This window comes from Verrucomicrobiia bacterium (assembly GCA_019634625.1).
GTDB lineage: Bacteria > Verrucomicrobiota > Verrucomicrobiia > Limisphaerales > CAIMTB01 > CAIMTB01.
The window spans coordinates 57,672-102,878 of record JAHCBA010000023.1 but is presented as its reverse complement, the minus strand read 5'-3'; the positions used below and the strand labels follow the sequence as shown (position 1 = coordinate 102,878).

The following is a 45,207-nucleotide window of genomic DNA, read 5'->3' as shown; positions in this document are numbered from 1 at the left end:
GGGTAGGGGTTTGGGCGGGACGCGGATGAGGAGATGGAAGTGGTTGGACATCATGCAGAAGGTGATGATGTCGATGTCGCAGAAGCGGGCGAGGTGGTGGAGGATGTTGAGGAGCTTGTGCTTGGCGGAATCGTCGAGGAGGGGAAGGCGCCCGGCGACGCGGGACATGCAGTGGTACGTCGCGGGGAGGGAGGGATCGGCCGTGATGCGAGGTGTTCTCATGGTGGGCAGTGAGCGTAAGGGCAATGGCCATGCAGTAAAGTAGAAATAGTCTGACACACAATAAAATAATGAAGCGGTAAATTAAAAATAGGCTGACACATTTCATTTGCACACCTCGCCTTGCCCGAAACTCTGCGGCGCCATCGCTTTCCTCCTTACTGCAAGGATACGGCGTGGCGTCCCCGGGAACAGCGGGGAAAGACAACGGGGATTTGTGCTGGCGGAGGAGACGCAGGCTGGGATTGGCAACCCATTTGAGGGATTGCGCCGCGTGGGTGGGACGCCTCAGGCTGATCGAGTGACTGCTGCATTCTGGCGAACCGGACTGGTGCTGGCCGGCATGGTGGCGGCGATGACCGCTCAGTCCAATGAGCTGGGCATCGCCCGTGACGCGGCAGGCGTGCGCCTCGCGATTGCGGGTGAGGATGGAAGGGAATACTCGCTGGAGGCGTTGGAGGCCCTGCTGAACGACGGGCGCGAATGGCGTCCGGTCGCCACGGTGGCGCCGGGGCCGGGGCCGGGCCCGGTGTTCGTGTACGACCCCATCTGCAGCACCCGCCCGCAGAACTTCTACCGGCTTCGCCTGCTTTCGGGGACGGTCCCGGTCGAGGTGCCCAATCTTCGCCTGCTATCGACCGACGGGCAGGCGCACGAGTTGTTCTATCAGACCGACACACGGGCGCTGGTCCTGCTCCTGGCGGGCGCGGGGATCGGTTCGTTGGAGGGGGATGCGCCGGTGCTTCGGGCGTTGGCGGAGCACTGGGGCACCCGGGCGCGGTTCTGGATTGTGGCGATGGGGACGGGCTCGGACCGTGCGCGTTGGGAGGAGGAGGCGCGGGGCCTGGGACTGGACTTCACGATTCTCGAGGATGAGGCGGGGGTGGTGACTCGGCAGTTGGGGCGCGGCCGGGTGCCCGAGGCGGTCCTGTACGATCCGGCGGCCTACTCGGTGGTGTACCAGGGCCGGATTGGGGGAGGTCCGGGCGACGGGGTGGGAACGGGCGGAACATCCCTGTTGGGTGAAGCGCTGCACCAGCATCTCGGGGGCGGGCGGGTGACCGTCCGGGAAAGCCGGGTGGAGGGAGAACCGTTACCGTCGGCGGGATTCGAACAGGACGATTACGCGCGGGACATCGCACCGCTCCTGAGGCGGTACTGCGTGGAATGTCACAGTCCGGGGAACATCGCGCCATGGGCGATGACCGGGCACGAGGTTGTGCGGGATTTCGCACCGCTGATGAAGGACGAGATCCTGACCCGGCGGATGCCGCCGTGGCATGCGGATCGGCAGGCGCAGCGGTATTCGAATGACGGGATGATGTCGGGGGAGGAGGTGGCGCGACTGGTGGCCTGGATCGATCGGGGTGCGCCGCGTGGGGACGGTCCGGATCCGCTGGCGGAGAACGTGCCGCCGCCTCCGCCGGAATGGCCGATGGGCCAGCCGGACCGGGTGCTGGAGATCGACGAGCAGGCGATTCCGGCGGCCGGGACGGTGGATTACCGGTATGTGCTGATCCGGAACCCGTATCCGACGGACGTGTGGTTGCGGGCGGCGCTGGTGCGTCCGGGCAATGCGCGGGTGCTCCATCATGTGCTGGTCTTCACCGCCTCGGGGTTGAACGACATTCTCCAGATTCAGGCGGGGCTCGGGGGGTACTTCGCGGCGTACGTGCCGGGGATGGAGCAGGTGCCGTTTCCGGAGGGCACGGGGAAGCTGCTGAAGCAGGGGGCGTTTCTCGTGTTTCAGTTGCACTACACGGCGACGGGACAGCCGGAGACGGATCGCACGGCGCTGGGATTGTACCTGGCGGGGCAGCCTCCGGAACGGGAGCTGCTGACGGCGGCGGCGTATGACACGCGGTTCGTCATTCCGCCGGGGGCGGCGGATCACCCGGTGACGGCGGAGTTCCGGATGCCGCGGGACGGTCTGCTGTACGAGATGAGCCCGCACATGCATTACCGGGGGCGCTGGTTCCGGTTCGAGGCGGTGTATCCGGACGAGCGGCGGGAGACGCTGCTGAATGTGCCGTTCTATCGGTTCGACTGGCAGACCTTGTACCGGTTGGAGACGCCGAAGCGGTTGCCGGCGGGGACACGGATCGTGGTGACGGGGGGATGGGACAACTCGATCCGTAACCCGTACAACCCGGATCCGACGGCATCGGTCCGGTTTGGGGAACAGAGCTGGGAGGAGATGTTCATCGGCTATTTCAACTGGGCCGACGCGCCTGCGCAGTAGGCCGCAGCGGTGTGGAGCGTTGGAATGAGGACTCGCGGAGCTTGTCCCTCTGCAGTGAAGCGGAGAGGTGAGATCGGAGGGCCGAGCTCTGCGAGGCCGCAACGGTGTGGAGCGTTGGAATGAGCATTCGCGGAGCTTGTCCCTCCGATGTGCTGCCTCCTCACCCACCACTCCGGGACGCGCCCGTGGGATTGGATTTCCGTGGGAATCCTGTCGCCACAGAGCGCCCAAGGAGTTATACGGGACGCCTCACCGACGAAGTCATGAGCAGTCGCACGTTTACTCTTGGGCTCAGTTCCCTGCTGTTGGGGAGCTGGCTGATGCAGGCGCAATCGTATCCGCCGCCGGAGGCGTGGCCACCCACGGTGGATCCCAACAGGACGGTTCATTTTGTGGTGACGGACGGGGGGCTGGACGCCCCCGGGGCCGGCTGGTCGCCGGATCTGTTGATCCTGTCGGGAGGCGACCAGGTGACGTCGGACATCACGATCGGGGGATTCCAGGGGAAGAAGGTTGACGGGAATTTTCTGAACGTTGCCGACCCGCTCTACGACACGTGGGCGGAGGAGGAGACGATCGACATCCTGGTGCAGGTGTACGGGGATGGGGCGCTGTTCAATGCGGCCGGGGAGCCGCGCAATTTCAATTTTCTCACCGGCATTCTGCCGAATCTGGCCTTCCCGGTGGGGGGGCAGATTCCGGTGGAGGCCGGGAATCGGAAATGGAACTGGGTGCTGTTTCGGATTCCCAACGGATTCCGGCCGGATGGGACACGGTATATCGGGTCGATTCCCGATGGGGCCCAGGGCAGCTTTGGATTTGGGGGGGTCAATGGCGGAACGATCCGCTTTGAGGGGGTGCCCAACCTGATTGTGCGCGTGGTGGCCTTCGGGGAGATGGGGGCCTTCGGGGAACCGGAGGACTTCCTGCAGTTCGCGCCCGCGGAGGGTTGCGAGCCGGAGCCGGCGACGAATCTCGCGGGCATCGACATCCACGCGGACAGCAGTTCGAACATCCAGGTGCTCGATTCCGGGGATCAGACGGTGGTGTACGAGGACAATGTGGGGCCGGCCGGGGATCAGCGGCGGGCGGTTCGGCCGGAAGGGATGTTCCTCAACTTCGGCATCACCGGGAACTATCTGGGGCTGCCCTGCAACGATCCGAGGTCGGTGAAGGTGTGTGTGGATTTCTACGACGACCCGGCCTTCGAGGGGTTGGAGGTGCAGTTTGGTCCGGAGGCCTATGCGACGGATGACGCAACCGGCATCGGGTTCGTCCCCGCGGAGCGGAGGCACGTCATGCAGGGGACCGGCCAGTGGATTCGCCGGTCGTGGGTGGTTCCGGCGGTGAACCTGCGCGGGGTGAACGCCGAAGGGCTGACCGCGGGACCGCGGTTCATCTCCGAGAACGGGCAGGTGGCGGTGTCCCGCTTCGAGATCGCGGTGCTCCGCACCGGTGCGCATCCGTTGGCGGGTCAGGATCCGCTGAGTGACTGCCATGCCGACCCGGCGATCTGCACGGACGCCTACGGAAGCTACGCGGAGCTGGACCTGGCCCTGGACATCCGGGACGGGTTGGATGTGGGGAGCAGTGGGGGCGACCAGAACATGATTGTGGACGAGGCGGGGCCGGCAGAGGACCGGCGCATGGCGGTGCGGCCTGCGTTCGAAGACGGCAGCCCGGGGTTCAATCACAACTACCTGAACTTCGCCATTCTGGAGGAGGCGCTCGGGCCGAGTTCGCAGCCGCCCGCCCGCCTGGTGATCTGCGCGACGTACTACGACGATCCGGAACTGGTCGGGGTCACGTTCCGTCCCGAGGTGTATCAGACCGAGCGTGGCGGCAACCTGACGCTGGCCTTCACCCCGGGCAACATCGTGGTGACGCTGGAAGGGACGGGAACCTGGCGGCAGGCGTACTGGGAGATCCCGGATATGAAGTTCCAGGGCGTCAATCAGGGTCCGCAGGCGGCCGCGCGTTTCGTGGCCAGCGGGAAGGTGTTCATCAGCCGGTTGCAGTACGCCGTGATCCGCCCGTGCGGTCCGAATGCCGGCGAGAATGCCCTCGAAGACTGCCGTCCGCCCGACGCCGTGGCGCTTTCAGTGGGCCGGACCGACCAGGGCGCGGTCCGATTCGCCTGGCCGGCGAGTGCGACGGGGCTGGGGCTGGAATCCGCGGAATCCGTCGAGGGGCCGTGGACGCCGGTGGCGGAGGTGCCGACCGTGGAGGGTAACGAGACGGTGCTGATCGTGACGCCTTCCGGCACCCGGTTCTATCGGCTGGCCACCCCGGCGGCGCAGTAGCGCCAGAGGGACGCGCCGGGCGTCCTTCGGGCATCAAGGCGGGACGCGGTGGGGCGGATGGAGCGTTCTCCATCCCTCCCGCCGCGTCTCCGTGGGTACCGACTTGTGTCTCCACGGTTTCCGTGACGGGAGGAAGCCGTGGCGGTGGGGGAGTTGGAGGGAAAGTGTCAGGGTGTGGGGGAAACAGGCCACCACCGGGCAATACGTTCGGCGAGGCGGGCGACGCGGTCGGGTTCCCGTTCGGCGAGATTGGTGTGTTCGTGGGGATCGGTGAGGAGGTCGAAGAGCTGGGGTCCGCGTTCGGTGCGGGGATGGACCGCAGCGTAGCGGCCGAGACGACCGTCGTGGGTGAGGAGGAGTTTCCAGCGGCCCTCGATGATCCAGCGGTAGAGAAGGGTGACCTCGGGCCGGTCCAGATCCGCAATGTCGTGGGCGAAGCCCTCGCCGAAGATGGCGTCGCGGGGAAGGGGGGTGTCGTCCCGCAACGCCGGGAGGAGATCGAGTCCGGGCAGGGCTTCAGGAACGCGGGCGCCCGCGGCGCGAAGGAGGGTGGGCATGAGGTCGAGGCTGGAGACCAGGTCGTCCCGCACCTGGGGGCGGATCGCGGCGGGCCAGCGGAGAAGGATCGGTTGCCGGATGCCGCCTTCGTGGGCGGACTGTTTCGAGCGCGGGGCGAACCCGGTCCCATGCGGATCCTGGATCCAGCCGTTATCGCCGACGTAGGCGACCAGGGTGTTGTCGGACAGGCCGCGACGGTCGAGCAGTTCGAGGAGCTGTCCGAGGGTGTCATCGAACCACTCGCACATGGCGTAGTAGCGGGCGATCGGCAGGAAGGGAACGGCGGAGCGATAACGGGCGAGGAATCGTTCCGGAGGATTGTGGGGCGTGTGCGGCAGGAACGGCGCGTACCAGACGAAAAAGGGGCGCCCTTCGCGGGTCGCGTGGTCGATGAAGTCCTGAATGGGCTGTAGTCCCTGGCGGCCGATGGCGAGGCCATCGTCGCCGTGGCGCCCGCCCGGCTCGGGGAAGCCGCGGGTCATGCCGTGGCTGAAGCCGCCGCGGCGGTAGGATCCTTCCCACCACTTGCCGGACTGATGGCTGAGGTAACCGACCTCCCCCAGGAGGCCGGGGAGGGTGGGGTGGCGGTCCATCTTCGAGATCAGCCGTTCGCGGAGGCCGGCATATTCCGGGGAGCCGGGCGGGGCGAGCGACGGCGACGGATCATTGCCGGTAATGCCATGTTGATGGGGAAAGAGCCCGGTGACGATCGAGGCGAGGGATGGCCTGCAGAGGGCCGTGGGGACGTAGGCACGCCGGAACAGGGCGCCGCTGGCGGCGAGGCGGTCGAGGTGGGGGGTGCGCAGGACGGGGTGGCCCATGAAGCCGTAGTCGGTCCAGGCCTGATCGTCGGAGATGATGAGGACAATGTTGGGCCGCGAAGGCGGTTCCGCCGCGGTGGCAGATCGCGGGGAGGGGAGCAAGGCGAAGAGGGCCAGAAGGACGAGCGCGGGTCGGGGCGTCATGAGGAGGGCGGATTGGTCGTGGGAGAATGGGAGAATGCCTGACAGACGATACGGGCTGGCGTCAACAATGGTATGCCTGACCTACTATATTATATTGGACTGGGCGCTGCGCAGGACGTCGCGGCCCTGCACTGGGCAGGGCCAAACAAAAGCAACGGGGGCATTTCATTTCAGGGAGGGGGCGTTGCCCCGGGTTGCGAGTGAGGCGCGCCGATGGCGAGGGAGGGGCGGAGGAGCAAGGGGAGGGCGGATCCGGCACACCCCATGGCGCCAATCCCATGGCCCCGACACGCTAAAGCGTGGACACCCAACCACGGTTGCCCGTTCCGCCGGTGGGGGGCTTCTCGGATCTTCGAATCGGGAGCTGAGCGGCGGACGTGCATGCGGTGCGGAGTTCGAGAGTTCGGAATTCGTCGCGACATTCAGTTTCAGCGTCAACAAAGGTATGCCTGACCTGCGTTCGATGGCGCCAATCCCATGGCCCCGACACGCTAAAGCGTGGACACCCAACCACGGTTGCCCGTTCCGCCGGTGGGGGGTCTTCTCGGATCTTCGAATCGGGAGCTGAGCGGCGGACGTGCATGCGGTGCGGAGTTCGAGAGTTCGGAATTCGTCGCGTGATTGATTTGGCGACGTCAACAATAAAACGCCTGACCGACTATACGGAGAGTGACGTCAACAATGACATGCCTGACCTACTATTTGGCCTCGTGATCGCCGTTCGCAGATTCCGTGCGGAACGGGTGGTCGGAGCAGGATCGAACCCATCGGGGCAGGCTTGAGGCGATCTGTCCAAAACCTCAGACCAGACCCCTCAGGACTTTTTCTACCGCCCTGTGCGAGGGTGAAGGGGGAGCGGTGCACCCGGAGCTGTGTGTGAGGAGGCAGCGCCTCGGAGGGACGAACTCCGCGAGTCCTCGATCCAACGCTCCACACCGTTGCGGCCTCGTGGAACCCGGCCCTCCGAGGCGCTGCTTCGCGAAGTTCGCGCCTCTACCCACCACTTCGGGATGCACGGAAGGGGGGCGAGGATCGGGATGGGCGGGGGGAGGGGAAATGGGTAGGGTCGGGTCGGCAACCGGCATGGCGGCGACGACACGATTCCTGCACACGGCGGACTGGCAGTTGGGGAAGCCCTTTGCCGGCGTGGAGGATGCCCAGAAGCGGGCGTTGCTGGTGCAGGAACGGTTTTCGGTGCTGGAACGGATCGGGCGGCTGGCGCGGGACGAAGGGGCGGCATTCATCGTGGTGGCGGGGGATGTGTTCGATTCGCCCCGGCCGATGCCGCCGGTGATCGCGCAGGCGTGCGATGCGATCGGGCGTCTGGGGCTGCCGGTGTACGCGATTCCGGGGAACCACGATCACGGGGGGGAGGGGAGCCTGTGGGGAACGGAGTTCTTCCGGGCGCAGGCCGCGGATCTGGCCCCGAACCTCACGGTGCTGCTGTCGCGGCAGGCGCTGGAACGGGAGGATGCGGTGCTGTTTCCGTGTCCGTTGTTGCAGCGGCATGAGGCGGCGGATCCATCGGGCTGGCTGCGGGAGGCCGGGTTGGAGGACGGACGGGATCCGCAGCGGCCGCGGGTGGTGCTGGCGCACGGGAGCGTTCAGGACTTCGACGGGTTCCACGACGATGAGGAGGCGGACGGCGGGTCGCGGAACCGGCTGGATCTGGGGCGGTTGGGGTTGGAGGCGGGCCGGTTCGATTATGTCGCGCTGGGGGACTGGCACGGAACGAAGCGGGTGGAGGACTGGGCGTGGTACGCGGGAACGCCGGAGCCGGACCGGTTCACGAAGGGGGGCGACCATGATCCGGGGAATGTGCTGCTGGTCGAGGCGGGGCGCGGAGGGACGCCGTGGGTGCGGGTGTTGAGGACGGCCGGGATCGAGTGGCACGAGCTGGACTGGGATTGCGCGGGTGACGCCGGCGTGGCGGGTCTTCGGGAGCAGGTGGAGCGGTGCGTGGGACAACGGGTGAACCGGGACGTTCTTCGATTGCGGGTGCGCGGGTCGATCGGCTTCGAGGCGATGACGTCCCTGGAGGCGCTGATGGAGTCGTGGCGGGCCCGGCTGATCCGGCTGCGCCTCGAGAACGAGGTGGTGCTGGCGCCGAGCCCTGAGGAATTGGAGGCGCTGACCCGGCGGGAGGGGGATCCCGTCATCGCCCGGGTGGCGGCGCGGCTGTCCGAACTGGCCCGGGGCCCGGAGGAGACGGCGGCGGTGGCGCGGCAGGCGTTGCGGGAACTGCACCGGGCGTGCGCGGCGGGGTGAACCTGGCGGAGGCAGGAGAGCATGCGATTCCTTTCGGCGACTTTGCGGAATTACCGGATGCACCGCGAACTGCGGGTGGCGTTTGACCCGGCGCGGACGCTGATCGGGGGGCCGAACGAGAGCGGGAAGAGCACCCTGATCGAGGCCATGCACCGGGCGCTGTTCCTCAAGGCGAAGGGGAACACCCAGGCGCATCGGGACATGCAGTCGCCGGTCCTGCCGGAGGTTCCGGCAGTCGAACTCGAGTTCCAGATGGGGAACGAGCGGTATCGTCTGGCTAAGCGCTTCGGACCCGGCGGTGTCGTATCGTTGTCCAGAGAGGGAAGGGAACCGAAGGTGGGTGAGGCGGCGGAGGAGGCCCTGGCGCAGTTGCTCGGGGTGGAGACCGGATTGAAGGGACAGGCGGCGGCGGTTCAGTGGGGACATCTGTGGGTGTGGCAGGGTTCGGCGAGTGATGATCCGAGCGCGATCGAGGGGCATTCCCACATCGCGCTGCTGCGCCGGCTGCGGGACATGGGTGGCGCGGGGCTGATGCAGTCGGAGCGGGACGACCGGGTGGCCCGGCAATTTGCGGAGGCGGTGGCGGGGATCTTCACCCAGAACGGACGGGCAAGGGCCGGGTCCGAACTGGCCCGGGCGGAGGCGGAGGTGAGTTCCTGCGAGGAGGCGGCGGTCCTGGCGCGGGCGCGGTGGGAGCGGCTGGAAGGCACGGCGGAGTCCCTGGCAGAAGCGCAACGCCGGTTGTCGGGGATCGAGGAGATGGCGCGGAGCCTGGAGGGGGAAACCCGGGAGAACGACGTGGTCCTGGAGGGCATTGCGACCTTGCGCCAGCGGCAAACCGTGCAGGAAGGGCTGCTGCGCGAGGCGGAAGCCGCGCGGGACGCCGTGCGAGCCGTTCGCGACCGGATGCGGACCTTCGGGGAGGAGATCCAAAAGCGCACGGCGGAGCTTGCCCCGCGGCGCGGGTCGATCGGGGAATGCGAGACGATGCTGGCGGCCCGGAGTGCGGAACTGACGCGGGCGGAGGCGCGGCTGGCGGCTGCGGGGGAGGCGGTGCGGAAGGCGCGGCAGCGTGCGGATCTGGCGGGGGCGCGGGAGGCGCTGCAGGGCGCGTTGAGCGAGCGGGAGACGTTGCGGGCGGCGCGGGAGCAGGCGGTCGGGTGGCGGTTGAAGGCGACGGAACTTCAGTCGCGGCTGGCCGCCCTGCCGCCGGTCGAGGCGAAGCGGCTGGCGACGTTGCGGGAGCGGGAGCTGGCGCTGGCCACGGCGACGGCGGCGTTGGAAGCGATGGCGGCTGAAGTGGCGGTGGTCGAGGCGGACGCAACGGTGCTGGCCGAGGGTCGGCCCCTGGCGGCCGGGGAGCGGCGGGTTTTCACCGACGAGGGGGAGATCCAGGTGGGACAGGGTGTGCGGCTGCGCATCCGGCCCGGGGGCGGGCAGGGTCTGGCCGAGGCGCGTCGGACAGTGGAGGAAACGCGGGCGGCGCTGCAGGCGGGCCTGGATGCGATGGGGATCCCCGGCGTCGTCCGGGCCGCGGAGGTGGTTGCCGAACGCGAGGCGGTGGAGGCGGAATTGGGCAGGGTGCTGGCGAAGCTCGAGGCGGCGGGCGCGGATGGCCTCGATGCGCGGCTGGGCGAGGTGGAGGGGCGGGTGCGGCTGGCGGAGGGTGAGATCCTGCGCCTGGGGACTCTGCTTCCGGAAGGCGCCCTGGGGACTGGCGGCGGATCCGAGGGGGAGGCAGCGGAAGGCGTGGATGCGGCCGGGGAACGACGGCGGGTGACGTCGCTGGAGGACGAGGAACAATCCGCGCGGGAGATGCGGGACGCGGCTCTGGAGGCCCGTCGCGAGGCGGAGACCCGGCGGATCAGGGCGGAGGAAGAGATCAAGGGACTCGACGCGGCGTTGCAGGGCGTGCGGGCCAACCTGGATTACCTGCGTCAGCAGCACGGCGACGACGTGGCGGTGGACGTTGCCCTTGATCGGGCGGAGCAGGGGGTCACGGCGGTGCGCGGCGGGCTGGAGGCGCTTCGCAGCGAGCTGGCGGAGCGGCTGCCGGAATTGAAGGAGGAGCAACGACGGCGATTGAGGGAGGCGCAGGAACGGAACCTCCGGGAGCGCGCGGATCTGCGCGAGCGGATGGCCGGGCTTCGGGGCCAGTTGCAGGAGGATGGGGGCGAGGATCCGAGGGGGGCATGGAGTCTGGCGGAGGCGCGGCTCCGTTCGGCGCGCGAACGCCGGGCGGGTCTGGCGCGGCAGGGGGAGGCGTTCCGTTTGCTCGAACGGCTGTTTGGCGAGGAACGGGGGGTCCTGGCGGACCGGTTCACGCGTCCCTTTCAGGAGCGGGTGGGGCGCTATCTGGAGTGCGTTTTCGGGCGGGAGACGGCGCTGCACCTGGCCTTCACGGGCGAGGCGCTGGGGGCGTTGCGATTGAGCCGGGCGGGCTGGAACGCGTTCGCGTTCGATCAGCTCAGCGGCGGGGCCCGGGAGCAGGCCGGGGTGGCGGTGCGACTGGCCATGGCGGAGGTGCTGGCGTCCGACTTCGGGGGCTGCCTGCCGGTCGTTCTCGACGACGCCTTTGCGTACTCGGATCCCGAGCGGGTCCGGCGCCTGCAGGACATGCTGTTCCGGGCCTCCGAGGGAGGCTTGCAGGTGATCGTGGTGACCTGCACGCCCGGCGACTATGCGGGGTTCGGGGGCCGGACGGTGATGTTGGGGGCGGGGTGAGCGGGGAAGGTGCCCGACCTTGACTGATGACGGGCCCTGCCCAACATCGCCGCTTTGTGTCGTTGTTCACGATCGAGCATTCGTTTCGGTATGAAGTCGTCCGGTTGATCGCCGAGGGCGGGATGGGGTTGGTGTACGAGGCGGAGCAGATGGGGGCGCACGGGTTCCGGAAGCGGGTGGCGATGAAGGTGATCCGGTCGCAGTACGCGAGTCAGGCGAGCTTCGTGGAGAACTTCATCGGGGAGGCGAAGCTGGTGGCGGACCTGATCCACACCAACATCGTGCAGACGTACCATCTCGGGGAGGCGGACGGGCAGGTGTTCATCGCGATGGAACTGATCAACGGGGTCAACCTCGACGCCTTGATCGAACAGCAGGCGGCCAAGCGCCGGAAGCTGCCGCTGGATCTGGCGGTGTTCATCGTCAGCCGGGTGGCGCGGGGTCTGGCCTACGCGCATGCGAAGACCGATCCGGAAGGAAACCCGCTGGGGATCGTGCATCGGGACGTCAGCTTCAAGAACGTGATGATCGCCTTCGAGGGGGACGTGAAGCTGACGGATTTCGGGATCGCCAAGGCGCAGGGTTTTCTGAAGGCGGAGGAAGGGGAGGTGGTGGTGGGCAAGGCGGATTACATGAGTCCCGAGCAGGCGGATTTCCGGATCACCGACGGTCGGTCGGACCTGTTTTCGGCCGGGGTGGTGCTGGCGCACCTGTTGCTGGGGAAGAATCTGTTCCGGGCCAGGACCGCGGAGGAATCGCGCCAACGGATCCTGACCATGACGGTGCCGGACTTCACCCGGCTCGATCCGCGGATCGACGCGCGCCTCAACCAGATGCTGCAACGGTGTCTGGCGCGGGACCCCGAGCGCCGGTACCCGTCGGCGGACGATTTCCTGGGCGATTTGGAGCGGTACCTGTACGAGCCCGGATTCGGACCGACCAACGAGAAGCTGGGGGTTTATGTGCGGACCCTGTTTGGCCAGCAGGTGCCGCGCAATCCTGGATCGCGCCGGCGGGGCTCCACCATGGTGCTGCCGGCGCCGACGCGCGGGTCCAAGCCGCCCACCCAGGTTTCATGATGCGAAGTCAACGTCCCTCGGAAGTGGTGTTGGGCCTGCTGCAGCATGCATGCGGGCCGGATCCGGAGGAGAACCTGAAGACGTGCCTGGACGCCGCCGACCGGGCGGCACGGGCCGGGGCGCAGATCCTCTGCACGCAGGAGTTGTTCCGGTCCCAGTATTTCTGCCAGAGCGAGGACCATGCGCAGTTCCGGCTGGCGGAGGCGATTCCGGGTCCGAGCACCGAGGCGTTCTGCCGTCTGGCGAGGCGCCGCAAAGTGGTGGTGATTGCGTCCCTGTTCGAGCGACGGGCGAGCGGTCTGTACCACAACACGGCGGCGATCATCGATGCGGACGGCCGTCTGCTGGGGATCTACCGGAAGATGCACATTCCGGACGACCCGCTGTACTACGAGAAGTTCTACTTCACGCCCGGCGATCTCGGCTTTCGGGCGTGGTCCACGCGGTATGGCCGGATCGGGGTGTTGATCTGCTGGGACCAGTGGTATCCGGAGGGGGCACGGCTCACGGCGATGCAGGGGGCGGAGATCCTCTTCTATCCGACGGCCATCGGCTGGCATCCGCGGGAGAAGGCGGAGTACGGGGAGAACCAGCATGGGGCGTGGGAGACGATCCAGCGTTCGCACGCGGTGGCCAACGGCTGCTATGTGGCGGTGGCGAATCGGATCGGGCTCGAACGGCCGATCGGAGGCGACGGCATCGAGTTCTGGGGCCGTAGTTTCGTGGCGGGGACGAGCGGTCAGATCCTGGCGAAAGCGCCCGGCGACCGGCCGGAGAACCTGCTGGTGCCGGTCGATCTCGGGAAGGTCGATGTGACCCGGACCCACTGGCCGTTTCTGCGGGACCGTCGGATCGACGCCTACGGCGATCTGACCCGGCGCTTCATCGATCCATGAAGGAGACGACGGGACAGGCGGCTGGCGGTGGGGCGCCGCCGGTGCAACGGGCGGAAAGCGATGAGGCGATCGGGCGATGCGCCCCGCTGTTTCGCGAACTGCGACCGCAGGTGCGGGAGGGAACGCTGGTGGAGCGGATACGGCGCCAGGAGCGGGAGCACGGGTACCGGTTGGTGTGTGTCGAGGAGGGGGGCGCGCCTGTGGCGCTGGCGGGTTATCGAGTGACCGAGTTTCTCGCGTGGGGCCGGGTGCTGTATGTGGATGACCTGGTGACCGTGCCGGTCGCACGGGGGAGGGGATACGGCGGAGTGTTGATGGACTGGTTATTGGAGGAGGCGCGACGCCTGGGCTGCGAGGAGTTGCATCTGGACTCCGGGGTGCACCGGTTTTCGGCGCACCGCCTGTACCACAGCCGCAGGCTGGAAATCTCGAGCCATCACTTCTCGATCCGGCTGAGATGAGCGGGTACCGGGGTCGCCTGGCGCCGTCACCGACGGGCCATCTGCATCTCGGGCATGCCCGGACGTTTTGGGAGGCGCAATCGAGGGCGCGGGCGGCTGGCGGGGTGCTCGTGTTGCGGATCGAGGATCTGGACCGGGGCCGGTGCCGGGCGGAGTTCGAGGCCGCCATCGGGGAGGACCTGCGTTGGTTCGGATTCACCTGGGAGGAGGGGCCGGATGTTGGCGGTGCGTATGGACCGTACCGCCAGAGCGAACGGATGGAGCGGTACCGGGAGGCGTTCGGGCGGTTGTGGGGCGGGCAGGCGGTGTTTCCCTGCCGTTGTTCGCGTCGGGACATCCAGGCGGCCCTCGGGGCGCCCCATGCGGGGGAGGAAGAGCCGGTGTATCCCGGCACCTGCCGGTCGAGGCGGGAAGCGGGTGCAACGTGGGAGGGGTGGACCTGGCGGTTGCGGGTGCCGGACGGTGAGGAGGTGCGGTTTGTGGATGGGCGGTTCGGGGAACAGCGGTTTGTGGCCGGACGGGACTTCGGGGATTTCGTGGTGTGGCGGGCGGACGGGGTGCCGGGCTATCAACTGGCGTGTGTGGTGGATGATGCGGCGATGGGGATCACCGAGGTGGTGCGGGGCGAGGATCTGCTCCTGTCCACGGCGCGGCAGGTGTTGCTGTACCGGGCGTTGGGGTGGCGGGTGCCGGCGTTCCGGCATTGCGAACTGATGCGGGACGGGACCGGGACGCGGCTGGCGAAGCGGCATGCGGCGCTGAGTCTGGGTCGGTTGCGGGAGGGCGGGATGACGCCGGAGGAGCTGAGGAAGGGATGGGAAGTCTCTGCGACATTTCTTTAAGCGAATTACCTAAGTCATTGTGTGACAAATGACTCCGACGGCGATTTTGCTCGCGTGGGAGAGGCGCGGGGAGTAGAGGGGCAGAAGCCATGGGGAAGTCGGGTTCCAATTCTGCGCGCCACGCGCCCGGGCCAACCGGGAAGACGGGGCGGATCACGACACACACCCAGCGCAAGCCAGCCATGAGCGCATCCCAAGCATCGAGCAGCACGTCGGCGAGCGGGCCGAAGGCGGACGAAGCGAACAACGTGGACAAGATCCGCGACATTCTCTTCGGGAACCAGATGAAGGATTACGACGCGAAGTTTGCGCGTCTGGAGGAGCGGTTGCAGGCGGAGGCCCACGAGTTGCGGGACGATCTCAAGCGGCGCCTGGCCTCGCTGGAGTCGTTTGTGAAGGGGGAATTGGGGGCGATGTCGGAGCAGTTGGAGGGTGAGAAGGACGAGCGGTTGCAGGGGGACAAGGCGGTCTCGGGCGAGTTGAAGGAGCATGTGAAGGTGTGGGAGAAGAAGTCACAGCAGTTCGAGACGCAGAATGAGAAGTCGCATCGCGAACTGCGGGAGCAGTTGCTGACCGAGGCGAACCGGCTTGGGGAGGAGATCCGGCAGCGGACGAAGGAACTGGCGGCGGCGTTGAGCCGGGAATCGGGCGAACTGCGGGATTCGCTCACGCACCGGCAGCATCTGGCGGAGATCCTGGCCCAGATGGCGATCCAGTTGAGGGGGGACGGAGGCGAGAAGCGGGAGCGATGAACCGCTTCTGCTGCGGACATGAGCGAATCCGCGTCCACCCCGAGGAACGGCGGGTCGTCGAGTGGCGACACGGGGGTGTCGCGGCTGGACGAATTGAGGGGGATCCTGCTGCAGGCGGAGCGGGGACGGCTGGCGGTGATCGAACGGCGGCTGGCGGATCCGGCGGCCCGGGAGGAGGACGTCAGCGACGTGCTGGCGGGGGCGGTGGGGCGGAGTGCGGTGCGGGACGGGCGGTTGGCGGAGGCCTTGCGGGGTCCGGTCGAGACGGCGTTGCGCGCCTCGGTGCGACGGGATCCCGGGGTGCTGGCGGCGGCGGTGTACCCGGTGCTGGGGCCGGCGATCCGGCGGGCCATTGGGGAGGCGCTCAGGAGGCTGCTTGAATCGTTCACTCATGCGCTCGACCACAGTCTGTCCTGGCAGGGGCTGTGCTGGCGCTGGGAGGCGTGGACCACTGGACGGCGGTACGCGGAGGTGGTGCTGTACCGGACCCTGGTTTACCGGGTGGAACAGGTTTTTCTGATCCATCGCGGCACGGGGTTGCTGCTGTTGCACGAGGCGGCGCCCGGGGTGGAGGGGGGAGACGAGGATCTGATTTCGGGGATGCTGACGGCGGTGCGGGACTTCGTGCGGGATTCCTTCGCCATGGGACCGGCCGACGGGTTGCATGCGATCCATGTGGGGGATTTCAACCTGTGGATCGAAGAGGGGCCGCATGCGGTGCTGGCGGTGGCCATCCGGGGTCAGGCGCCGGGGAGCCTGCGGGAGCGGTTGCGGCTGACCCTCGAGGAGGCGCACCGGCAGCGGGGGGAGGAGCTGGCGGCGTTCAGCGGGGACGCCGCGGGCTTCGAGCGGTTGCGTCCTGAACTGGAAGGCTGCCTCGAGGCGCGGTACGTCGGGCGGGGACGCCGGGGCGTTCCGTGGCGGGCGCTCGGGGTGGCGTTGGGACTTGCGGGGATGGCGGGGTACTGGGGTTGGTCCGAGTGGGGGGCACGGCGTCGGGCGGGGACGCTGGTGGACGCGGTGCGGGCGGAGCCGGGGATGCATGTGACCGGGGCGGAATGGGCCAGGGGTCGGTTTCAAGTCAGGGGATGGCGGGATCCGCTGGCGCGGGAGCCTGCGGAGCTGGCTCGATCGGCGGGAATGCGGGAGGGGGAGGTCGAGTGGCACCTGGACCCGTACCTGGCGATCGAGCCCGAATGGATTGTGCGCCGGGCGCGGGCACGGCTGAGCCCGCCGGAGGGGGTGGAACTCGGCTGGTCGGGCGGGGTGCTTCAGGTGGGCGGGGAGGTGCCGGCGTCGTGGTGGGACGAAGTGCGGACGTTGGCGAGGTTGTTGCCGGGAGTGGACTCGGTGGAACTGAGGGGACGGGTCGTGGGCCCGGCGGAGGAGGTTGACCTGGGGGAGGCGGCGGCGGCCTTGGGCCGGTTGCGACTGGGATTCGAGGTGACGCGTGTGGAGGGGACGGGTTGGGAGGAGACCCTGCAGGAGGTGGCGGCGTGGGTGCGGAGGATCGGGACGGCTTCCGCGGACGGGGGACGGCCATTCCGGCTGATCGTCACCGGGCACGCCGACCGGTCGGGTTCCGAGGAGGTCAATGCCCGGCTGAGTTACCAGAGGGCGGCATGGGTGCGGGACCGGCTGGTGGGTTTGGGGGTGGATGCGGGGCGGATCGAAGTGGTGGGGATGGGTTCGCGCGAGCCGCTGCGGGCGGAGGCGCCAGCGGCTGGGGAGAACCGGCGCGTGACGTTCTCGGTGCGATGGGAGGAGCCATGAGTGGGAGGCAGGAGAGCATGCTTCAGTTCAAGATCTGCCTGGTGGGGTCGTTTGCGGTGGGGAAGACGAGCACCGTGGCCCGTTTCACCCGCGGCATCTTCTCCAACCGGTACATGGCGACCCTGGGGGTGAAGATCGACCGCAAGACTCTGCAAGTGAATGGGCTTGATGTTCGGATGATCCTCTGGGATATGGCGGGAGAGGACGAGTTCGCGAAAGTGAACGCGACGTATCTGCGAGGGGCGGGCGGGTATGTGCTGGCGGTGGACGGGACGCGACGGATAACGCTGGACCAGGCCTTGATGCTGGAGCGGCGGGTACGGATGGAGGCTGGGCCAGTACCCTTTGTGGTCATGGTCAACAAGGCGGATTTGTCGGAACACTGGGAGGTCACCGAAGCTGACCTCCGCCGCCTGGCGGCGCAGGGTTGGCAGGTCGTGCGAACCAGTGCCAGAACAGGAGAAGGCGTGGAAGAGATGTTTCAAATGTTGGCCGGTATGATCCTGGAACGGCGGGCGGCCGGCGGGGGGGCGGTCAAAACAGCATGAGCCGGCGGTTTGGCGGGGGAGGCGTGCGGATGCCTGGGTGCGATGAGTTTTGGCGCATGAACGAGGCGTTGTTTCAAGACGTGGTGGCCGGCGAGGGGATCCTGGTGCTGGAGCGGGCGGTGCCGGGCCGCTTCGTGGTGGCCGGGTCGCCACCGCCGTGGGCCAGCCTGCTCCTCGGCGGTCCCCTGGAACGGGGCCAGTGGGTGGATCCCACCGAAGCCTTCGTGTTCCTGGAGCACTTCCTCCGCGATGCCGAAGCCGTCTGGGAGGCGGGGGACGGGCGCAGTCTGACGTCGGAGCCATGGACCGAGACACTGCTGAATCGGGAGGAAGTGGCGTTTTCGGCCACGGCCAAGCGGGTGGGCGAGGTCGCGTTGCTGCTGGTTCGGGGGCTGGGGGTGGATTTCGAGGAGCGGTGCAAGGTGCTGCGCAAGGCCCGGGAGCTGGCCCTTGCCCATGAGCGGCTGCTGAAAGAGATCACCGAGAAGGAGACCCTCCTGCACTGCCTCGTCCATGACGTTGCGGGCCCGACGGCGACGGTGGCCAACTGCCTGCGCCTGCTCGAAGGGGAGACGGGATTGAGCGACGGGGCGCGCGCCATGCTGAAGCTGGCCGGTTCCTCCGCGCACCGCCAGCAGGCGACCTTGCGGGAGATGCTCGAGTCCTTCGCGGCGGAGCTGACGTCGTTGCAGCAGTTTTCCCGGGACAGTTCCTCGGCGCCCGAGGTGCTCGATTGCGCGCATACGGTCCTGCGGTCGCTGCGATACAGTTTTGAGATCAAGGGGGTCTCCTTCGAATTGCTGCTGTCGCCGCCGACCAACCCGGCGTGGAAGGTGGTGGGGCATCGGGAAAAGCTCGAACGGGTCCTCTTCAATCTGCTCGACCAGGCGCTGCACCAGGCGCCCCCGGGTTCCGTGGTCACGCTGCGGTTGGAGGACGAAGGCCCGGCCATCCGCATTTCTGTGGTGGATCAAGGCCCGGCCCACCTGCCGGGAGGACTGGGGCGCTGGCATGCCATGACCGAGGCGATCGAAGAGCGCGCCCGCGGGCGATCGGGACTGGGACTGATTTTCTGTCGGACCATGATACGCCAATGGAGTGGGGAAATCGGGCATGAGGTTGTGCCCCGGGGTGGGAACTGCCTCTGGTTCCGACTGGCGAAGCCCGGCCCGGGCGCCGGGCTTGAGAGCCGGCCGGCGGAACCGGCGGCCGGGTGACCCTGTCACGGCCGGTGGGGTGGCCGTGGCGGGTTGTCCGGAAGTGACATGGGATCGGCCCATCGACGAGGCGCAGAGTGAGCGTTTCGTTGACTGGGGAATGGGCCGGTCCGGGCGGTCGCAGGGCTCGACAGTCCTGCGGCCGCCCAGTGGGCCGTCCGAGGCCGTGCGTCCCGGAGTTGTGGGGAGAGGTGCGAACCATGCGAAGCGTCGTCTCGGAGGGCCGAGTTCCACAAGGCCGCAACGGTGTGGAGCATTGGGTTGAGGACTCGCGGAGCTCGTCCCTCCGATTCGCTGCCTCCTCACCCACAACTCCGGGATGCACCGCGTTCGTGGACGGGGGCTGTTGAAGGTTGACGGGCCGGAAGGACGGGCTCTGGGAGGTGGGCACCAGACTGGAGCGAGGGCGTGTGGGTTTGCGGAGGATCGATCTTCCGCAGGCATCAAGCCCCGCGCATACGTTCGAGGAGATTGCGGGTGATCCGCTGGACCCTTGGATCCGGGCCCTTCGGTTCGGTGTACACCTTGGGCCGGAGATATCCGGGAGGCTCGCTCAGACCATCGCCCCACCAGATGGTCGAGGCATTGAAGACCATGTTGCCGCGGGGACCCGGGTACAGGGTGGCCACGTAGTGCCCGCCATTGAGGGTGCCGGGCGCGGATTGAGTGGGGCCGGCGGCGACGACTTCGAGGCCCGGGATGGGGGCCGGATCGCCGTGCCATTCCCAACCCACCAGGCCTGGGATTCCTTCGCCGTGCCGCATGCCGGTGCCCTCGAACAGCCAGTGATCCGGAGCGACGCACGTCCAGTCCGCGCCACCCGTGACGGGACCGGTGGAGTGGGCGCCGATGAGTTCATTGGCATAGGGCCGCCGGTGGGGGAGATGGCTCATCGAGTCGAATTCGCGGGTGCCGCCCGGGGGGCCGAAAACGCCGACACGTTCGTAGGTGCGGAGGGCGTTGCCGCGGGAGTCGGGCGAGAAGGCGATCTGCCCGCAGCAGGTGTTGCCCGAGAGGAAGGCGACGTTCAGGCCGCGCCGGACGGCGGTCTGGACCTGCCGGAACATGGGCAGCGTCCAGTATTCGTCGTGGCCGACCGAGAGGAGGCCCCGAGCGCGCCGCAGACCGCGCGGATCCGCGTGGGTGTCGAGATTGGAGAGGTAGGTGATGTCGTACCCTTCGGCTTCCAGCCAGTAGGCGACGGGGAACTCCCAGAGCAGGAACTCGCCGGATCCCTGGGACAGCGGGGCATCGAAGATCTGGCAGTAACGACCATAGGGCCGATTGAAGGAGACCCGCACGCGGGGACCCCAGTACCACTCGGTTTCCCCGTCGTCGTACAGCCCGAAGCGGTCCGGCCACCGGTTGTAGGCCTGCCAGGTGGTGTCGCTGCATTGAAAGAGAAAGTCCGCCTGACGATCGTCCCGGACGATGAAGACGATGTAGCTCTGCAAGCCCTCCCGCTGTTCGGTGAGCTTTACCAGGTACACCCCGCTCAACCAGGTCGGCGGAATCCGCAGGGCCACGGCGGGCGACCACTGGCAGTCGCGGAGGCGGGCGGGTCCGATGGGAGGGTCTGGCTGCGGACTTCCCTGGAGGGGGCCGATGGTTTGCAGATGCCGTGCGCCGTTCCCGCCGTAATACCCCATGCGATAGAGGTCGAGGGTGAACGCCGAGGCCGGCCGGGTGCTCACGTAGAACCGCAATTCGTCGCCGGCGCGGACGCTGGTCTGGGAGGCGTAACCCTCGATCCACGGGCAGCGCCATCGGGTGGCGGGATCGACCCGGGTGTGTTGAAGCATCCAGTCGCGCGTGCCGGGACGTTCGTTTTCGCGGAGGATGCGGTCTGCCCCCCTGTGGGGGCCTGGATCGAGCCGGGTGCGACAGGCGGGCAGCGCTGCCGCCGCGGCAAGGCCGGCAAGGACCTGGCGTCGGGTCAGATGGGGAGTCGGCATCCGGCGAGCGTAGGCACGGCCGTCGAAGCGGACAATGCCTGGCGCGGGAAGGTTGGAAGGACGAACGGCCCGGAATCGCGTGACTATGCACGACAGTTCCGGCCATTTGGGGGGCGTGGGTGGGGTGTGGAGGGGGGGATGCGGGAAGGGATGGAAGGCAGGGGTGGAGGGGCGGGGCAAATGGACAGGACTAGCGTGCATATGCACGGCAGTTCCGGTCATTTGAGGGGCGTGGGTGGGGTGTGGAGGGGGGGATGCGGGAAGGGATGGAAGGCAGGGGTGGAGGGGCGGGGCAAATGGACAGGATTCGCGTGCCTATGCACGGCAGTTGCGGCCATTGTGGGCGGGGTGGTTGAGTCAGAGGGGCGGGGGGCCAAGGACGAGGCGGGGGCCGACGCTGGGGATGGGAATGGGCCAGACCCAGTCGCCTTCGGCGTCGGAGCCGGGGGTGCTCATGACGCCGCCGTCGTCGCGACCGTTGAGGGCGACGGACCAAAGCTGGAACCAGCCGTTGTCGAGGGGGCGGTAGCGGAGGGGTTGTCCGTCCATGGGATCCAGAGGGACGGAGGGGAGGAAGGCGGGAACGAGCTGGTCGAGGCGCCCGGGGAAGGAGCCGTGGCGGAGGCGATGACGTTCAAGGGCGCAGGCCACCCGGGCGAGCCGGGCGGTGACTTCCTGACGGGCGGCCTTGGTCCCGGCCGTGGCGATGGCCGCCGTGAGCATGCGGGGGAGGATTACCGAGGGCCGCATGGGTTCGAGGCCGGCATCGGTGTAGAGGGATGATTCGTAGTCGGAACGGGTCATGGCGGCGGCCCAGTCGGGGGCCTCGAGGCGGGCGATCAGCGTGTCGTAGAGGCGGTGCTGAAGGACCTGGCTGCGGCGGAGGAGTCCGTAGGGAGTGAGGCCGGGGATGCGCTGGAACGGGGTGCCGTGGGGAGCGGCGTCCTCCGAATGTTCGAGGAGGTGCTGATTGGGCAGGACTCCTCGAATCATGCCTTCGAACATGGAGTGACCGAACACCCGTTCTCCGCGCATGGCGCGGACAGCCTCGGTCTGGAAGTCGAAGCGGGCGATGAGGTCCTGGAGTTCGGCGAGCTGGGGGTCGGACCAGGCGCGGGCGCCGAGTCCTTCGGCGACGGCGGAGAAGGCGATGGCGGTTTGGGCGATGCGGACGAGGTGGGCGATGAGGACCGGATCGGGGACGGAGATGGTGGCCAGGCGCAGAAGGACGAGGGTGTCGTGGTGGGCACCATCCTGATCGCCGGCGACGAGCCGGGCGGCGGCGCGGGTGCGGAAGAGGGTGCTGAGGGTCTTGGCAATGGCGAAATGGGAGAGGGGTGGCGAGATGTCGAGGTCGGGTCCGGCGGAGATCCACCCATAGCTGGCGGGGCGACGGGAGGCTTCGGCGATTTCGGCGAGTTCGGGTTCGAAGCGTTGGAGGTAGGCGAGGACTTCGGCGGCGGGATCGGCGATGACGGCTGCACGAATGGCGTCGAGGTCCACGGGGGGCGTTGCAGCGGGGGTGGGGGGAGGCACGGCGAGGCCGTAGCGGGCGGCCATTGCGGGGTCGATGGCGACTGGCTCCCGGGGTCCGGTGCGGGAGACGCCGTAGCGGGTGGCGAGATCGGGAGGGAGGTCGAAGTCGATGCGGCGGATGGGATGGGCGCGGATGCCGCGGGCGTAGGTGTCGAGGGGATAGCGTCCGTCGTTGGTGGCGGTGCGGCGGTTGTAGTTGGCGGGCTGGATGGGATTGGGGAGGCCGATGGCGCGGAGGCGGTTGCGTCCGGCGGGGTCTTTCCAGACCAGGGCGGTACGATTGTTGGTGACGACCCATTCGTACTCGACCAGGGGTCGAAGGAGGGGGCTCAGGGCGAAATTCTGATCGTCGGGGGGACGGGGCGGGAGGAGTTGGGCGAAGGAGAGGGGTTCGCTGCGGGCGACGAGTCCGGCGCGGGCCCGATTCCAGGCGAGGGTGCCGAGGACATTGTCGATGGCGACGGCGAGGAAGAGCGGGGTGATGAGCAGGAGGACGAGGGTGTAGAAGGGGGCGACCAGCCAGGTTTGCCAGGCGCGACGCGGGGCGGGTTCGGCGGGGGTGGTGAGCTGGGCGTTGCGGAGTTGGGCGGCGCGCCGGTTCCAGGCAAGGGTGAGGAGGGCGGACTGGATGATGCCGACGCTCAGGCCCATGAGGAGCGCCCCGTGCAGGGGCCAGGCGCCGCGCATGGCGGTGCCGGAGATCGCCGCGGCCAGGATGGCTCCGATGGCGAGAGCGAGGAGGAGGGGTGGCAGTGCCTGGATGAGGATGGCGACGGGGGGCAGGGAATGATCGGGCCGGGGGCGGTTGGGGAGCAGGGCGTGTCCGGAAAGCCAGCGTCGGTCGGCGAGTCCGGTGAGGTAGCGTTGGAGGGTCATGGGGAGGAGGGGATTCGGGCGTTGGAATGCATCAGGCGGGCGTGAAACGGGTTCTCGATTCGCCATTCGCGATTCAAGATTCGCCTGAATTCAGGGTTCATGAGCGGAGGTGTCAGGCCAGGTGCCGGCGGTGGCGGGTTGGGGGGAGGGCGGCGCTGGGACGCCGGGGGCTGGCGGGCTGGCTTGGGGCGAAGACGGGTTCGGCGTTGAGGGCGGCCATGAGTTCGAGCCGCTGCTGGCGGAGATCGGCGACGGTGGCGGGGGCCAGGGGCGGCATTGGGGGGCGGTCGAGGGAACGCGACGGCGAGGCGTAGTGGTTGAGTGCGACGACGAGGAGCCAGGCGGCGATGGCGGCGGACCAGGCGGAGCCGCCCAAGGCGCGGAGCAGGCGCAGCAGGGAGGCAGGCTTGAGGCGGGCGGACGCGGGTTGGGCGGCCGGTGCGGGAGCGAAGGAGCGGACGTCGTTGAGGATGGCATCGCGCCATTCGCGCGGGGGCAGGCGGAAGGACTGCCGGAGCAGCAGACGCTCGAGGTCGTCGAGCGGGCGGGGCGGGCGGTCGGGTTTCATGGCGGTCACGGGGATCAGCGCAGTGCGTCGTGGAGGGGACGCAGCCGGGCGCGAAGTTTGTCCATGGCGTAGCGGTACCGGCTGGCGGCGGTGTTGAGAGGGATGTCGAGGACGTGGGCGATGGCGTCGAAGGTGAGGTCTTCCCAGAGCTTGAGCTGGAGGACGACGCGTTGATCGGGCGGAAGTTCGTCGAGGGCTTCGGTGATGAGGGCCCGTAGATCCTCGTCGGTGGGATTGGTGGATGGGGCGAAGAGTTCGGCCGGCTGGGCGGCGAGGGCGTCGTGGGCGCGGCGGCGGGCGTCGCGGCGGCGGATCCCATCGACGGCCAGATTGTGGGCCAGGCGAAGGAGGAAGCCGCGGGCGTCGCGAACTCCGGCGAGGAGGGAGGGTCGGGCGGCGAGGCGCCGAAACAGTTCCTGAAGGGCGTCGCGGGTATCGGATTCGTCCCGGGTGAAGTTCAGGAGGAACGCGAACAACGCCGGGGCGTGGGCATCATAGAGGTCCTCGATGTCACCGGGAGGCATGTCGATGGGTGGGACGCGGCCGGGTGGCTGACTTGTCTAGGAAATGGAGGGCGGAGGGAGAGAGTTCGTGGACGGTCCTCTGTTCTCCGTCTTCCGCTTTCTGCTTTCTGCTTTCTGTCTTCCGCCCCCCGGGGGATCAGGGGGCACTGGCGGCGGGGGTGCGATAGACGCGGACGTAGTCGATGAGGAAGCGCTGGGGGAAGGCTTCGGAGTCGATGCCGCGCTGGCCGCCCCAATCTCCGCCGATGGCGAGGTTGAGGATGAGGTAGTGATCGCGGTTGAAGGGCCAGGCATCGGAGCCGGTGCCCTCGTTGGCGAAGGAGAAGAACTTGTGGTCATCGACGTAGAAGTCGAGGCGGTCGGGGAACCACTCGACGGCATAGACGTGGAAGGCATCGGAGGCGGTGGGGAGGGGGAGGCGGGCGCCCTTGGCGGTGCGCTGGATGTGATTGTAGGACCTGGTGTGGATGTTGGCGTGGACGACGCCGGGGTCGTAGCCGACGAACTCCATGATGTCGATTTCGCCGCAGGCGGGCCAGCCGACCTCGCGGATGTTGGTGCCGAGCATCCAGATGGCGGGCCAGGTGCCACGGGCGGAGGGGAGTTGGGCGCGGACCTCGATGCGACCGTAGGTCCAGGCCGCCTTGCCGAGGGTCACAAGACTGGCGGACGTGAATTCGGCGGCGGCGCGGCTGCGGCGCCACGGGCCGGCGGCTCCGGCTTGAAAATCGGGATTGGGCCAATCCTCCTGGCGGGCCTCGATGACGAGGTGGCCGTTTTCGACGCGGGCATTTTCGGGGCGGGCGCGGGTGTAGAACTGGGCTTCGCGATTGCGGATGAAGCCGACCTCGTAATCCCACCTGGCCGGGTCTGGGAGGCCGGGTTGATCGAACTCATCGGCCCAGACGAGTTCCCATGGCGCTGCGGATGCGGGCACGAGGAGGGCGAGAGCGATGAAGGCGGCAGAGGCGAGGGTTGGGAGGGGTTTCATGGCACGAGGGTGATGACAGCCCACCGCGGATGAGGCGGGCAGGCAAGCAAATGGTGGGCGGCGGTGCGGGGAACGAAAAGGGCGTCGTCCGCGGGTGCGGACGACGCCCGGTGCGGCCAGCAAGGGTGCGGCTAGAGTCGGAGGAGGCGGAAGTACTGGGCGGCGGCGGACGGGGTTACCGTGACGCGGCTGGAGCCGCCTTCGGAGACGACAGGGTTGGCGACGTTGGTCCAGGCGGCGGCAGCGCCGAGGGCCGGGGAGGCCTGGAGCTGGAAGCCGGCGGCGGTGGGCCAGGAGATCTCGAGGTCGCTGCCGGCGCGACGCACCGCCAGGGTGGGCGGGGTGTCGGAGGCGAGGTGATTCGAGGTGATCTGGAGCGCGGCGAGGTAGGTGGTGGTGGGGGTGCCGGTGGTGTAGGCGGCGACGAACGAGCCGCTGGGCGGTGAGAACTTCAGGTTGTGGAAGTTCACGCTGTTGCCGAGGCCGCCCCGGGCGTCGGCGAGGAAGTAGGGGGCACCCAACTGGCTTGGGAGGGGTTGCCCGTCCGGACCGAGGAGGGTGAAGACGTAGGCGGACGGCAGGCCGATGGAACTGCCGGTGGAATTGAAGCCGACGACGATGACACCGCGTTCGGGATCGGCGGCGAGCTGGGGATGCTGATGATTGAAGGGATTGCCGCTGACGCCCTGGAGATAATGGACCTCGGGGCGGACCTGGGTGAAGGCGTAGGTGGGAGCGGGTCCGATGGAATTAAAGGCGACCTGACCGTTGGCGGTGCCGTTGCCCCAGTCGTAGGCGACGAGGAGTTCGCCGTTGAAGGGGTTGAGGAGGGCGGCCGGATGGCCTTCGGGGGTGCCTTCCGGGAGGCCGTCGGACAGGAAGGCTTCGGGGCGGGTGACCAGCCGGCCCTGGCTGTCGGGGGCAGCATCGACCACGGCGCCGACGATGCGGTTGTTGAAGGGCCAGTCGGAGCCGTTGGAGCCGTCGGTGTTGGTGAGGTAGAGGAAGGCGTCCTGTTCGGGGAGGTAGATGGCGTCCGGATCATCCTCGTCGCCGATGGGTTGGAGGATGTCGAGGCGTTGTTCGCCGGGGGTGAGGAGGTTGTCTTCGGCGTCGAAGAGCGCGCCGACCACGCCTTCGCCTTCGCCGGGGAAGGCGTATTCGGCGACAAAGAAGATGTTGCCGTTGCGGCTGCTCACGGCGAGGGCGACATCGTCGAAATTGAATTCGGCGTCGTTGCGATAGGCGAAGACCCTGGCGACGGGCGACTGGTCCCCGGCGACGGAGGCGGGATTCACGAGGGCGAACGCCGGGATGTGGGTGCCATTGAGGCCGGCGGTCCGGAGATTGGCGACCACCACGTACTGGCGGGAGACCGGGTTGAACTTCACGTCGTGGCGGGTGATGGCCCCGGAGGGATTGCCGACGATGACAAAGGGTTCGCTGGTCGGGGTGAGCGAGCGGGGATCGTAGAAGCGGCCGATCAGGGCGGCGACGGCGGGATTGCCGGTGAGCGGGTCGGTGTAGCCGCCGAGGTTGTCGGCATCGATGGTGGTGACGAGGATCTCGGGTTCGGTCGTGTGGGCGGCGATGCCGGCTTCGAGAACGCGGACATCCTCCGGGCTGGCGGCGACGGGGCCGAGGGAGCGCATGCGGGGACCGGCGGGCGGGGCGAGCGGTTCGGCGAAGTCGATCCAGGCGACGTAGAAACTGACGTCGGCGAGGTCGGCGGTGGTGTCGCTGGTGGTGACCCGGCTTTGGATCACGAAGCGGTCATTGAGGTACTCGTAGGAGAGGAAGGCGCGGGTGGCGAGGGGTTCGGTGGTGCCGGGTTCGAAGGCGGCGGGCTGGAGGATCAGGGCACCGGAGGAGCCGGTCTTGCCGGGGAGGGTCAGTTCATAGGTGCCGGTCCCGGTGCGGGTGACGGAGAAATCGCCGACGGCGCGGCGTTTGGAGGCGTCGGTGCCGACGATGTGACCGCCGATGAGGCGCTCGGCATGGAAGGGGATGTAAACGAACTGGAACTGGGACTGACCGGAGGTGGCCAGCGTTTCGGCGTCGGTGGCGGAGTCTTCGCGCAGGGTGATCAGCCAGGCGCTGCCGTCGTCGAGGGGGGCGACGCCGAGGATATTGACGTCGCTGGAGCCGTCCGTGGACGTGGCGAAGAGCATGCCATCCTCGAGGGTATTGACACCGGGGAGGCGGAGTTCGGCGAGGCCTCCGAAGATGCCGGTGTCGCTCGGGTAATCGCGCCAGCGGACGAGTCCGGCGGAGAGACCGGCGGCGCGGGAATTGGCCTGGCGCCACTGGGCGGTGCCGTCGGGGAGGAAGGCATCGAAGAGGATGGGGTTGCCGACTTCGCCGGCGAGCCAGCCCTGGTCGTAGGGGAACCAGGCCGCGGAGAACGCGAAGTTGGCTTCGGGGCTGGAGCTGGGGGTGCCGGCACTGCCGGTGATGAGGTCGAGGTTTCCGGTTCCGAACGAGCCACTGACCATGTCATAGCCGGGACCGGAGGAGGCCTGGGAGATGGCGACGGTGGGATAGAAGGGGCCCTGCCCGTCGTTCCAGTCGATGGGGCCGTTCTGGCGGGCGGTGGGGATGACGACACCGCGGACGGTGGTGGGGCGCCAGGCGTGGCTGGCGGGGAGTCCGGGCGAGTTGTCGGCGAAGTCGATGAAGCCCTGTCCCATGGAGGTGTCGGCGGCGGTGGGATCGGCGGGGGCGAGGCGGAGGGCGAAGTCGCCGCGATTGTAGCGGTTGACCGACCAGGGGATGGGGCCCTGGCCGTCGAAGCCGACGACTTCGGCCCGGCCATCGAAGCCGGCATTGCTGCCGCGGGCGATGACGTTGACGGCGGTGACGGAGGAATTGGGGTAGGGACCGGGGGCGGAGCCGCCCTCGGGGACGACGACTTCGGGGCCTGGAGGGGCCGCGAAGGCTGGCAGGGCGAGGAAGGTTGCGAGGATCAACGGCGCGGCGTGGGGCCGGGATCGGAGGGAATGTCGGTTCATGGTTGTGTTTCTGGGAACTCGACTGTCGGGACCGGCCGCCTTGGTGGGCGGGGGACCCGATGGCGAGAACCGGTTTTCTCACCGGGGCCGGGAATGGCTGTCGAGCGGAAAGACCCGGTGGAACAGGGTTGTCACGCGGATTTCAACCGTGCGTGAAGGAGGTGGGTGCCTCCCGGAGTTGTGGGTGAGGAGGCCGCGAATCGGGGGGACGAGTGCTGCGAGTTCTCAACCCAGCGCTTCCCACGGTTGCGGCCTCGTGGAACCCGGCCCTCCGAAGCGACGCTTCGCGACGTTCGCGTTTCTCCCCACAGCTTGCATGGGTACGGCTTAGCGGCGTTTCCATTCGCGGGCGGGAGGTTCGGGGAGGCCGCGAATGCGGTAGGAGGTGCGGAAGTGCATTTTGGCGACCTTGGGGAGGGCCTCCTCGCCGTGGCGTTCGATGAAGGCGCGCCCGGCGTCCTCGACCTCGCGGGAGGCGCCTTTGGGGAGGTGGATGTCGAATTCTTCGCCGAGGCGCTTGAGCCGGCGCAGGAACTCTTCGCGGGCGAGGATGGAGGCGGCGGCGACCGCGGCGTCGGATTCGGCCTTGTGGCGCTGGACCAGTTCGAAGGAGCGTCCGAGGGAGAGGAGGGCCTTCTCGATGGTTTCCTTGTCGCTGGCGAACTGGTCGCTGATGGCGCGGACGGGGAGGGGATCCATGCGGTGACGGAGGCCGAGGAGGTTTTCGATGACACGGGCGTGGCCCCAGGCGAGGACGCGGTTCACGGAGCGATTGAGGGCGTACATGCGGTTGTAGGCGCCGGGGCCGATGGGGACGACGGTGTGGACGCAGCCGGGGGTTTTGCGGATGCGGTCGGCGAGGCGCAGGACCTGGGCGTCGCTGCCGACGCTTTTGGAGTCACGGATGCCGGCATCCTTCCAGGCTTCGAGGACGGCGGCGTTGACGTACACGCCGGCGATGCAGAGGGGGCCGAAGAAATCGCCCTTGCCCGATTCGTCGATGCCGAGGCGCGGGGCGAGGCGGTCGGGATCGAGGACATCCTCGTATCCGAGGCGGGCTTCGCCGAGGACCCGGGGTTCGAGGACGAACTGGACGAAGTCCTGGGTGCCCTTGCCCTGGACGACGAGTTTGCCGGATTCGTAGAAGGTGACGTTGAAGTCCTTGCGGACGCCGCTGAAGCGGGCGTAGGGGACCTGGCGCAGTTCGAAGGTGCCGTCGCGGACGATGGCTTCGAGGGTTTTGGCCTGGGGGGGCGTGAGTTTGACCGTGTAGCTCGTCGGAGCGGGCACGACGAGAGGGAAAGGAACGGGTGGGACGGCGTCGAGCCGGAATCGTGGGGTGGGGTGGATAGGGAGGCTCACGCTGAAGCGTGTACACCCAACCGTTCTGGCAGGGCGGGGACGTGGGGGCACGGGGTTGGCCGTCGTTCGTTGGGTGTGCATGGGTGAGCGTGGTGGGTTGGATAGGGAGGCTCACGCTGAAGCGTGGACACCCAACGGCTTGCTGAAAGGGGGGTGACGGTGTGGGATGGGGAGGCATGCGAGCATCTGGATGGATACGGAGGACTGGCGGGATGGGGTGGCTGGGAGCGGCGGGGGCGGGGATGGCGGCGATTTTGGGGATGGCGGCGTGGGGTGCGGATCGGCCGGGATCGGGGACGCTCATGGGGCGTCCGGAGGCCTGGTTTGCCTCGGTGGAGGCGGTGGAGATGGGGGGGCGGGTGCTGAGTCACCAGACGGCCCGGGGCGACTGGCCCAAGAACATGAACACGGCGGCGGCGTTCGCGGGACCGGGGCGTCCGGAGCGGGGGACGTTCGACAACGGGGCGACGGTGGGAGAGATCCGGTTTCTGGCGCGGCTGGCCCGGGTGACGGGGGAACGACGGTTCCGGGAAGGAGTGGAACGTGGGTTGAGCCACATCCTGGATGCGCAGTATCCGAACGGAGGCTGGCCGCAGTCGCATCCCGCGGGTCCGGGGTATGGGAGGCACATCACCTTCAATGACGGGACGATGGTGGGGTTGATGGAGTTGATGCGGGAAGTAAGCCGTTCGGAGGATTTCGGATGGCTTGGGCAAGCGTGGCGGGGACGTGCGGCGGAGGCTTTCGAGCGGGGGGTGGAGTGCATCCTGAAGTGCCAGGTGCGGGTCGGGGGGCGGCTGACGGTGTGGTGTGCGCAACACGACGAGATCACGCTGGAGCCGCGCCCGGCGCGGACCTACGAACTCGCCTCGCTCAGCGGGGGCGAGAGTGCGGGCATCCTTCTGTTGCTGATGAGCCTGGAGGAGCGTGGAGCCAGGGTGGAGGAAGCGATCCGCGCCGGGGTGGAATGGTACGAGAGGGTGAAGATCAGGGGGATCCGGGTGGAGACGCGGGACGGGGACCGAAGGGTGGTGGAGGATGCCGGAGCGCCGCCGTTGTGGGCACGGTTTTACGAACTGGACACCCTGCGGCCGCTGTTTGCCGGGCGGGATGGGGTGGCCCGGTACCGGCTGGCGGACATCGAGCAGGAGCGCCGGGCAGGTTATGCGTGGTATGGGAACTGGGGGGAGCGGGTGTTGCGGGCGGCGGGGCGGTGAAGGGACGGGAAGGGACGTGGCTGGGAGGTGGGGGCAAAGCGCCGGTTGCGGTTCAGGCGGTGTGGGAGGACGCCCAGGCGCGGAGTTCCTGGATGACGATGCCGAGGACGCCGGCGGAGCCGCGGAACCGACCGGAACCGCGGGGTTGATTGTCGCGGGTCCACCATTCGAAGAAGCCGTTGTGGCGCAGGACGCGGGTCACCATGGGTTTGAGATCGAGGTAGGCGTCCTCGACGAGGCCGGCCCTGAGGAGTTGACGGATCAACCGGCCACCGAACCAGCACCAGTCGCCACCGTTCTGGTACGACCAGGCGCCCATGCCGGGATTCTTGAAGAAGCCGTCCGGATACGGCGGGTACACGGTGAGTCCGAGGCTGGCGGCGCCGGCGCGGCGGACGTTGTCGCGCATGGCGGCGAGGGAGCGGACGATTTCCTCCCGGGAGAGGAGATCCGCCTCCATGGCGACGGCGGTGCCTCCGTGGTACCAGATGGCGTCTTCGTCGAAGTCGGGCGGGAACGGCGAACCGGCGAGGTACACGTGGGGTTTGAACTTGCCGCGTGGGGCATCCCAGAGGTGGCGTCGGATGCCGGCACGGACCCGGTCGCCGACGGCGGTCCAGCGGGCGGCGGCGTGGGGGCGGGCGGGCGGCAGGGAGAGGAATTCGCGGAGGGCGACGAGGAAGAGGGCGTTGTCGTAGATGTCGATGGCCCGGTGGGAATGTTCATCGAGTTCGACGCCCCAGGGATGTTCCGGCTGGACGTCGCCCCAGTCCACGGTGGTGGCGCCCCAGAGGAGATCGTGGTCGGGGGACCAGCGGTCCTTCATGAGGTAGTCGAGGGCATGTTCGAGGCGATCGAGGATGGGAACGCCATCGACGGGGAGGCGGAGGAGTTCGGTATCGCCGGTGATGCGGACATAGCGGGCGACCGCCTGGACGAGGGAGGATTCCTGGTCGGTTTCGACGGTGTTCTTGTGGGCGAGCAGTCCGGGAGCGAGGGGGGAACGGCGGTAGCGATAGCCGACGCCGGCCTTGGCTTCGGGGATGAAGCCATCGACGATGTTGCCGTCGTCGCCCTGGAACTTGAAGAATGTGATCAGCGCCTCGCGGAGGGGCGGGGCGGGATTCACCTGGAGGGCGAGTTCGATGAAGGTGTTGAGATCACGGATCCAGACTTCGCCGTAACCGTCCCCGGCATTGAGGCCGGTGCGGAGCAGGGCGCGGGCCCGTTCGAGGAACGTGTCGAGTTCCTCGTCCTCGAGGATGCGTCGGGCCAGGCGGATCGAGGGGGAATCGGCGGCGAGCGAGCGGGGGATCCGGTTCCGGGCGAGGGCGACAAAGGAAGCGAGGGCGGCCACGCGGCCGAGAAAGCGCCGACGCGGAAGGGAAACGGGAGCGGGTGGGGAGGGGGCGGGTCGTTTGGGGAGGAGCATGGGATGAGGTGGACCGGGGCGTGCCGTCCGGTCAAGGGTTGTGCCGCGGAAAGGGCATGGGGACGGGGCATGGAACCGGGGGGGAGAAAGGCCGAGGGGCCCCGCGTTGGACTGTCGGTGGCGTCCGGCCGAAGCCTCCGCGTCACCCATCGTACCGGGCAGGGCCCCTATCCGCGTTGAAGGAACACGAATGGGAACGAACCCGCTCACCGGATTTTGGCGGGGACTGACCGCGGGCTGGCGGGGGCGCATGTCAGTTCTTCGGTCTGAGTACGAGTCTGCAGGAGGGAGAAGAGGTGTGGGGCACTGGGTTGAGGACTCGCGGAGCTCGTCCCTCCGATTCGCTGCCTCCTCACCCACGATTCCGGAATGCAAGGGTGACCCGGGTTTGCCCTGGCGGGGCAAGTGGGATGTAGTCGGGGGCATCGCATGAAGCTGACGCACGGACATCACCTGGCCTACTGCACGAACATTCACCGGGGCGAATCGTGGGAGGACGTTCAGGCGGCGTTGCGGCGTCATACGCTGGCGGTGCGGGATCGGGTGGGGAAGGCCGGGGTTCCGTTTGCCATCGGGCTGCGATTATCGGATCGCGCCTCGCGGGAGCTGGCCGATCCGGGGGCGCTGGACGAGTTCCGGCGGTGGCTGGACCGGGAGGGGTGTTACGTCTTCACGATCAATGGATTTCCGTACGGGGCGTTTCACGGCACGCGGGTGAAGGAGCAGGTGTACGCCCCGGACTGGACGACGCCCGAGCGGCTGGCGTACACGAACCGGCTGTTCGATGTGCTGGCGGCGTTGCTGCCTGAAGGAGTCGAGGGGAGCGTCAGCACGGTGCCGGTGTCGTTCAAGGGGTTTCATCTGGACGGGCGGGCGCGTCAGGCGGCGCGGGACAACCTGTGGCGCTGCATCGAGCATCAGGAGCAGGTGACGCGGCGCAGCGGGCGGAAGCTGCATCTGGGACTGGAACCGGAGCCGTTCTGCACGCTGGAGACGTCGCTGGAGACGGTGGCCTTTTTCGCGGAGATGCGGGCGGACCGGCCGGGGGATCTGCGGTTGCGGGAGCATCTCGGGGTGAACTACGACTGCTGTCATCTGGCGGTCGAGTATGAGATGGCGGATGAGGCGCTGGGGCGGTTGCGGCAGCACGACATCCGGATCAGCAAGATCCATCTGAGCAGTGCGCTGCGGGTGTGGCCGACGGCGGAGACGCGGGAGGCGTTGCGGGCGTTTGCGGACGAGACCTATTTTCATCAGGTGATCGAGCGGGGAGAGGACGGGACGCTGCGGCGGTGGGTGGATCTGCCGCATGCGCTGGCGGAGCACGAGGAGCGGCCGGGTCCGGCGCGGGCCGAGTGGCGCATTCATTTCCATGTGCCGCTGCACCTGGGGGACGGGCCGCTCTGGGGAAGCACGCGGGATCATGTGTTGGGGACGCTCGACTGGCTGAAGGCGCATCCGGACGCCTGCCGGCACCTGGAGATGGAGACCTACACGTGGGAGGTCCTGCCGGCCGAACTGAAGAGCCGGTCGGTGGTGGACCAATTGACGGAGGAGTATGCGTGGACCCTGGCGGCGTGCCGGGTCCGGGGTCTGGCGGCTGGCTGACGGCTTGCGTCGGGGCGGTGGGGCGATTCACCGTTGGGTGCGTGCGAACTGTGAGGAAGCCTACCGGCGTCGGGCATTGGATTGGGATGGGGGCGGCGATGGTGGCGATGGCGGGTCCGGGGTGCGGCACGGCGTCCGCCCAGATCGATCCGGTGGAGCGGAGGCTGCTGCATCTCGGGTACAACCAGCCCACCGAGGGGAAGAGTCCGCTATCGGTGTATGCCTTCTACCTGCACAACCAGACGAACTTTCTGCGGCCCGACTGGACGTTGCGGGCGGCGGTGGCGCCGGTGTGGCTGGACGCCGAGCTGGGGTGGGCCGGGTTGCTGGGGGAGCGGACGGATGTGGGGTTGATCCTGGCCGGGGGCGGGTTTGCGCGGACCTATAACGAACTGCGTCGTGGGAAGTGGGAGCAGGGGGAAAGTTTCACGGGGCATGGATTCACGGTGGGGAGCGCGGTGTATCACCGGTTCAATCCGGGGCAGCGACTGCCGTTGAACGGCGTGGTGGCGGTCACGGCGGAGGGGAGTTACTTCGAGCGGGACGACGAGACGGCGCGGGATTTCGAGTTGCCGCGTGATCATGTGGCACCGGTGGCGCGGGTGGGGTTGCGACTGGGGGGGCGGGAACCGGATTTGCGGTCGCCGCTGGCCTTGGAGGTTTCGACCTGGTACGAGGGCCAGTGGCGGATTGACGACGACCGGTACGGGTTTGCCGGGGACCGGCGCCTGGAGGAGATGAGCCACCTGGCGTGGGCGAGAATACTGGGGCGATGGACCAGTTCCGAGCATCGGCACGACGTGGAGTTCAGCCTGACGGGCGGGACGGGCACCGGGCTGGACCGGTTTTCCGTGTACCGGGTGGGCGGGATGCTGCCGTTTGCGAGCGAGTTTCCGCTGATGATCCCGGGGTACCTGTACCAGGAGTTTTCGGCGCGGAACTTCCTGCTGCTCAGCGGCAACTATTCGTTTGCGGTCGTCCCGGAATCCTCATGGCGCCTTGCGGTGTTCGGGGCGACTTCGAGCATGGCGTACCTGGAGGGACTGGAGTACCCGGGGAGTTCGCATTCCGGGGTAGGGGGGGGGATCACCTGGCGGGCGCCGCGGAAGGACTGGATTGTGAGTGCGTTTTACGGGCGGGCGTTCGATGCGATCCGCGGGGAGGACCGGGGGGCCGACCTGTTCGGGCTGGTGTTGCAGTACGATTTCCGGCTGCAGGGGGGCTGGGAGCGGTACCTGGCGCCGTCGCAGTTGGGCAACGACGTCCTGCGGTTGTTTGGGCGGTAGGGCGTTGGGGGCGTCGCCGGCCGGGGTTCACCCGATGCGGGCGCGGTCTTCGGGGGCGCGCCCCATGGGGTCGCCGGGCTGGACATCGAAGGCGGCGTGGAACGCGTCGAGGGATCAGAGACCCAGTTGGCGCAGGGCGGGTTCGAGGGCGTTGGCCCAGCGGCGGTAGCCTTCGGTGCTGAGATGGAGGGCATCGGGCATGACCTCGCGGGAGAGGGTGCCATCGGATTCGAGGAAGGCGGGTGCGAGGTCGAGGTAGCGGACCCGATCGCCATCGGCGAGGCGGCGGAGGCGCTGATTGATGCCGAGATTGTTGATGCGGCCGGGATCCCAGGGGGAGGCGCCACGGGGGAAGATGCCGAGCAGGAGGACGCGGGTATCGGGGGATTGTTGGGCGAGGAGTTCGAGGATGCGCTGGACGCCGGCGGTGACGTCATCGGGATCCTGCATGAAGTGGCCGGTGTTGTTGGTGCCGATCATGACCACGGCGGCCTTGGGGCGATGGGGGGCGACCGGGTTGTGGGTGAGGCGCCAGATCACGTGTTCGGTGCGGTCGCCGCTGAAGCCGAGATTGAGGGCCTTGCGGGAGGCGTAGAACTCATTCCACACCTCGCGTCCGGCGGTTTCCCAGCCCTGGGTGATGGAGTCGCCGATGAAGACCAGTTCGGGACTGGCGGCGCGGGTTGCCTCGCGCTTTTCCTGGTCGCGTTTGCGCCACCAGGGTTCGTCGGCGCGGGTGGCGGGGATGACGGCGGAATTGACGGCGTAGAAGCGGCGGAGGTCGGCGGTGCGCTGTTGGAGGGCGGCGAGGATGGGCGCGTATTCGGGGTCGGCATGGAGGCTGCGCAGTTCCTGGGGATCCCGCTCGAGGTCGAAGAGCTGCCATTCGCGGGTGCGGGGGAGGAAGAACGTCTTGAAGCGGTCGGTGCGGATGCCGTCGTGGACGGGCACTTCATGGACGGCGGCGTTTTCGTAGTAGGCGTAGTAGATGGCATCCCGCCAGTCGGCGGGAGGGCGACCCTGGTTGAGGAGGACCGGGAGGAGGCTGCGCCCCTGGACTTCCTGCGGGACGGGGAGGCCTGCGGCTTCGAGGAAGGTGGGGGCGTAGTCGATGTTCTGGATGAGGGCTCGGGATTCGGTGCCGGGCTGGATGCGGCCGGGCCAGCGGATGAGGAAGGGCATGCGGAGGGACTCCTCGAACATCCAGCGTTTGTCGTACCAGCCATGTTCCCCGAGGTAGAAGCCCTGATCGGAGGAATAGATGACGATGGTGTTGTCGCGGAGGCCGGTGCGGTCGAGGTGATCGAGGAGACGTCCGACGCTGTCATCGACCGCCTGGACACTGCCGAGGTAGTCGTGGAGGTAGCGTTGGTATTTCCAGCGGGTGATTTCGGCATCGCTGAGGGTGCTGGCCTGCATGCGGTCGATGAAGGCCTGGTTTTCGGGGCCGTAATGGGCGTCCCAGGCGGCCTTCTGGGCCGGGGTCATGCGGGCATACTCGCCCATGGGGAGGCCGCTGAGGAAATGGTTGGGGAAGAGGTTTTCGCCGTGGAACTTCATGTCGTGGCCCCAGTAGAAGTGCCGGGCGATGGTCATTTCCTGTTCCTTGAGGAGGGCCGAGCGTCCCGAGTAATCGTCGAAGAGGGTGTCCGGTTCGGGGATGCTGCCGTGGGGGTAGCGGCCGAAGTGGCGCGGGTGGGGGGACCAATCGCGATGGGGGGCCTTGTGCTGGGCCATGAGGAGGAACGGGCGGGAGGGGTCGCGTTGCTGGAGCCACCCGATGGCCTGGTCGGTGACCAGATCCGAGACGTAGCCTTCGTAGCGTTTGCGGCTGCCGTCCATCTGGATGAAGTCCGGGTTGTAGTAGCTGCCCTGGCCGGGGAGGATTTCCCAGTGATCGAAGCCGGTGGGGTTGCTGGTGAGGTGCCATTTGCCCACGAGGGCAGTCTGGTAGCCGGCCTGCTGAAGGGCCTTGGGGAAGGTCCACTGGGAACCCTCGAACCGATCGCCATTGCGGCGGAATCCGTTGACATGGCTGTGCTTGCCGGTGAGGACCGATGCGCGGGACGGTCCGCAGATCGAGTTGGCGCAGAAGGAGTGGTGAAAGACCATGCCCTCACGGGCGAGTCGGTCGAGGTGTGGGGTCTGGTTGATCTTCGAGCCATAGGCGCCGATCGCCTGGAGGGCGTGATCATCGGAGAAGATGAAGAGGATGTTGGGCGGCTGGGTGGCGCCGGGAAGCGACAGGGTGCCGGTGGCGAGCAGCAGGAAGATCAGGCGTCGCATGGGGTCAGCCTATCGGGGCTGTGGGGACCGGCTCAACCCCGGGTTGTCGACGATGGGGAGGGGGAGCGGATGGGACGGATCGGACGGATCGGACGGATCGGACGGATCGGACGGATCGGGCGGATCGGGCGGATATCGGGGGATCAGCGGTAGAGGAAGCGCTTGGGAGGGGGTGGGGAGGGGGCGGATGGGGCGGCATGGGGGTTCCCGGTCGGTTCCAACTGGTCGAGGCGGATGACGGCGCCGAGGAAGAACCAGGTGAGCACGCCGAGGGGGATGCCGATGAAGGGTGAGCCGATGGGGAAGGTGATGGCGGCGATGAGGAAGGCGCAGACGGCCCCGAGGGCGAGGGTTCCGACGCGGTCGAGCCGGCGGCGGAGGAGGATGCGGGTGCCGTCGAGGAGTCCGGCGATGAGCAACCAGGCGACCACGCCAACGCCGACGATGCCCATTTCGGCCATGGTCTTGCCGAGGTCGCCGTCCACGCCCCAGACCTCGAACGGTCCGAGGTAGTGGGCGAGGGACATGGGGTAGCCGACACCGGCTTTGCCGAGGCCGCCGCCGAGGAGGCCGCTTTCGAGGAGGTACCGGAGCCCGGGGGCCCAGACGACGTAGAAGCGGCCCCAGATGGCATCGAGGTCGAGGGTTGCGAGGCGATGGAGGACGCCCCCCTCGGTGGCCTGGACGGCCAGGAGGAGGCCGGCGGTGAAGGCGCCGCCCAACCAGAGCATTCCCAGGCTGAGGCGGCGGTGCCAGGCGATCACGAGCAGGCCGAGGCCGAGGGCGAGCACGGCGCTGCGGGCGCCACTGAGTGCCATGCCCCAGCCGATCACGAGGGCGAGGCCGACGAGGAGCAGTTTTTCGAGGCGGCCGACCGACCGGTCCGTGAGGAGGGCGGACAGGAACAGGAGGCTGACGGCCATGGTTCCGCCGAAGGCGCCGGAAGAGATGAAGGTCGAGAAGCGCCGCAGGACGTGGCGACCGTCCTCGTCCACGTAGCCTTGCCCGCGGGTCATCAGTTCGAAGTAGGGGTCGAGGGCGCGCATGGCCTCGACCTCTTCGAGGGTCTGGCGGGTGGCATAGAGGCTGGTGATGGCCGACAGGAGGATGATGAGGAGGAAGTATCCGTGGAGCTGGCGGTGGGAACCCACGATGTGATAGCCGAGCCCGAACATCAGGGTGGCGAAGACCCAGCCGCGGACGGCGGCGAGCGCGACCAGGAACGGGGCTCCATGGGGCAGGACCATGGAGAGGGCGAACCAGACGGCGATGACGCCGTAGAAGCACTTCATGGCCTGGCTGGCGCGGCCGGGCGGGAACCAGGCGGCGGCGGAGGGCAGCCGGCTGAAGGCCATCGCCAGCGCCGCCAGCAGCGGCAGGTCGAAGAGGAAGGTGGCGACCGGGTGCCGGATCTTGAGTTTCAACCACCCGTGAAAGAAGCCGATGACGATGGCCAGCACGACGGCGGCGTTGGTGAACGGGGCGGTCCGGAAGAGTTCACGCCATCCCGATTTCGGCGCGGGGGCGGGGTTGGGGGCCCGTGGGGTGCGGGAAGGAGTTGTGCGATGGGCCTCCACGGGCATCGGAAATCGACTTTGGCAGAGTCGGCGAATGGGTCCAATGGCGGAGATGGGGGAATGCACCGTTCATCGGGGCTTCCCCGTGTCGCGCCTTGCGCGGGGACGGGCGGATCAGGTCGGATCGGCGGGGTGGAGAGCACGAGCGGGATGAGCCAACTGGATCCGGAAGGGGAGGAGCAGCTTCGTCGTGCGGCGTGTGCCGTGGGGGCGGGGCGGGCGGGGCGCCACATCTTCCTGTGTGTCGATCCGGCGGAAGCGAAGTGCTGTGACCGATCGGTGGGTCAGGCGGCGTGGGAGCATCTGAAGGGCCGGCTGAAAGCGATCGGGAACAGGGCCGGGGGAGGCGTGCTGCAACGGACCAAGGCCGGGTGTCTGCGGATCTGCAGTCATGGACCGGTGGCGGTCGTGTATCCGGAGGGGGTCTGGTACCACTCGTGCACCTCCGAGGTGCTGGACAGGATCGTGGACGAGCATCTTATCGGGGGGCGGGTGGTGCAGGAGTATGTCATTCCGGGGACGATGGAGCCTCCCTGCGCGGGGCTGATGGGGTAGGGGTTCTGGCGGGCCTGGCCTTGCGGAGTTCGGCCCTCCGAACGGAGAGAGATGGGGGGGCGATTTCGATTTCGGATTCGGGTGGGGGGCGCATTCTTGGCGGCGATGAAGATCGATGCGCACCAGCATTTCTGGCGGTACGACGCGGTGGAGTATCCGTGGATTGCCGCCGGTTCGGCGCTGGAACGCGACTGGTTGCCGTCGGATCTGGCGGCGGTGCAGGGACCCCTGGGTTTCGATGGATCCATCGCGGTGCAGGCGCGTCAGTCGGTGGAGGAATCGGAATGGCTGCTGGGGTTGGCGGAGGCCGACCCGCGGATTCTCGGGGTGGTGGGCTGGGTGGATTTGCGGAGCGAACGGGTGGGGGAGGAACTGGAGCGGCTGGGGCGGCATCCGCGCTGGGTGGGGGTGCGGCACGTGGCGCAGGACGAGCCGGACGACCGGTTTCTGGTGGGGGAGGATTTCGTGCGCGGGGTGAGCGGGTTGCGGGAGCGGGGCCTGGTGTATGAGATCCTGATTTATCCGCGGCAATTGCCGGCGGCCCTTGAGCTGGTGGGGCGGTTGCCGGAGCAGGCGTTCGTTCTGGACCATGCGGCGAAGCCTTGCATCCGGGAGGGGACGATGGAGCCGTGGGCCTCGCAGATGCGGGAGTTGGGGCGGCACACCAACGTGAGCTGCAAGGTGAGCGGGCTGGTCACCGAGGCGGACCCTCGAACGTGGCGTCCGGGGGAACTCCGGCCGTATCTGGACGTGGTGGCCGAGGCGTTTGGGCCGGAGCGGCTGATGTTCGGGAGCGACTGGCCGGTGTGTCTGCTGGCGGCGGGGTACGAGCGGGTGGTGGAGGTGGTGGAGGAATTCGTGGCGACCTGGGACGGTCGCCAGCGGGCGGCGCTGTTCGGGGGGAACGCAGCCCGGGTGTACGGGCTTGCGTCGCGGGGGGGGCCGCCGGACGGGGGAGGGGTCGCGGCGGGCGGGGGTGAGGGCTGACGGGGATGCGGGCCGGGTTTCAGCCGTCGAGGGTCCAGCCGGGGCGGTATTGGCGGCTGAGGTACTGATTGGCCTCGGGGACGTTGGTGACGCGGCCGCGTTCGCCGTCGTACTCGAGTTTCTTGCCGACGCGATGGGCGACGAGGCCGAGCATCATCTGCTCGGTCATGGTGCCGTTGTAGTCGAAATTGCAGGATGTCTTGAGGTTGCCTTTGCAGGCATTGATCCATTGGGTCTGGAAGTTGCCCATGGGCGGGATGAGGCGGTCGGGGGTGCGGGGACGGTAGTAGGTGAGGTCGGCGGCATTGCCGAGGGGGATGAGGAGGCGGGCGTTGAACTCGGCGACGAGGGCGCCCTGGGTGCCTTCGAAGAGGGCGCCGTGGCCGATGCGGTTGAGGTCCACCCAGGGGGCGGGGGAGGCGGGCATGGCGCCGCCCTGATACCAGGAGACCTTGATGGGGGGGCGCCAGTCGTTGGCGGGGTTTTGGAAGTGCATTTCGAGGCGGACGGGACTGACCTCGGGGTGGTAGGGATCGCCGGTGGCCTCGGCGGTGGTGGGGAGGCCGGCATCGATGGCATTCCAGGCGAGGTCCATGGTATGGGCGCCCATATCGCCGACCTGCCCGGTGCCGAAGTCCCAGTACATGTTCCACTGGAGGCAGTTCATGCCGGGCCCGCCGGAGAAGTAGCCTGGGTTGTAGGGGCGATCGCCGGCGGGGCCGAGCCAGAGATCCCAATGGAGGTGGGGTGGGGGACTGCCGGACGGGGGGAGGTATCCGTCGCGGGGGAGCTGGCGGTTGCCCCAGGCGCTGACCTCCTGGAGTTCGCCGATGGCGCCATCGAGGACGAGTTCGCGGACGCGGTTGAAGTTTTCGTATTCGTGGCGCTGGGTGCCGACCTGGGTGGCGAGGCGATGACGGTTCTTGAGATAATTGGCGCGGACCACCCGGGCCTCCTCGACGCTGTTGGCGAGGGGTTTTTCGCAATAGACATGCTGGCCGCGGTTGAGGGCCCAGTTGGAGACGAAGGCGTGGTGATGATCGGCGGTGCTGCAGATCACGGCATCGATGTCCTTCTGGTCGAGGCAGCGGCGCCAGTCCACGTAGGTTTTGGCGCCGGTGAAGCGTTTGGCGGCGTTGGCGAGGTGGTGTTCGTTGATGTCGCAGAGGGCGACGATGTTTTCGTTTTCGATGGCCTTGTAGTGGGCGAGGGCGCGACCCCAGACACCGATGAGGGCGATGTTGAGGCGGTTACTGGGGGCGTTGGCGCCGAAGAGGCTGAGTTTGGGGAGGATCAGGCAGCCGGCGCCGAAGGTGGCGGTGGAGGCGAGGAAGTTGCGGCGTTTCATGGGAACGATGGTTCTTGGGATCTGGAGAGCCATTGGGCTGCGGGCAAGAATCGCACGATTCGGGGGCGGGATGTCCATGTTTTTGCGGTGAAGGGGCACATGGGGTGGGTGCCGCTTCGTGCTTTCCTTCCGGGGGGAAACACCCTTTCCTCCACGGAGTCCGAATTGAATTCCTAACTCAACTCCTATCCCCATGAAGCCTCGATGGCCGCGACCTGACCCGGGACCTGACGAGAGGTCCGGCGTGGGAGCGGTTTTGGGGCCTCGGTTTTGCCTACCATGAGAAGCATCAGACAGCGACGGAATGCCGGTTGGTTCGGAGCGGGTGCGGTGGCGGGTTGCCTGGCGGCGGCGGCTGGGGCGACGGCGGCGGTGGTGATCACGGAACGGGACGCGTTTCTGGGCCTGGTGCAGCCGGGTTACTACGAGGAGACGTTCCAGGGGGTGGCCCGTGGATTGCTGCCGGCGGAGGCGGATGACGACTTCGCGGTGCCGTTTGTGGGGCCGGGCGGATGGTTCACCTACACCGTTGAGGAGGAGCCGTTCGAGCTGACGACCCAGAATCAGCTCTGGGTCACCGCGCGGGAGACGCCGGAAGGCGACGAGATCGCGGGAACGCGGGCCCTTGGCACGCTGGTCGATTTCACGGGCATCCGGATCACCTTCACCAGCGGCAACGTGACGGCCATTGGCGGGGATTTCTTTCTGACCGACGAGGCGGGCGACCCGCGGGGGACGGGGTCCATCACGCTCACGTTGAGCGACGGAACGTCGATTTCGGTGAACAGCCAGACGACGGCGTCCCAGCGGTTTGTGGGCTTTGTGGCGGAAGGGACGGAGACGTTCACCTCGCTGATCGTGAATCCGAACGAGCTGTTTACCGGGCATTACGTCACGGTGGACAACCTGCTGGTGGGTGCGGCGGTTCCGGAACCGGGGGCGATGGGTTGGATGGCGGGGTTGGCGCTGGCGGGGTACGGCGGGTGGCGCCGCGTGCGGGCCGGTCGAGCGGGTAACGGGCGTGCGGTCGGGTGAGTGGACATGAGCCTTTCGCGTCGGGCGTTGATAAGGAGCCTGTTCAAGCCCCTGAAGGCGGGGGGCGGGCTGGTGAAGGGGCCTGGCGGATTGGCCGGTGACGGGGTCGCGATACCGCCCTGGGTACGGACGGATCGAGTGGCGGTGATCCAGGGGCGGTTCTGTCTGGCGTACACCGACGGCTATTGCACCGTGTGCTACGAGCGTTGCCCGGTGGCGGGCGCGATCGAGTTGGGCGAGGGCCTGCCAAAAATTGTGGCGGAGACATGCACGGGGTGTGGCATCTGCCATGACGTGTGTCCGGCCCCCCGCAATGCCATCCTCATCACCACGCGGAAACCGGCATTGGGGCAGGGACAGGGTCAGGAGGGTGCGTGACAAAGTTCTGACGGGATGGAGTGGGGACGAGGCGCGGGTTGCCACGGGGGGAGGGGGTGTGTCACTCTTCCGGTCCTGTGCGTTTTGGAATGTTTGGCATGAGCGAGAGGACCATGGACCCAGCGCCCCTGGACGCCGCCGGAGCGGCGGAGTCGGGGGTGGAGCCGAAGGTGCAGACCGAACCCGTCGAACCCGTCGAACCCGTCGAACCCGTCGAACCCGTGGAGGTGCGGGTGACGGTGGAGGGGGAAGGGGTAGGGGAGCTTGAGGATCTGGAGGTGTTGCGCCGCAAGGCGGGGGAGGCGGACACGTTCAGGGACCGCTATTTGCGGACGGTGGCGGACCTGGAGAATTTCCGGAAGCGCTCGGCCCGCGAGCGGGTGGAGGCGGTGCAATTCGCCAACCAGGGATTGCTGGAGAAGCTGATGCCTGCGTTGGACAACCTGGACATGGCGCTGGCGGCAGTGAACACGGCGCAGGAGGGGGCGGTGGACGGCTTGAAGACCGGGGTGGAGATGGTGTTGAGCCAGTTGCGGGGCGTGTTGCGGGAGTCGGGGTTGGAGGAGATCGATGCCGTGGGGCAGACGTTCGATCCGACCTGGCACGAAGCGGTGTCGCAGGAGGAGACCGACGGGGTGCCGGACGGCCAGGTGGTGCGGCAGTTGCGGAAGGGATACCGGCTGCATCAGAGGTTGTTGCGGCCGGCCTCGGTGGTGGTGGCCCGTTCGCTCCAGGGCTGAGCCATGGCCAAGCGCGATTACTACGAGGTGCTGGGCGTGTCGAAGGGCGCGTCGGCGGAGGAGATCAAGAAGTCGTACCGCAAGCTGGCGGTGAAGTTTCATCCGGACAAGAACCCCGGGGACAAGGCGGCGGAGGAGCGGTTCAAGGAGCTGGGCGAGGCCTACGAGGCGTTGTCGGACCCGCAGAAGCGGGCGGCCTACGACGAATACGGGCACCAGGCGTTCGATCCGCGGTCGCGGGCGGGAGCCGGGCGCGGGGGCGGGGGTGGATTTCACGATCCGTTCGAGATCTTCCGCGAGGTTTTTGGAAGCGGCGGGGGCGGGATCTTCAGCGAACTTTTCGGGGAGGCACGATCCGCGGATCCCACGGCCCCGGCGCGGGGCGCGGATCTCCGGTACGACCTGCAGATCACCTTGGAGGAGGCGGTGCTGGGGGTGGAGAAGGAGCTGACGTTGACGCGGCCGGAGAGTTGCGACCACTGCCACGGACGCGGTGCCGAACCGGGGTCGTCGTTGAAGGTATGTGCGACCTGCGGGGGCCGGGGGCAGGTGGTGACGTCGCGGGGGATCTTCAGCCTTGCGCAGACGTGTCCGCGGTGCGAGGGCGCGGGGCGGATCGTCGAGAAGCCGTGCCGGAGCTGCCGGGGGACGGGGCGCCGGGAGAAGACCTCGAAGATCACCATCCGCATTCCGGCGGGGGTGGACACGGGGACGCGATTGCGGTCGATGGGGAACGGGGAGGGCGGGTTGCGGGGCGGGCCATCGGGCGATCTGTATGTGGTGCTTCATGTGCGGGAGCACGAGATTTTCGAGCGGGACGGCGACGATCTGCACTGCGAGGTGCCGATCAGCTTCGCCCAGGCGGCATTGGGGGGGGATGTCGAGGTGCCGACCCTGAACGGGCGGGCGTCGATCCGGATTTCGGCGGGAACGCAGCCCGGGACGCAGTTTCGATTGAAGGGGAAGGGGGTCAAGAACCTGCAGGGATTCGGGCACGGGGACCTGATGGTGCGGGTGGCGGTGGAGGTGCCGACGCATCTGACCTCGGCCCAGCGGGCCAAGATCGAGGAGTTCGCGGCGCTGTGCGA

34 protein-coding genes (1 of these 34 cut by a window edge) are annotated in these 45,207 nt (G+C 68.0%); 21 read left to right on the top strand and 13 right to left on the bottom strand.

The features are described from left to right. Window positions 1-222, bottom strand: a 222-nt coding sequence (locus KF833_14615; protein MBX3746538.1) for a transposase, incomplete at its 3' end; no start/stop codon positions are given. A gap of 298 nt (window positions 223-520) precedes the next feature. Between KF833_14615 and KF833_14610 the strand changes: the two genes are divergently transcribed. Beyond that, on the top strand, window positions 521-2,461 hold the full coding sequence (locus KF833_14610) for a hypothetical protein (protein ID MBX3746537.1): 1,941 nt from the start codon (window positions 521-523) through the stop codon (window positions 2,459-2,461). A gap of 263 nt (window positions 2,462-2,724) precedes the next feature. Continuing rightward, a complete protein-coding gene (locus KF833_14605; GenBank protein MBX3746536.1) occupies window positions 2,725-4,764 on the top strand; it encodes a hypothetical protein in 2,040 nt (679 codons plus the stop codon). Window positions 4,765-4,931: 167 nt separating this feature from the next. On the opposite strand, the gene KF833_14600 is transcribed toward KF833_14605, so the two are convergent. Then, window positions 4,932-6,287, bottom strand: a complete 1,356-nt coding sequence (locus KF833_14600) for a sulfatase (protein ID MBX3746535.1) — start codon at window positions 6,285-6,287, stop codon at window positions 4,932-4,934. Window positions 6,288-7,370: 1,083 nt separating this feature from the next. Between KF833_14600 and KF833_14595 the strand changes: the two genes are divergently transcribed. The 10 genes from KF833_14595 (at window position 7,371) to KF833_14550 (ending at window position 18,847) form a co-directional block, all read left to right on the top strand. Next, on the top strand, window positions 7,371-8,555 hold the full coding sequence (locus tag KF833_14595) for a DNA repair exonuclease (GenBank protein ID MBX3746534.1): 1,185 nt from the start codon (window positions 7,371-7,373) through the stop codon (window positions 8,553-8,555). 21 nt (window positions 8,556-8,576) lie between these two features. After that, window positions 8,577-11,279: an AAA family ATPase gene (locus tag KF833_14590; protein MBX3746533.1), complete on the top strand. Its 2,703-nt coding sequence runs from the start codon at window positions 8,577-8,579 to the stop codon at window positions 11,277-11,279. Window positions 11,280-11,305: 26 nt separating this feature from the next. Beyond that, the gene (locus tag KF833_14585; GenBank protein ID MBX3746532.1) at window positions 11,306-12,358 is read left to right on the top strand and encodes a serine/threonine protein kinase; all 1,053 of its coding nucleotides are present in this window, start codon (window positions 11,306-11,308) and stop codon (window positions 12,356-12,358) included. Next, window positions 12,358-13,254 (top strand): carbon-nitrogen hydrolase, encoded by an 897-nt coding sequence (locus KF833_14580; protein ID MBX3746531.1) that lies wholly within the window; start codon window positions 12,358-12,360, stop codon window positions 13,252-13,254. The genes KF833_14585 and KF833_14580 overlap by 1 nt, the downstream gene beginning before the upstream one ends. Further along, window positions 13,251-13,715, top strand: a complete 465-nt coding sequence (locus tag KF833_14575; GenBank protein MBX3746530.1) for a GNAT family N-acetyltransferase — start codon at window positions 13,251-13,253, stop codon at window positions 13,713-13,715. The genes KF833_14580 and KF833_14575 overlap by 4 nt, the downstream gene beginning before the upstream one ends. Next, window positions 13,712-14,557, top strand: coding sequence for a tRNA glutamyl-Q(34) synthetase GluQRS (gene gluQRS / locus KF833_14570; protein MBX3746529.1), 846 nt, complete (start codon window positions 13,712-13,714; stop codon window positions 14,555-14,557). Before KF833_14575 ends, gluQRS begins: the two co-directional genes overlap by 4 nt. 182 nt (window positions 14,558-14,739) lie before the next feature. Next, window positions 14,740-15,309 carry a hypothetical protein gene (locus KF833_14565; protein ID MBX3746528.1) on the top strand — a complete coding sequence of 190 codons (570 nt, stop codon included), beginning with the start codon at window positions 14,740-14,742 and terminating at the stop codon, window positions 15,307-15,309. 18 nt (window positions 15,310-15,327) lie between these two features. After that, window positions 15,328-17,082, top strand: a complete 1,755-nt coding sequence (locus KF833_14560; GenBank protein ID MBX3746527.1) for an OmpA family protein — start codon at window positions 15,328-15,330, stop codon at window positions 17,080-17,082. Between the two features lie 17 nt (window positions 17,083-17,099). Further along, window positions 17,100-17,630, top strand: a complete 531-nt coding sequence (locus KF833_14555; protein ID MBX3746526.1) for a GTP-binding protein — start codon at window positions 17,100-17,102, stop codon at window positions 17,628-17,630. Window positions 17,631-17,686: 56 nt separating this feature from the next. Beyond that, window positions 17,687-18,847 (top strand): HAMP domain-containing histidine kinase, encoded by a 1,161-nt coding sequence (locus tag KF833_14550; protein MBX3746525.1) that lies wholly within the window; start codon window positions 17,687-17,689, stop codon window positions 18,845-18,847. A 443-nt stretch (window positions 18,848-19,290) separates the two neighbouring features. On the opposite strand, the gene KF833_14545 is transcribed toward KF833_14550, so the two are convergent. From KF833_14545 to KF833_14515, 7 genes are all read right to left on the bottom strand, one after another. Continuing rightward, entirely contained in the window at window positions 19,291-20,802 is a 1,512-nt protein-coding gene (locus KF833_14545) for a hypothetical protein (GenBank protein ID MBX3746524.1), read from the bottom strand. Window positions 20,803-21,159: 357 nt separating this feature from the next. Further along, a complete protein-coding gene (locus KF833_14540) occupies window positions 21,160-23,214 on the bottom strand; it encodes a hypothetical protein (protein ID MBX3746523.1) in 2,055 nt (684 codons plus the stop codon). A 112-nt stretch (window positions 23,215-23,326) separates the two neighbouring features. Continuing rightward, window positions 23,327-23,782 carry a hypothetical protein gene (locus KF833_14535; protein MBX3746522.1) on the bottom strand — a complete coding sequence of 152 codons (456 nt, stop codon included), beginning with the start codon at window positions 23,780-23,782 and terminating at the stop codon, window positions 23,327-23,329. Between the two features lie 14 nt (window positions 23,783-23,796). Further along, window positions 23,797-24,306 carry a sigma-70 family RNA polymerase sigma factor gene (locus tag KF833_14530; GenBank protein MBX3746521.1) on the bottom strand — a complete coding sequence of 170 codons (510 nt, stop codon included), beginning with the start codon at window positions 24,304-24,306 and terminating at the stop codon, window positions 23,797-23,799. A 136-nt stretch (window positions 24,307-24,442) separates the two neighbouring features. Next, window positions 24,443-25,297, bottom strand: coding sequence for a glycoside hydrolase family 16 protein (locus tag KF833_14525; GenBank protein ID MBX3746520.1), 855 nt, complete (start codon window positions 25,295-25,297; stop codon window positions 24,443-24,445). A 131-nt stretch (window positions 25,298-25,428) separates the two neighbouring features. Next, window positions 25,429-28,308: a hypothetical protein gene (locus tag KF833_14520; GenBank protein ID MBX3746519.1), complete on the bottom strand. Its 2,880-nt coding sequence runs from the start codon at window positions 28,306-28,308 to the stop codon at window positions 25,429-25,431. Window positions 28,309-28,635: 327 nt separating this feature from the next. Continuing rightward, window positions 28,636-29,751, bottom strand: a complete 1,116-nt coding sequence (locus KF833_14515; protein MBX3746518.1) for a ribonuclease HIII — start codon at window positions 29,749-29,751, stop codon at window positions 28,636-28,638. A 131-nt stretch (window positions 29,752-29,882) separates the two neighbouring features. On the opposite strand from KF833_14515, the gene pelA reads away from it, so the two are divergent. Continuing rightward, the gene (pelA, locus tag KF833_14510; protein MBX3746517.1) at window positions 29,883-30,887 is read left to right on the top strand and encodes a pectate lyase; all 1,005 of its coding nucleotides are present in this window, start codon (window positions 29,883-29,885) and stop codon (window positions 30,885-30,887) included. A 52-nt stretch (window positions 30,888-30,939) separates the two neighbouring features. Here pelA and KF833_14505 read toward each other — a convergent pair whose 3' ends face one another. Continuing rightward, complete coding sequence (locus KF833_14505) at window positions 30,940-32,319, bottom strand: hypothetical protein (protein ID MBX3746516.1); 1,380 nt, start codon at window positions 32,317-32,319, stop codon at window positions 30,940-30,942. A 429-nt stretch (window positions 32,320-32,748) separates the two neighbouring features. Between KF833_14505 and eboE the strand changes: the two genes are divergently transcribed. Together eboE and KF833_14495 are read left to right on the top strand one after the other, a co-directional pair. Continuing rightward, on the top strand, window positions 32,749-33,927 hold the full coding sequence (eboE, locus tag KF833_14500) for a metabolite traffic protein EboE (GenBank protein ID MBX3746515.1): 1,179 nt from the start codon (window positions 32,749-32,751) through the stop codon (window positions 33,925-33,927). A gap of 41 nt (window positions 33,928-33,968) precedes the next feature. Then, window positions 33,969-35,213 (top strand): hypothetical protein, encoded by a 1,245-nt coding sequence (locus KF833_14495; protein MBX3746514.1) that lies wholly within the window; start codon window positions 33,969-33,971, stop codon window positions 35,211-35,213. A 114-nt stretch (window positions 35,214-35,327) separates the two neighbouring features. On the opposite strand, the gene KF833_14490 is transcribed toward KF833_14495, so the two are convergent. Together KF833_14490 and KF833_14485 are read right to left on the bottom strand one after the other, a co-directional pair. Beyond that, window positions 35,328-37,499 (bottom strand): sulfatase-like hydrolase/transferase, encoded by a 2,172-nt coding sequence (locus KF833_14490; protein MBX3746513.1) that lies wholly within the window; start codon window positions 37,497-37,499, stop codon window positions 35,328-35,330. 143 nt (window positions 37,500-37,642) lie between these two features. Continuing rightward, the gene (locus tag KF833_14485) at window positions 37,643-39,082 is read right to left on the bottom strand and encodes a hypothetical protein (protein MBX3746512.1); all 1,440 of its coding nucleotides are present in this window, start codon (window positions 39,080-39,082) and stop codon (window positions 37,643-37,645) included. A gap of 198 nt (window positions 39,083-39,280) precedes the next feature. On the opposite strand from KF833_14485, the gene KF833_14480 reads away from it, so the two are divergent. Both KF833_14480 and KF833_14475 read left to right on the top strand, forming a co-directional pair. Next, window positions 39,281-39,631, top strand: a complete 351-nt coding sequence (locus tag KF833_14480; protein ID MBX3746511.1) for a (2Fe-2S) ferredoxin domain-containing protein — start codon at window positions 39,281-39,283, stop codon at window positions 39,629-39,631. A gap of 105 nt (window positions 39,632-39,736) precedes the next feature. Beyond that, entirely contained in the window at window positions 39,737-40,618 is an 882-nt protein-coding gene (locus KF833_14475; GenBank protein ID MBX3746510.1) for an amidohydrolase family protein, read from the top strand. Between the two features lie 19 nt (window positions 40,619-40,637). Here the strand turns inward: KF833_14475 and KF833_14470 are convergent, their stop codons facing one another. Beyond that, window positions 40,638-41,999 (bottom strand): Gfo/Idh/MocA family oxidoreductase, encoded by a 1,362-nt coding sequence (locus tag KF833_14470; protein MBX3746509.1) that lies wholly within the window; start codon window positions 41,997-41,999, stop codon window positions 40,638-40,640. A 246-nt stretch (window positions 42,000-42,245) separates the two neighbouring features. On the opposite strand from KF833_14470, the gene KF833_14465 reads away from it, so the two are divergent. The 4 genes from KF833_14465 to dnaJ all read left to right on the top strand — a co-directional run. After that, a complete protein-coding gene (locus tag KF833_14465; protein MBX3746508.1) occupies window positions 42,246-43,001 on the top strand; it encodes a hypothetical protein in 756 nt (251 codons plus the stop codon). 6 nt (window positions 43,002-43,007) lie between these two features. Continuing rightward, entirely contained in the window at window positions 43,008-43,379 is a 372-nt protein-coding gene (locus KF833_14460; GenBank protein ID MBX3746507.1) for a 4Fe-4S binding protein, read from the top strand. Window positions 43,380-43,492: 113 nt separating this feature from the next. Continuing rightward, window positions 43,493-44,119 (top strand): nucleotide exchange factor GrpE, encoded by a 627-nt coding sequence (gene grpE / locus KF833_14455; GenBank protein ID MBX3746506.1) that lies wholly within the window; start codon window positions 43,493-43,495, stop codon window positions 44,117-44,119. Window positions 44,120-44,122: 3 nt separating this feature from the next. Continuing rightward, window positions 44,123-45,207 carry the 5' portion of a molecular chaperone DnaJ gene (gene dnaJ / locus KF833_14450; protein MBX3746505.1) on the top strand. Its footprint extends 61 nt past the window's final position, so the window shows 1,085 of its 1,146 coding nt (coding positions 1-1,085); its start codon is at window positions 44,123-44,125; its stop codon lies beyond the right edge, outside the window.

Excerpts from the sequence above, each read along its gene's own strand:
- KF833_14605 (MBX3746536.1), top strand. The coding sequence starts at position 2,725 with ATGAGCAGTCGCACGTTTACTCTTGGGCTCAGTTCCCTGCTGTTGGGG.
- KF833_14600 (MBX3746535.1), bottom strand. The coding sequence starts at position 6,287 with ATGACGCCCCGACCCGCGCTCGTCCTTCTGGCCCTCTTCGCCTTGCTC.
- KF833_14595 (MBX3746534.1), top strand. The coding sequence starts at position 7,371 with ATGGCGGCGACGACACGATTCCTGCACACGGCGGACTGGCAGTTGGGG.
- KF833_14590 (MBX3746533.1), top strand. The coding sequence starts at position 8,577 with ATGCGATTCCTTTCGGCGACTTTGCGGAATTACCGGATGCACCGCGAA.
- KF833_14585 (MBX3746532.1), top strand. The coding sequence starts at position 11,306 with ATGACGGGCCCTGCCCAACATCGCCGCTTTGTGTCGTTGTTCACGATC.
- KF833_14580 (MBX3746531.1), top strand. The coding sequence starts at position 12,358 with ATGCGAAGTCAACGTCCCTCGGAAGTGGTGTTGGGCCTGCTGCAGCAT.
- KF833_14575 (MBX3746530.1), top strand. The coding sequence starts at position 13,251 with ATGAAGGAGACGACGGGACAGGCGGCTGGCGGTGGGGCGCCGCCGGTG.
- gluQRS (MBX3746529.1), top strand. The coding sequence starts at position 13,712 with ATGAGCGGGTACCGGGGTCGCCTGGCGCCGTCACCGACGGGCCATCTG.
- KF833_14565 (MBX3746528.1), top strand. The coding sequence starts at position 14,740 with ATGAGCGCATCCCAAGCATCGAGCAGCACGTCGGCGAGCGGGCCGAAG.
- KF833_14560 (MBX3746527.1), top strand. The coding sequence starts at position 15,328 with ATGAGCGAATCCGCGTCCACCCCGAGGAACGGCGGGTCGTCGAGTGGC.
- KF833_14555 (MBX3746526.1), top strand. The coding sequence starts at position 17,100 with ATGCTTCAGTTCAAGATCTGCCTGGTGGGGTCGTTTGCGGTGGGGAAG.
- KF833_14550 (MBX3746525.1), top strand. The coding sequence starts at position 17,687 with ATGAACGAGGCGTTGTTTCAAGACGTGGTGGCCGGCGAGGGGATCCTG.
- KF833_14545 (MBX3746524.1), bottom strand. The coding sequence starts at position 20,802 with ATGCCGACTCCCCATCTGACCCGACGCCAGGTCCTTGCCGGCCTTGCC.
- KF833_14540 (MBX3746523.1), bottom strand. The coding sequence starts at position 23,214 with ATGACCCTCCAACGCTACCTCACCGGACTCGCCGACCGACGCTGGCTT.
- KF833_14535 (MBX3746522.1), bottom strand. The coding sequence starts at position 23,782 with ATGAAACCCGACCGCCCGCCCCGCCCGCTCGACGACCTCGAGCGTCTG.
- KF833_14530 (MBX3746521.1), bottom strand. The coding sequence starts at position 24,306 with ATGCCTCCCGGTGACATCGAGGACCTCTATGATGCCCACGCCCCGGCG.
- KF833_14525 (MBX3746520.1), bottom strand. The coding sequence starts at position 25,297 with ATGAAACCCCTCCCAACCCTCGCCTCTGCCGCCTTCATCGCTCTCGCC.
- KF833_14520 (MBX3746519.1), bottom strand. The coding sequence starts at position 28,308 with ATGAACCGACATTCCCTCCGATCCCGGCCCCACGCCGCGCCGTTGATC.
- KF833_14515 (MBX3746518.1), bottom strand. The coding sequence starts at position 29,751 with ATGCACACCCAACGAACGACGGCCAACCCCGTGCCCCCACGTCCCCGC.
- pelA (MBX3746517.1), top strand. The coding sequence starts at position 29,883 with ATGGGGTGGCTGGGAGCGGCGGGGGCGGGGATGGCGGCGATTTTGGGG.
- KF833_14505 (MBX3746516.1), bottom strand. The coding sequence starts at position 32,319 with ATGCTCCTCCCCAAACGACCCGCCCCCTCCCCACCCGCTCCCGTTTCC.
- eboE (MBX3746515.1), top strand. The coding sequence starts at position 32,749 with ATGAAGCTGACGCACGGACATCACCTGGCCTACTGCACGAACATTCAC.
- KF833_14490 (MBX3746513.1), bottom strand. The coding sequence starts at position 37,499 with ATGCGACGCCTGATCTTCCTGCTGCTCGCCACCGGCACCCTGTCGCTT.
- KF833_14485 (MBX3746512.1), bottom strand. The coding sequence starts at position 39,082 with ATGCCCGTGGAGGCCCATCGCACAACTCCTTCCCGCACCCCACGGGCC.
- KF833_14475 (MBX3746510.1), top strand. The coding sequence starts at position 39,737 with ATGAAGATCGATGCGCACCAGCATTTCTGGCGGTACGACGCGGTGGAG.
- KF833_14470 (MBX3746509.1), bottom strand. The coding sequence starts at position 41,999 with ATGGCTCTCCAGATCCCAAGAACCATCGTTCCCATGAAACGCCGCAAC.
- KF833_14465 (MBX3746508.1), top strand. The coding sequence starts at position 42,246 with ATGAGAAGCATCAGACAGCGACGGAATGCCGGTTGGTTCGGAGCGGGT.
- KF833_14460 (MBX3746507.1), top strand. The coding sequence starts at position 43,008 with ATGAGCCTTTCGCGTCGGGCGTTGATAAGGAGCCTGTTCAAGCCCCTG.
- grpE (MBX3746506.1), top strand. The coding sequence starts at position 43,493 with ATGGACCCAGCGCCCCTGGACGCCGCCGGAGCGGCGGAGTCGGGGGTG.